Origin of the sequence: Burkholderia stabilis, assembly GCF_001742165.1 — a bacterium.
Classification (GTDB): Bacteria; Pseudomonadota; Gammaproteobacteria; order Burkholderiales; family Burkholderiaceae; genus Burkholderia; species Burkholderia stabilis.
In genome coordinates this window covers 1,358,952-1,413,029 of sequence record NZ_CP016442.1, presented here as the reverse complement: position 1 = coordinate 1,413,029, position 54,078 = coordinate 1,358,952, and the positions used below count along the sequence as shown (strand labels likewise).

Sequence of the window (54,078 nt, the reverse complement as noted above, 5' to 3'; positions counted from 1 at the left end):
GGCGCTGCTCGCGCTGCCTGTCCTGATGCGTTTCAAGAAGCGCGTCGACCACCGCCAGTACAACGGCGCGGCGCTGCTGGGGCTGAAGAGCCTCGTGATCAAGAGCCACGGTTCGGCCGACGCCTACGCGTTTGATTGGGCGATCAAACGCGGGTATGATGCCGTCAAAAACGGCGTGCTTGAGCGCCTCTCGCGCGCGATGGCGGATAACTCGGTGTCGCTCGGCGACGGCGAACACGACGCGGGTGGCGCGGGCCATGCAAGCCCGGTCGCAGGCCATCACGCCGAACCTTCCGCTGCGCAATCCTCTAAAGCATAAATGGCCCAATCGACTCTCTATTCCCGCGTGCTCGGCACGGGCAGCTACCTGCCGCCCGACCGCGTCACGAACCAGCAGCTGACCGATCGTCTCGCGAAGGAAGGCATCGAGACGAGCGATGAATGGATCGTGGCGCGTACGGGTATCCATGCGCGCCATTTCGCCGCACCCGACGTCACGACGAGCGACCTCGCGCTCGAGGCGTCGCGTCGAGCGATCGAAGCAGCCGGCATCGATCCGCAGTCGATCGACCTGATCATCGTTGCGACTTCGACCCCCGATTTCGTGTTCCCGAGCACCGCGTGCCTGTTGCAGAACAAGCTCGGCATCAAGAACGGCGGCGCGGCATTCGACGTGCAGGCTGTGTGTTCGGGTTTCGCATACGCGATGGCGACGGCCGACAGCTTCATCCGCAGCGGTCAGCACCGCACGGCGCTCGTGGTCGGCGCAGAGACGTTCTCGCGCATTCTCGACTTCAAGGACCGCACGACCTGCGTGCTGTTCGGCGACGGCGCGGGCGCGGTGATCTTGTCCGCATCGGAAGAGCCGGGCGTGCTCGGCAGCGCGCTGCATGCCGACGGCAGCTACTCGCATATCCTCTGCACGCCGGGTAACGTCAATCGCGGCGTGATCGAAGGCAGCGCCTTCCTCTACATGGACGGGCAGGCCGTGTTCAAGCTCGCGGTCAACGTGCTCGAGAAGGTGGCGATCGAGGCGCTCGCGAAGGCGAATCTCGCGCCCGAACAGATCGACTGGCTGATTCCGCACCAGGCCAACATCCGCATCATGACCAGCACCTGCCGCAAGCTCGGCCTGCCGCAAGAGCGCATGGTCGTGACGGTCGACCAGCACGGCAACACGTCGGCCGCGTCGATCCCGCTGGCGTTCGACACCGCCGTGCGCGACGGTCGCATCAAGCGCGGCCAGCACGTGCTGATCGAAGGCGTCGGCGGCGGCTTCACCTGGGGCGCGTCGGTCTTCCGCTTCTGATCCGCGGCGCGCGACTGCTGCGCGCGGATCCCATCCGGCGCGCCGTTCGTGCGCGCCGTCCGAATCGATTCAATTGGGGACGATATGAAATTTGCATTCGTATTTCCAGGGCAGGGCTCGCAGGCGGTCGGCATGCTCAACGCATTCGCCGATCTCGCCGTCGTGCGCGAGACGCTCCAGGAAGCATCCGATGCACTCAATCAGGACCTCGGCAAGCTGATCGCCGAAGGCCCGGCCGAAGAGCTGAATCTCACCACCAACACGCAGCCCGTGATGCTGACTGCCGCGTACGCGTGCTACCGCGCGTGGCAGCAGGCAGGCGGCCCGGCGCCGTCGATCGTTGCCGGCCACAGCCTCGGTGAATACACGGCGCTCGTCGCGGCGGGCGCGCTCGCGTTCAAGGACGCGGTGCCGCTCGTGCGCTTCCGCGCGCAGGCAATGCAAACGGCCGTGCCGGTCGGCCAGGGCGGCATGGCCGCGATCCTGGGCCTCGACGACGACACGGTGCGCGCGGTGTGCGCCGAAGCCGCGGAAGCGGGTGTCGTCGAGGCCGTGAACTTCAATGCGCCTGCGCAGGTCGTGATCGCAGGCAACAAGGCCGCGGTCGAAAAGGCATGCGAGATCGCGAAGGCGAAGGGCGCGAAGCGCGCGCTGCCGCTGCCCGTATCGGCGCCGTTCCATTCGTCGCTGCTCAAGCCGGCGTCGGACCAGTTGCGCGACTATCTCGCGAACGTCGACGTGAAGGCGCCGCAGATTCCGGTCGTCAACAACATCGACGTCGCCGTGGTCAGCGATCCGGCCGCGATCAAGGACGCGCTGGTGCGCCAGGCCGCAGGCCCGGTGCGCTGGGTCGAATGCGTGCAGCACATTGCCGACACGGGCGTCACGCACGTGATCGAATGTGGTCCGGGCAAGGTGCTCGCGGGCCTGACGAAGCGCATCGACGGCAACCTGACGGGTGCGTCGGTGTTCGACCCGGCTTCGCTCGACGAAGCGCTCAAGCTGGTGACCGCCTGACGCGGCGCCTTTTCTCAAGAAACGGATATTCGATTCATGGAAAAGACTCTCGATAAACAGGTTGCGATCGTGACCGGCGCGTCGCGCGGCATCGGCCGTTCGATCGCGCTCGAACTCGCGCGCCTGGGCGCGACGGTGATCGGCACGGCGACGAGCGAATCCGGCGCCGCCGCGATCACCGCGGCGTTCGCTGAAGCGGGCGTCACGGGCCGCGGCGCGGTGCTGAACGTCAACGACGCGGCGGCTGCCGAGGCGCTGATCGATGCGACCGTGAAGGAATTCGGCGCGCTGAACGTGCTCGTCAACAACGCGGGCATCACGCAGGACCAGCTCGCGATGCGGATGAAGGACGAGGACTGGGACGCGGTGATCGACACCAACCTGAAGTCGGTATTCCGCCTGTCGCGCGCGGTGCTGCGCCCGATGATGAAGGCGCGCGGCGGCCGCATCATCAACATCACGTCGGTGGTCGGCTCGGCCGGCAATCCGGGCCAGGTCAACTACGCGGCCGCGAAGGCCGGCGTGGCGGGCATGACCCGTGCGCTCGCGCGCGAGATCGGCAGCCGCGGCATCACCGTGAACTGCGTCGCGCCGGGCTTCATCGACACCGACATGACGAAGACGCTGCCGGAAGAACAGCAGGCCGCGCTCAAGACCCAGATTCCGCTCGGCCGCCTCGGCAGCCCGGAAGACATCGCTCATGCCGTCGCGTTCCTCGCATCGCCGCAAGCCGGTTACATCACCGGCACGACGCTGCACGTGAACGGCGGCATGTACATGTCGTAACGATTTTCGTTTACCATCCGCGCCGTATCCCGATTTTCAGGCGGATCGGCGCTTGATCGACCATCAAGCCAACGCGCGTTTTGGCGTCAGCAAACCTGATAAAATGCGCGCACTTGTAAATCTGAACTTTCCCTCGGAGGGGTAATGGACAACATCGAACAACGTGTCAAGAAGATCGTCGCTGAACAACTGGGCGTTGCAGAAGCCGAGATCAAGAACGAAGCTTCGTTCGTGAACGACCTGGGCGCCGACTCGCTCGACACCGTCGAACTGGTGATGGCTCTGGAAGACGAGTTCGGCATGGAAATCCCGGACGAAGAAGCAGAGAAGATCACGACCGTTCAGCAAGCGATCGACTACGCTCGCGCAAACGTCAAGGCGTAAGCGCCTTTCGCGCTTGTTCGCCACGTCGCCGCGATCTTCGCGATTGACGCGTCATCCTGCCGGCCTCGCGCCGGACGGACTAACAGCCACAGGGCTTGCAGGGCTGGTTCCTGTGGCCACTGTGGCTTTTGTTTTTGTCATCCAATAATGGAAAAGAGGTTACCGTGAGCCGCCGTCGTGTTGTCGTTACAGGCCTGGGGCTGATTTCGCCTGTTGGCAATAGTGTTGCCGACGGCTGGGCCAATCTCGTCGCCGGCAAGTCCGGCATCGCCACCGTCACGAAGTTCGATCCGTCGAACCTCGCCGTGCATTTCGCGGGCGAGGTGAAGGGGTTCGTCGCCGAGGAGTACATCCCGGCGAAGGAAGCCCGGAACATGGATACGTTCATCCATTACGGCATCGCCGCCGGCGTCCAGGCCATCAAGGACAGCGGGCTGGAAGTGAACGAAGCCAACGCGGAACGCATCGGCGTGCTGGTCGGTTCCGGCATCGGCGGCCTGCCGATGATCGAAGATACGCACCAGACCTACGTCGATCGCGGCGCACGCCGGATTTCGCCGTTCTTCGTGCCGGGTTCGATCATCAACATGATCTCGGGGCACCTGAGCATCATGTTCGGCCTGAAGGGCCCGAACCTCGCGGCTGTGACGGCCTGCACGACCGGCCTGCACAGCATCGGCCTCGCCGCGCGCCTGATTCAGGCCGGCGACGCCGACGTGATGGTCGCGGGCGGTGCCGAATCGACGGTGTCGCCGCTCGGTATCGGCGGTTTCGCGGCAGCGCGCGCGCTGTCGACCCGCAACGACGATCCGGCTGCTGCGTCCCGTCCGTGGGACAAGGACCGCGACGGCTTCGTGCTGGGCGAGGGCGCAGGCGTGATGGTGCTCGAAGAGTACGAGGCGGCCAAGGCGCGTGGGGCGAAGATCTACGCGGAAGTCTCGGGCTTCGGCATGACGGGTGACGCGTACCACATGACCGCGCCGAACATGGACGGCCCGCGCCGCTGCATGGTCGCGGCGCTGCGCGACGCCGGCGTGAACGCGGACGAGGTCCAGTACCTGAACGCGCACGGCACATCGACGCCGCTGGGCGACAAGAACGAGTCCGACGCGGTGAAGGCGGCCTTCGGCGAGCACGCGTACAAGCTCGTCGTGAACTCGACGAAGTCGATGACGGGCCACCTGCTGGGTGGCGCGGGCGGCCTCGAGTCGGTGTTCACGGTGCTGGCGCTGCACAACAACGTGTCGCCGCCGACCATCAACATCTTCAACCAGGACCCCGAGTGCGATCTCGACTACTGCGCGAACACCGCGCGTGACATGAAGATCGACGTTGCCGTGAAGAACAACTTCGGCTTCGGCGGTACCAACGGCACGCTGGTGTTCAAGCGCGTCTGACGCCGATATCGCTTGACGAGTCCATTCGATGTTCCGGCCGGGCGTCCGCAGCGCTTTGCGTTGCGGGCCTCGGCCGTGTCGTATCTCGTGCTGGCCGCGTTCGTCGCGGCGGCTGCCGCGTCGGTCTACCTGTTCTGGGCGCCGCGCGCGGGCGCTGCCACCGGCGCATGCGTGTCGGCCGCGACCGCCGCGCTGCTTGCCGTGTACGCGGCGCGGGCGTGCGCCCGGCGGCTGCCGGCCGAGCTGCAGATCGACGCATTCGGGGAAATTGCGGCGTTTGGCCGCACCGGGCGGTTGCTGGCCCGGGGCCGCGTGACGGGCCATGCGCACTGGAGCAGCCTGCTGCTGGTGTTGTCGGTCGGGCAGGGCGCCCGGCGGGCCCGGCCGCTGCTGATTCCGGCCGATGCGCTCGACGCCGCGTCGTTCAGCGCGCTTTCCGTGCTGGCGAAGACGGCGGGCGCGGCAGGGCGGGCATGACGGCGGCGCGGTTACGTACCGTAACCAGCGTCCGGCGCGGGAACGTTACAATGACGCTCCGCGTTGCATCCCTAGTTAATGGATTTGTCAGGTGAGTGAAAAAGAAATCGATCAGGCTCTGGTCGAACGCGTACAGAAGGGCGACAAGGCAGCGTTCGAACTCCTGGTCTCCAAATACCACCGCAAGATCATTCGGCTGATCTCGCGCCTCGTGCGGGATCCCGCCGAGGTCGAGGATGTGGCCCAGGACGCGTTCATCAAGGCGTATCGTGCGCTGCCGCAATTCCGCGGCGAATCGGCGTTCTATACGTGGTTGTACCGTATTGCCGTCAACACGGCCAAGAACTACCTTGCGACGCAAGGCCGCCGGGCGCCGACCTCGACCGAGGCCGATGCGGAGGAAGCGGAAACTTTCTCCGACGCAGACCAACTAAGGGATATCAACACGCCTGAGTCGATGTTGATGAGCAAGCAGATTGCCGAGACGGTCAACGCTGCAATGGCTCTTCTGCCCGAAGAACTGCGCCAGGCAATTACGCTGCGCGAGATCGAGGGCTTGAGCTACGAAGAGATCGCGGAAATGATGGGCTGTCCGATCGGGACGGTCCGGTCGCGGATCTTCCGCGCACGTGAGGCAATCGCTGCCAAATTGCGTCCGCTGCTCGATACGCCCGAAGGCAAGCGCTGGTAAGCGCGAAGGGCGGAACGACGCGGGTCGGGGTCTAGTTACGGATAGAGTCGTGAAGTCACGACGGGGTGTGCAAGATGGGGAGCATCATGGGGTCGGTCAATACGCAGTCGCAAGCGTGCTCGCGCGGCGAGCGCCTTTCCGCGCTGGTCGACGGCGAAATGTTCGATGGCCCGGACCACGGGCAGTTTCTGGGTGAGCTCAACCGCGCGGATCGCGATGTGTGGGGCCAATACCACCTGATCGGCGATGCGCTGCGCTCGGACGAGCTCGCGTTGTCGCCCGCGTTGAGTGTCGCGTTCACCGCGCGCCTGTCGGCTGCGCTCGAAAGCGAGCCGCATCTGCTCGCGCCGGCGGCTGCGCCGGTCGCGCGCAAGCTGCTGTCGCTGCGCCGGCGCGTCGTGCCCGCGTTCGCGGTGGCCGCTGCCGCCGCGACGCTGACGTGGATCGTCGTCCCGCAACTGCAGACGGCCGGCACGCCCGGCGCCGTCCAGGTCGCGTCGGTCGGCGCGACGCAAGGCGGCAACCTGCAGCGCGTGACGGTTGCGCAGGCGTCGGCCCAGCCGGCGCTGCAGGACGTCAACATCATTCGCGACGCCAGCCTCGACCAATACCTCGAAGCGCACCAGCAATTCGCGCAGCAGCCCGTCGTCACGGGCTCGATGCCGCTGATCCGCGCTGCGGTGACCACCACGCCAGGCCAATAAACCCGATGCGGACATTGCAGTTGAATCACGCCATCTCCGGATGGAAGCGGCTGCCGGCCCTCCTGCTTTGCGCAGCCGCCCTGTTGTCCGTTCAATCCCTTTCCGCCAGCGCCCAGCAACCGGACGATCCCGTCGCCACCCGCAAGGGTGCCGCGGACTGGCTCGACCGCGTCCAGCAGGCGGCCCAGCAGCAGAGCTACGAAGGCACGTTCGTGTACCAGCGCGGCGGGTATGTCCAGTCGTCGCGCATCGCGCACGTTGCGTCCCGCGACGGCGAGTTCGAGCGGATCGAGACGCTCGACGGCAAGCCGCGCAAGCTGCTGCGGCATAACGACGAGCTGTACACGTTCGTGCCCGAGCGCAAGCTGTGCGTGGTCGAACGCCGCCAGACGCGCGACTCGTTTCCGGCGCTGCTCGGCGCGAGCGGCGATCACGTGATGTCCGTCTACGACGCGAAGTCGCTCGGCAAGGATCGCGTGGCCGGAATCGACGCGCAGGTCGTCGAACTCGTGCCGAAGGATGCGTACCGCTTTACGTACAAGCTGTGGGCCGACGCGCGCACCGGGTTGCTGCTGCGTTCGCAGACGCTCGACGCGAACGACCACGTGCTCGAGCAGATTGCGTTCTCGCAATTGCAGGCGGGCGGCGCAAGCGGTGACAAGGCCGCGATCGTGGCCGGCATGCGCAACCTGAGCGGCTGGACGGTCGTGCGTCCGCCGGTTGCGACGGTCGACATGGAGGCGCAGGGCTGGCAGCTCGCACCGAGCGTCGCCGGCTTCCAGAAGATCCGCGAAGTCCGCCGGCCGATGGCTGCACGCGATGCGGGCGATCCGCCGATCCCGGTCGACCAGGCCGTGTTCACCGACGGTCTCGCGACGATCTCCGTCTTCATCGAACCGGCCGAAAAGAATACGCGCAAGGAAGGCGCGGGCAGCACCGGTGCGACGCACGTTCTCGTGAAGCGTCGCGGCGACTACTGGATCACCGTGCTGGGCGAAGTGCCGCCGGCTACGTTGCAGCAGTTCGCGTCTGCCATAGAATACAAGGCTTCCAAGTAACGCTACGGCTTCCGACATGATGAAACTCACGCTGCGCAAATGGCTCGCGGCGGCGGCGCTGTCTGCCAGCCTGCCGCTCGTGCCGCATACCGCGGTCGCGGTTACGGCTCCTGCAGCCAGCCTGCCCGACTTCGCCGATCTGGTCGAAAAGGTCGGGCCGGCCGTCGTGAACATCCGGACTACCGCCAACGTGCCGACGGGCGGCCCGCGCGGCATGCTCCCGCCGGGCTTCGACAACGGCGACATGTCGGAATTCTTCCGCCGCTTCTTCGGCATTCCGCTGCCGCAGGCGCCTGGCAACGGTGGCGGCAATGGCGGCGGCAACCCGAAGAATGCGCAGCCGGACAGTCCGCCCGACACCGAGCAGAACCGCGGTGTGGGCTCGGGCTTCATCGTGTCGGCCGACGGTTACGTGATGACCAATGCGCACGTCGTCGACGATGCGGACACCATCTACGTGACGCTGACCGACAAGCGTGAATTCAAGGCGAAGCTGATCGGCGTCGACGATCGCACGGACGTCGCGGTCGTCAAGATCCAGGCGTCGAACCTGCCTGTCGTCGCGATCGGCGATTCCAACAAGGTGCGCGTCGGCGAGTGGGTCGTCGCGATCGGTTCACCGTTCGGTCTCGACAACACGGTGACGGCCGGCATCGTCAGCTCGAAGAGCCGCAATACGGGCGACTACCTGCCGTTCATCCAGACCGACGTCGCGGTGAACCCCGGCAACTCGGGCGGCCCGCTGATCAACATGCAGGGCGAGGTGATCGGCATCAACTCGCAGATCTACAGCCGTACCGGCGGCTTCATGGGCATCTCGTTCGCGATTCCGATCGACGAGGCGATGCGCGTGGCCGACCAGCTGAAGGCGACGGGCAAGGTCACGCGCGGCCGGATCGCGGTCGCGATCGGCGAGGTGACGAAGGACGTGGCCGACTCGATCGGGCTGCCGAAGGCCGAGGGCGCGCTCGTGAGCAGCGTCGAGCCGGGCGGCCCGGCCGACAAGGCGGGCATCCAGCCGGGCGACATCATCCTGAAGTTCAACGGCCGTTCGGTCGATACGGCGTCGGACCTGCCGCGCATGGTCGGCGACACGAAACCCGGCACGAAGGCGACCGTCAGCGTGTGGCGCAAGGGTCAGGCGCGCGATCTGCCGATCACGATCGCGGAAACGCCGGCCGAGACGACGGCGAAGACCGAACAGCGCAAGAACGCGCCGCAGAAGCCGCGCCAGGCCAATTCGCTCGGCCTGACGGTCAGCGACCTGACGGCCGATCAGATGAAGACGCTGAAGCTGAAGAACGGCGTGCAGGTCGACGGCGTCGACGGCCCGGCTTCGCGGGCGGGCCTGCAGCGAGGCGACATCGTGCTGCGCGTCGGCGACACCGACATCACTAGCGCGAAGCAGTTTGCCGAGGTGAGTGCGCAGCTCGATCCGCAGAAGGCGGTCGCGGTGCTCGTGCGCCGAGGCGACAACACGCAGTTCGTGCCCGTGCGGCCGCGCCAGAAGTAACGCACCGATGTTCACGCTCTACGGTCGCGGCTGGTGCCACCTGTGCGACGACATGCGCGACGCACTGGCGCCGGTGGCGGCCGAATTCGGCGTCGCGGTCGACTACGTCGACATCGACACCGATGCGGCACTCGTTGCTCGCTACGACGAGGACGTGCCTGTGCTGCTGCTGGACGGGGCGGAAGTATGCCGCCATCGGTTTGACGACGAGAAGATACGCAGCGCGTTAGTGGCCCGGCGCTGAGCCTGGTCTGTCACTAATCGGTGCCGTTTCGCTCGGGACTTTACCGGGCGGGCGCCCCTGGCCGGGCGCCACGCGGCCCGGCGTCCGAAATACCGCCCGGTGAAGGCCTTTTCAGCTAAAATAGGCTGTTTTTTCACCGACTTACACAAGGCGTGCTCCGCAGTCGTCGAGCGCGCCTTTTTCGCTTGATCGGCACTGAATGGATCATATTCGTAATTTCTCGATCATCGCTCACATCGACCATGGCAAGTCGACGCTCGCGGATCGCATCATCCAGGTATGCGGCGGTCTCGCCGACCGTGAAATGGAAGCGCAGGTGCTCGACTCGATGGATATCGAGCGCGAGCGCGGCATCACGATCAAGGCGCAGACGGCCGCGTTGTCCTATCGCGCACGCGACGGCAAGGTCTACAACCTGAACCTGATCGACACGCCGGGGCACGTCGACTTTTCGTACGAGGTCAGCCGTTCGCTGTCCGCGTGCGAAGGCGCGCTGCTGGTCGTCGATGCGAGCCAGGGCGTCGAGGCGCAGACGGTCGCGAACTGCTACACGGCGATCGAGCTCGGCGTCGAGGTCGTGCCGGTGCTGAACAAGATCGACCTGCCGGCCGCGAACCCCGAAAACGCGATCGAGGAAATCGAGGACGTGATCGGCATCGACGCGACCGACGCGACGCGCTGCAGCGCGAAGACGGGCCTCGGCGTCGAGGACGTGCTCGAAGCGCTGATCGCGAAGGTGCCGCCGCCGAAGGGCGATCCCGACGCGCCGCTGCAGGCGCTCATCATCGATTCGTGGTTCGACAACTACGTCGGCGTCGTGATGCTGGTGCGTATCGTCAACGGCACGCTGCGTCCGAAGGACAAGATCAAGATGATGGCGACCGGCGCGCAGTATCCGGTCGAGCACATCGGCGTGTTCACGCCGAAGTCGCGCAATCTCGATTCGCTGTCGGCGGGGCAGGTGGGCTTCATCATCGCCGGCATCAAGGAACTGACGGCCGCGAAGGTCGGCGATACCGTCACGCTCGTGGGCAAGCCGGCTACGGAAGCGCTGCCGGGCTTCAAGGAAGTGAAGCCGCAGGTGTTCGCCGGTCTCTATCCGGTGGAAGCGAACCAGTACGACGCGCTGCGCGAATCGCTCGAGAAGCTGAAGCTCAACGACGCGTCGCTGCAGTACGAACCGGAAGTGTCGCAGGCGCTCGGCTTCGGGTTCCGGTGCGGCTTCCTGGGTCTGCTGCACATGGAGATCGTGCAGGAGCGGCTGGAGCGCGAATTCGACATGGACCTCATCACCACGGCACCGACCGTGGTCTACGAGGTCGTGATGAGCGACGGCTCGATCGTCAAGGTCGAGAATCCGGCGAAGATGCCGGAGCCGCCGAAGATCGAGGAGATCCGCGAACCGATCGTCACGGTGAATCTCTACATGCCGCAGGACTACGTCGGCTCGGTGATCACGTTGTGCGAGCAGAAGCGCGGCTCGCAGATCAACATGCAGTATCACGGCCGCCAGGTTCAGCTGACCTACGAAATTCCGATGGCCGAGATCGTGCTCGATTTCTTCGACCGCCTGAAGTCGGTGTCGCGCGGTTACGCGTCGATGGACTACGAGTTCAAGGAATACCGGTCGGCCGACGTCGTGAAGGTCGACATGCTGATCAACGGCGACAAGGTCGACGCGCTGTCGGTGATCGTCCACCGGTCGCAATCGCAGTATCGCGGCCGCGAAGTGGCGTCGAAGATGCGCGAGATCATTCCGCGCCAGATGTACGACGTCGCGATCCAGGCGACGATCGGCGCGCACATCATCGCCCGCGAGAACATCAAGGCGCTGCGCAAGAACGTGCTGGCGAAGTGTTATGGCGGCGACATCACGCGGAAGAAGAAGCTGCTCGAAAAGCAGAAGGCAGGCAAGAAGCGCATGAAGCAGGTGGGTTCGGTCGAGATCCCGCAGGAAGCGTTCCTTGCGATCTTGCGCGTCGAAGACAAATAACAGGACTGATCCTTTTATGAATTTTGCGCTGATTCTTTTTGTGCTCGTCGTCGTGACGGGCGTAGCGTGGGTGCTGGACAAACTGGTGTTCCTGCCGCGGCGTCGCAAGGCGGCCGACTCGGCGATCGAGGAATTCGATCGTCAGCAGTCGCGCATCGACAAGCGCTTCGCGGACGAAAACGCCGTGCAGACGCGTTCGAAGCTGCGTGACGAGAAGCTGCGCCAGCCGTGGTGGCTCGAGTACACCGCGAGCTTCTTCCCGGTGATCCTGGCCGTGTTCGTCGTGCGCTCGTTCATCATCGAGCCGTTCAAGATTCCGTCGGGCTCGATGGTGCCGACGCTGCTCGTCGGCGACTTCATCCTCGTGAACAAGTTCGAATACGGGCTGCGCCTGCCGATCACGAACACGAAGATCACGCAGGGCAGCCCGCTGTCGCGCGGTGATGTCGTCGTGTTCCGCTATCCGAAGGACGAATCGGTCGACTACATCAAGCGCGTGATCGGCCTGCCGGGCGACACGGTCGCGTACCAGGACAAGCAACTCACGATCAACGGCCAGCCGGTGCCCGAAACGCAGCTGCCCGATTTCTTCGACGACGAGCGCCAGAATTACGCGAAGCAGTTCGAGGAGACGATCGGCAACAGGAAGAACGCGATCCTCAACAATCCGGCCGTGCCGCCGTTCGTGATGGGCGCATACGACTATCCGTATCGCGACAACTGCACGTACAACAGCCGCGGCGTGATCTGCAAGGTGCCGCCCGGTCACTACTTCATGATGGGCGACAACCGCGACAACAGCGCGGACAGCCGCTACTGGGGTTTCGTGCCGGACCAGAACATCGTCGGCCGCGCGTTCTTCATCTGGATGAACTTCAGCGATCTGAAGCGCATCGGTTCCTTCAACTGATCGCATTCGACTCACACGCAATACGCGATGCACGGGCCGCGTCGCGTATTGCCGAACTACTTTAAGAACCGGCGGTAACACCGCCTCGTCACGCCTTTTCGGGTCCGGCCGTGCCGTTTCGGCCCGACCGGCGCCCGCGTTATACTCCTGCACATGCCCCTATCCCAGTTGGAAAGCCGGCTGCGCTACGAATTTCGCAATGCGGAATTGTTGCGCCAGGCTTTGACCCATCGCAGTCACAGTGCCACGCACAACGAACGGCTCGAGTTTCTCGGCGACTCCGTTCTGAATTGCGCGGTGGCTGCCCTTTTGTTCCAGCGTTTCAGCAAGCTGGACGAAGGCGACCTGTCGCGCGTACGCGCCAACCTCGTCAAACAGCAGTCGCTGTATGAAATTGCTCAGGCCCTGAATATCGCGGACGGGCTGCGGCTGGGCGAGGGCGAACTGCGCAGCGGCGGCTTCCGTCGCCCTTCGATCCTCGCGGACGCGTTCGAAGCCATCATCGGGGCCGTGTTCCTCGATGGCGGCTTCGAAGCCGCCCAAGGGGTCATCAAGCGCCTCTACATCCCGATTCTCGACCATATCGATCCGCGCACGCTCGGCAAGGACGCGAAGACGCTGCTGCAGGAATACCTGCAGGGGCACAAGATCGCGCTGCCGACCTACACGGTCGTTGCGACGCATGGTGCGGCGCACAATCAGCAATTCGAAGTCGAATGCACGGTGCCGAAGCTCGACGTGAAGGTTTCGGGTTCCGGTGCGAGCCGGCGCGCGGCCGAGCAGGCAGCGGCGAAGAAGGCGCTCGACGAGGTGATGGCGGCCGCGCCGATGCTGGCCGCGAAGCCGAAGCGCTCGAAAAACGCGCGCGGGTCGAAGCATGTCGAACCTGAAATCGTGCCGGGCGTGAAGGGCGTGCAGGAAGCGCTCGACCTGCGCTCGCCGGAGCGGAAGGAGCGCGCGGCGGCGCGCGAGGCCAAGGCAGTCGGTGCGGTGCCCGCGGTAACGGCCGCAGCCGGTGCGGAGCCGGCCGTGGCGCCGATGGCCGCGATTCGCGCGGCGCATGTCGAGACGGCTGCCGACAAGGGCGAACGGGCGGCAAAGCCGGCGACCGACAAGGTTGCCGAGAAACCGGCCGACCGCGCCGACAAGACTGCGGAAAAGCCCGCGGAAGCCTTGCCGCGCGCAGCCGACAAGCCGGCCGGCAACACAGCCGATCCGGCAGCTCCGTCCGCCGACAAGTCTTCCGCCGGTTCCGACCCCGCAGCGCGCGCGACCGTGCGCGCACGCGATGCCGCGGCGCCGGACTCCGAGACGCCGCCGGGCGGCGCGAGCCTCGCTGCCGCGCAGGCGCGCGTGGCCGATGCCGACCACTGAATTGCCCATCGATCGTGCCGCGCGCCGCGCGGCCGTTTCCGAACCTGTCTCCCAAACGATATGAACACTCCCGCTCCTACCGGTTTCCGTTGCGGCATGATCGCGATCGTGGGCCGCCCGAACGTCGGCAAGTCGACGTTGATGAACGAACTCGTCGGCCAGAAGATCAGCATCACGTCGCGCAAGGCGCAGACGACCCGCCACCGTATCACCGGCATCAATACGTTCGACGACGCCCAGTTCGTGTTCGTCGATACGCCGGGTTTCCAGACGCGCCACAGCACCGCGCTGAACCGTTCGCTGAACCGCGCGGTCACGTCGACGCTGACGTCGGTCGACGTGATCCTGTTCGTGATCGAGGCCGGCCGCTTCGGGCCCGACGACCAGAAGGTGCTCGACCTGATCCCGCCGGGCATGCCGACGCTGCTGATCACGAACAAGATCGACCGCGTCAACGACAAGGCGACGCTGTATCCGTTTATGCAGAAGATGAACGCGCTGCGCGAATTCGTCGAGCTCGTGCCGCTGTCGGCGAAGCAGCCGGAAGACATCAAGCGTCTGCTCGAGACGATCAAGCCGTACCTGCCGGAAGGCGAGCCGATCTACGGCGAGGACGAGCTCACCGATCGCAGCTCGCGTTTCCTCGCGGCCGAGATCCTGCGCGAGAAGGTGTTCCGCTGGACCGGCGACGAGCTGCCGTACACGAGCACCGTCGTGATCGACAAGTTCGAGGAAGAAGGGCGCCTGAAGCGCGTCTTCGCGACGATCCTCGTCGAGCGCGATTCGCACAAGGCGATGGTGATCGGCAAGAAGGGCGAGAAGCTCAAGCAGATCAGCACCGAGGCGCGGATGGACATGGAGAAGCTGTTCGACGGCCCCGTGTACCTCGAGACCTTCGTGAAGGTGAGAAGCGGCTGGGCCGACAACGAGGCGGGGCTGCGCGCCTATGGGTACGAATGACGCGCTGACGTCGACTGAAGACGCGGTGACGGCCGGCGCGAACGACGCGCCGCTGCCGGCACCGCCCGAACCGCCGCGCAAGGCGCGGCGCGCGACGTCTCGCACGTCCGATTTCCGCGTCGCCGAGCAGCCGGCGTTCGTGCTGCACAGCTATCCGTATCGCGAAACGAGCCTGATCGTCGACGTGCTGACGCGCGATCACGGCCGGCTCGCGCTCGTCGCAAAGGGCGCGAAGCGCCCGCACTCCGCACTGCGCGGTGTGCTGCAGACATTCCAGCCGTTGCTGCTGTCCTGGTCGGGCAAATCCGAGGTGCGCACGCTGACGGGCGCCGAGTGGGTCGGCGGGATGCTGCCGCTCGGCGGCGACGGGCTGCTCTGCGGTTTCTACGCGAACGAGCTGCTCGTGAAATTCTGCGCGCGCGAGGATCCCCAGCCGCCGCTCTTCAATCATTACGTGCTGACCCTCACGCGCCTCGCGCACGGCGAGCCCGCGGTGCAGGTGCTGCGCTCGTTCGAGCGCGTGCTGCTGCGCGAGACCGGTTATGCGATGGCGCTGAACCGCACGGTCGCGCGACGCGCGGTCGAGCCCGAGCGCCGCTACGTGTTCGATCCCGAGCGCGGCGTGCGCAACGCGGACGACGACGTGCCGTCGCATTGGCCGGTCATCACCGGACAGACGTTGCTCGACATGGAGCAGGACGATTACCATCGAGCCCAGACGGTTGCGCAAAGCAAGACGCTGATGCGCTTCCTGCTGAATACCTATCTCGGCGGTACGCCGCTCGCCACGCGTCAGATCCTGATCGACCTGCAAAACCTATGAGCTTCTTCCTGACAACGCCCACCGCCATCGACCTCGGCATCAACATCGACCACGTCGCGACGCTGCGCAATGCGCGCGGCACGACCTATCCCGATCCGATCCGCGCGGCGCTCGCCGCCGAAGAGGCCGGTGCCGACGCGATCACGCTGCACCTGCGCGAGGACCGCCGCCACATCGTCGACGCGGACGTGCGCAAGCTGCGTCCGCTGTTGAAGACGCGCATGAACCTCGAATGCGCGGTGACGGCCGAGATGCTCGACATTGCATGCGAAGTGCGTCCGCACGACGCGTGCCTCGTGCCCGAGAAGCGTGAGGAACTGACGACCGAAGGCGGTCTCGATGTCGCGGGCCACTTCGAGGCCGTGCGTGCGGCGTGCAAGCAGCTAGCCGACGCGGGCGTGCGCGTCTCGCTGTTCATCGACCCGGACGAGACGCAGATCCGTGCCGCGCACGAAGCGGGTGCGCCGGTGGTCGAGCTGCATACGGGCCGTTACGCCGAAGCGCACGACGAAGCCGAGCAGCAGCGCGAATACGAGCGCATCGTCACAGGCGTGCAGGCGGGCGCGCAGCTTGGCCTGAAGGTCAACGCGGGGCACGGGCTGCATTACACGAACGTGCAGCAGATCGCCGCGATCGACGGCATCGTCGAACTGAACATCGGCCACGCGATCGTCGCGCACGCGATCTTCGCGGGCTGGGACAACGCGGTGCGCGAGATGAAGGCGATCATGGTCGCCGCACGCGTTGCCGCGCTGCATGGCGGCGCGCGCTGAAGATGCGAAGCCCGCGCGCACGCATCGTTCGCCGCCCGGCATCGCCGGGGCGTTCTGGCGCGTACTGACATGGCGATCTACGGCATCGGCACCGACATCGTCCAGGTGAGCCGCATCGCGGCCGTGCTCGAACGCACGGGCGGGCGGTTTGCCGAGAAGGTGCTCGGTCCCGACGAGTTGCGCGTGTTCCATGCGCGCCGCGCCCGTTCCGAGGCGCGCGGCATCGCGTTTCTCGCGACGCGCTTTTCCGCGAAGGAAGCGTTCTCGAAGGCGATCGGGCTCGGCATGCACTGGCCGATGACGTGGCGTGCACTGCAGACCCTCAACCAGCCGAGCGGCGAGCCGTACGTGGTCGCGTCGGGCGAGCTGGCCGACTGGCTTGCCGCACGCGGCATCACGGCCCGCGTGACGGTCAGCGACGAACGCGACTATGCGGTGTCGTTCGTGATCGCCGAAACGGACGCCACCCCCGCACCTGTTTCCCGAACCCTCTCCTGACGGAATTCCCGATTCGATGAAAACGACTCCCGGCCCGGTCATGCTCGACGTCGTCGGCACGGCCCTGTCGCGCGACGATGCGCGGCGCCTCGCGCATCCGAACACCGGCGGCGTGATCCTGTTCGCGCGGCACTTCCAGAACCGTGCGCAGCTGACCGCGCTGACCGACGCGATCCGCGCGGTGCGCGAGGACATCCTGATCGCCGTCGATCACGAAGGCGGGCGCGTGCAGCGTTTCCGCACCGACGGCTTCACGGTGCTGCCCGCGATGCGCCGCCTCGGCGAGCTGTGGGATCGCGACGTGCTGCTCGCGACGAAGGTCGCGACCGCCGTCGGCTACATCCTGGCCGCCGAGCTGCGTGCGTGCGGGATCGACATGAGCTTCACGCCCGTGCTCGACCTCGACTACGGCCACTCGAAGGTGATCGGCGATCGCGCATTCCATCGCGACCCGCGCGTCGTCACGTTGCTCGCGAAGAGCCTGAACCACGGGCTGTCGCTCGCCGGGATGGCGAACTGCGGCAAGCATTTTCCGGGGCATGGTTTCGCGGAGGCCGATTCGCACGTCGCGCTGCCGACCGACGACCGCACGCTCGACGCGATCCTCAAGCAGGACGTCGCGCCGTACGACTGGCTCGGCCTGTCGTTGTCCGCGGTGATTCCCGCACACGTGATCTATACGCAGGTCGACAAGCGTCCGGCCGGTTTCTCGCGCGTGTGGCTGCAGGACATCCTGCGCGGGCAGCTCGGCTTCACGGGCGCGATCTTCAGCGACGACCTGTCGATGGAGGCCGCGCGCGAAGGCGGCACGCTCACGCAGGCGGCCGAAGCCGCGCTCGCCGCCGGTTGCGACATGGTGCTCGTCTGCAACCAGCCGGAAGCGGCCGAGGTCGTCTTGAACGGGCTGAAAGCGCCAGCATCGGCCGCGTCGGTGCGGCGCATCAAGCGGATGCGCGCGCGCGGCAAGGCGCTCAAGTGGGACAAGCTGATCGCGCTGCCCGAGTATCTGCACGCGCAGGCGTTGCTGGGCAGCGCACTGGCGTAAGCGGGGAACGGATGGCGCGGCGCGCGGCATGCCGGTCGTTGTCACGTCGAAACAAAAAGCCGCACGGTTGTGCGGCTTTTTTCATGGGTTGCGGCAGACGCGGATCAGCCGGTAGTGTGAATCAAACGCACCGGCCCGGCGTGTTTTAGCGCAACTAACGGTCAAATCCGACCAGCGCCCTGAGACATTGCCGGCCGCTCAGTTCACCTTCATCCGCTGCAGCTTGTTGTACAGCGTCTTCGGGCTGATGCCGAGCAGTGTCGCCGCGCGGTGGCGCGTGCCGCCGACCGCATCGAGCGTTGCGCGGATCAGCAGATCCTCGACGTCGGACAGCGGCGTGCCGACCTTGATCTGCACGCTGCTGCCGTTCAGCGCGGCGCCGGAGGAGAAGCTCGGCTCGCCCGCGCGCAGCGTTTCGATGAAATCGCCCGATGCGTCGTATGCGAAGCGCACGCGTTCCTGCAGCTCGCGCACGTTGCCGGGCCATTCGTAGGACAGGCATTCGCGCACGAAGCCCGGTGCCGTGCGCTTGTCGGTCGTGCCGCGGCCGGTCGCGCGCGCGTCGCGGTTCAGTTCGTCGATCAGCGCGTCGGCGATCGCGAGTGCGTCGCCGTCACGCTCGCGCAGCGGCGGCATCGTGATCGACGCCGCATCGAGGCGCAGCCACAGATCCTCGCGCAGCGTGCCGTTCGCGACCGCTTCGCGCGCCGGACGGCGCGTGGTCGCGATCAGCCGGAAATCGCTCGTGATCGAACTCGTGCCGCCGATCCGCATGAAGTTCTGCGAATCGAGCGCATGCAGCAACGCTTCCTGCAGCACGAGCGGCAGCGCGGTGATCTCGTCGAGGAACAGCGTACCGCCGCCGGCCTGCTCGAACAGGCCCGATTCGCGCCGCTCGGCGCCGTCGAACGCGCCGCGTTCGTGGCCGAACAGCACGCTGTCGAGCGATGCGCCATGCCGGCCGGCATGCGCGATCGTGCGGCAGTCGAACGACACGAACGGCCCCTTGCGGCGCCGGCTCAGGTCGTGCAGCGTGCGCGCGGCCAGCTTCTTGCCGGTACCGGCTTCGCCCGAGAACAGCACGGCCGTTTCGGTGCGTGCGTTGTGCTCGATCATGTCGTACACGTGCTGCATTGCTTCGCTGCGGCCGACCAGCGCGCCGAAGCGGCCGAGATGGCGCAGCGACGCGCGCAGCGACTGCACCTCGTCGATCAGTTCGTACGGGCGGGGGATCCGGGCGAGCAGGCTGCGCAGGCGCGGAATGTTGATCGGCTTCAGCAGGTAGTCCCAGATACCGTGACGCAGGCCCTCGATCGCGCTTTCGACCGTCGCGTTGCCCGTCAGCACGATGACGGGCAACGAGCCATTCGGCTGTTGCTGCGGCAGGTGCTGAAGCAGGTCGAACCCGCTGCCGTCCGGCAGGTTCAGGTCGACGAGGACGACATCGGGAATCGAGCGGCCGAGCGCCGTGCGCGCTTCCGCGAGCGAAGTGGCCGTGTCGACCGAGAAGCCGTCTGCGGCGAGCAGCGCGGTGAGGCCGGAGAGACTGTTGGGATCGTCTTCGACAATCAGGGCGTGTGGCATGGTGGACGCGAGTCGAGTCAAGAGAGGCGGGCTGTCGGCCATCAGGGCCGCAGCCGCATGTCAGATTAAAAACTGATTTTATGCCCCACCGAACGCGTAACGAGCATTATTTCTCCCGCGCTATAAAACAGTTACCGATGATACAAATTGAATATCTTTACCGGTGGATTTTGTGCTTCTTCTAGCGCTGGCTGACTGCCGCTGTTGGCGCCAGACAAACAAAAAGCGCCCCGAAGGGCGCTTTGTTCGATGCGGGAATCGCTGACGATTACGCGCGGCTGCGGTATTCGTTCGTGCGCGTATCGATTTCGATCTTGTCGCCGGTGTTGCAGAACAGCGGAACTTGCAGTTCGAAGCCCGTTGCGAGCTTGGCGTTCTTCAGCACCTTGCCCGACGACGTGTCGCCCTTGACGGCCGGTTCCGTGTAGGTGATCTCGCGAACGAGGACCGTCGGCAGGTCGACCGAGATTGCCTTCTCGTTGTAGAACACGACTTCGCACGCCATGCCGTCTTCGAGGTAGTTCAGCGCTTCGCCCATCATTTCGGCTTCGACTTCGTACTGGTTGTAGTCGGCGTCCATGAACACGTACATCGGATCGGCGAAGTACGAATACGTCACTTCCTTGCGGTCGAGCACGACGACGTCGAATTTGTCGTCTGCCTTGTAGACCGATTCCTGGCCTGCGTTGGTCAGCAGGTTCTTCATCTTCATCTTGACGACGGCGGAATTGCGGCCCGACTTGTTGTATTCCGCCTTGGCGATGACCCAAGCATCGCTGCCGATCTGCACGACGTTGCCTACGCGGAGTTCCTGTGCGGTCTTCATAAAAACTGTCCTGATCAAATCAAATAAATAGGTGCCTGAGCGTTGCGCAACGGCTGACGGCGCAAGCGGCGCGTTCCGGTGGACGCCAAAAGCGAGCGCTTGCCTGGTCAGCCGTCGGATAACCGCTTATTTTAACTGAGATTTTGCGTATTCGGCCAGCTTTCCGGCGAGATCGCCGACGGACGCGAGCGCGTCGGCCCAGCGTGCCGCATTGGCGTCCAGTGCGGCGCGGTGCTGCCAGAAATCGGCCCAGTCGGGCGTGCCGACGCCGTTCCACGCATGCCAGAAACGCTCGAGCGCGGCCCGCGGGGCTTCGGCGAGGCCGGCCGACAGATGGGCGAGCGCGGCGTCGAGCTTCGGCAAATGCACGTCGTCGGACTGCGGGTAGATGTGCCACACGAACGGCTTGCGCGCCCACTGCGCGCGGACGAACGAATCCTCGCCGCGCACGAAGTTGACGTCGGCAACCCATAGCAGCGGATCGTAGTCGGCTTGCGGAACGAACGCGAGACCGTGCGCGACCAGGTTGCCGCTGCGTGCCTGCGCGCCCGCGGCGAACGACTCGACCCCGAAAAAGCGCGCAACGGCGGGCGACACACGGCCGGCCGGCACGAGCGCGACGACCGGCGACGGGCCGTCGCGCCACTGCGCGAGCAGCGCGTCGACAGCCGGATTCTCGTACGCGAACAGGCTGACGACCGTCGTGCCGGGCGCCGGCGGTGCGCCGCCGGTCGCGCGCTGCCACCATGCGGCGCGCGCCGCTGGGTCGGTTTCGAAGGCCGTGCGGCGCGCGTCGAGGTCGTGCTCCTTCAGCACGCCGCCCGTGCCGGCAGACAGGCCGGGGAAGAAGAACGTCTTCAGCAGCGGGTAGCGCGGATGCGGCGACGGCCGCAAATGGAAATCGGCGACCCAGTCCTCGGCGCTCAGGTATTCGAGGTTGATCCACACCGGGCGGCGCGCGCGGCGCGCCATCGCCGCGAGATACGCGCCGGGCAGCTCGCAGGCGAACGCCTCGATCACGACATCGGCGATGTCCAGCGCGTCGCCGGCTTGCGCATGCCAGTGCTCGATCACGATCGCGTCGACCGTCTGCCGCTCCGCGTCGGGATCGACCCCGGGCAGCAGGCGCGCGAACGTGCTCAGGTCGTCGACGAACAGGCGAACCTGCCAGCCGTGCTCGTGTGCGAGCTGGCGCGCGACGCGCCAGCACACGCCGATGTCGCCGAAATTGTCGATGACCGTGCAGAACAGGTCGCAGGCGATCGGCTCGCCCGGCGCGAGCGGTGTGGCGGGAAGGGGGGCGGCGGTGGTGCGTGGCATCGAAGCGGGACGGTGAATGCTCTAAACTGGCGATTCTAATAGACCCGTTCCGCGTTACAAGGCGCCCGGATCACGCATGACATCCCCAGAAGCCTCCGATACCCCGTTTGAACCGAAGAAGATCCTTGCGCAGTTGTCGCACATGCCGGGCGTCTATCGCTATTACGACACGGTGGGTGCAGTTCTCTACGTGGGCAAGGCGCGCGACCTGAAGAAGCGCGTGTCGAGCTATTTCACGAAGACGCAGCTGTCGCCGCGCATCGCGATGATGGTCACGCGCATCGCGCGCATCGAGACGACCGTCACGCGCTCGGAGGCCGAGGCGCTGCTGCTCGAGAACAACCTGATCAAGGCGCTCACGCCGCGCTACAACATCCTGTTTCGCGACGACAAGTCGTATCCGTACCTGAAGCTCACCGCGCACCGCTTTCCGCGGATGGCCTACTACCGCGGCTCGGTCGACAAGCAGAACCAGTATTTCGGGCCGTTCCCGAGCGCGTGGGCCGTGCGCGAGAGCATCCAGATCCTGCAGCGCGTATTCCAGTTGCGCACCTGCGAGGATTCGGTCTTCAACAACCGCACGCGGCCGTGCCTGCTGCATCAGATCGGGCGCTGCACGGCGCCGTGCGTCGGCGCGATTTCCACGGACGACTACGCGATCGACGTGTCGAACGCCGCGCGCTTCCTGCTCGGCCGGCAGTCCGAAGTGATGAATGAGCTCGAGCAGAAGATGCACGCGTTCGCGGCGGAACTGAAATTCGAGCAGGCGGCGGCCGTGCGCAACCAGATGAGCTCGCTCGCGACGGTGCTGCACCAGCAGGCGATCGAGGTCGGTGGCGACAGCGACGTCGATATCCTGGCCGTCGTCGCGCAGGGCGGGCGCGTGTGCGTGAACCTCGCGATGGTGCGCGGCGGCCGGCATCTTGGCGACAAGGCGTATTTCCCGACGCACGTCGAAAGCGCGCTGACGCTCGCCGAAGGCGGCATCGGCGACGAGGCCGAGGCGGCAGAAGCCGGCGATGCAACCGCCGTCGTGTTGCCCGACCAGCCTGCGGAGGAAGTCGTCGGCACGCGCGGCGGCGCGGCGGCGTCGATCGAGGCCGAGGTGCTCGACGCGTTCATCGCGCAGCACTATCTCGGCAACCGTGTGCCGCCCGTGCTCGTCGTGAGCCATGCGCCCGCGAGCCGCGACCTGCTCGAGCTGCTGTCCGAGCAGGCCGGCCACAAGGTGTCGCTGGTGCGGCAGCCGCAGGGGCAGCGGCGCGCCTGGCTGTCGATGGCCGAACAGAACGCGCAGATCGCGCTTGCGCGGCTGCTGTCCGAGCAGGGCTCGCAGCAGGCGCGCACGCGCGCGCTCGCGGAGACGCTCAGCTACGAATGCGACGATCTCGCGACGCTGCGGATCGAATGCTTCGACATCAGCCATACGATGGGCGAGGCGACGCAGGCGTCGTGCGTCGTCTATCACCATCACAAGATGCAGTCGGGCGAGTACCGCCGCTACAACATCACCGGCATCACGCCCGGCGACGATTACGCGGCGATGCGGCAGGTGCTCACGCGCCGCTACGAGAAGATGGTCGAGCAGGCTGCGCAGGCGGCCGCCGCCGACGACGCGGCCGGCATCGACGGCGAGTCGACGCGCCAGGCCGAGGCGTCGAGCCTGCTGCCGAACATCGTGCTGATCGACGGCGGCAAGGGTCAGGTCGAAATCGCGCGCCAGGTGTTCACGGAGCTCGGCCTCGACACGTCGATGCTGGTGGGCGTCGCGAAAGGCGAGGGGCGCAAGGTCGGCCTCGAGACGCTCGTGTTCGCGGACGGCCGCACGCCGCTCGAACTCGGCAAGGAAAGCGCCGCGCTGATGCTCGTCGCGCAGATCCGCGACGAGGCGCACCGCTTCGCGATCACCGGAATGCGCGCGAAGCGGGCGAAGGCGCGCCAGACGTCGCGGCTCGAGGAGCTCGAGGGTGTCGGCGCGAAGCGCCGGCAGCGGCTGCTCGCGCGCTTCGGCGGGTTGCGCGGCGTCGTTGCCGCGAGCGTCGAGGAACTTGCGAGCGTCGAGGGCATCTCGCACGCGCTCGCCGAACAGATCTACAAGCAGCTTCACTGACGCGCCCGTGCGGCCGGCTGCCTTGCCCGCGTTTTTCGCGTTCTTGTGGCAGGCCGGTCGACACGGCACAATTGCGAATCCTTTACTGCCCCGGATGCCATGCCGTTCAATTTCCCGATTTTCCTGACGTGGGTGCGGATCGTGCTGATTCCGCTCGTCGTCGGCGTGTTCTATCTGCCGGACACGGTGATGGGCGGCGCGCACCGCAATCTCGCGGCGGCGGCGATCTTCATCCTCGCCGCGCTGACCGACTGGTTCGACGGGTTTCTCGCGCGCAAGTGGAACCAGACGTCGTCGTTCGGCGCCTTTCTCGATCCGGTGGCGGACAAGCTGATGGTGACGGCCGCGCTGTTGATCCTCGTGCAGATTTCGCGGGTCGACGCGGCGATCGCGCTCGTGATCGTCGGCCGCGAGATCGCGATCTCGGCGCTGCGCGAGTGGATGGCGCAGATCGGCGCGTCGAAGAGCGTCGCGGTGAACCAGCTCGGCAAGTTCAAGACCGCGTGCCAGATGGTCGCGATCCCGATGCTGCTGTTCTACGGGCCGCTGCCGCTCGGCATCGTGACGATCGACACACGCGTGTGGGGCGAGTGGCTGATGTACCTCGCGGCGGTGCTGACGATCTGGTCGATGCTGTACTACATGAAGCTCGCGTGGCCGCAGATCCGCGAGCGCGGCGGCGCGTGACCTGCGTTCCGCGTTCGACGGCGCAGGTTTTTGGAAAAAGGGCTGGAAAAGCCCTTGACACACGAATGTGCCTTCGACATAATCTCGCTTCTCCGCTGCACGGCGAAGTAAGTGCGACGGGGAAGCAGTAGCGCAACATGCGGGAGTAGCTCAGTTGGTAGAGCGCAACCTTGCCAAGGTTGAGGTCGCGAGTTCGAGACTCGTCTCCCGCTCCAGATTTTTCTGGCAGCGTGTTGTACGGCAAAGCGCTGCACAGGCAGGACAAATGCGGGAGTAGCTCAGTTGGTAGAGCGCAACCTTGCCAAGGTTGAGGTCGCGAGTTCGAGACTCGTCTCCCGCTCCAGATTTTCTGGCAGCGTGTTGTACGGCAAGACGCTGCACATGCAGGACAATGCGGGAGTAGCTCAGTTGGTAGAGCGCAACCTTGCCAAGGTTGAGGTCGCGAGTTCGAGACTCGTCTCCCGCTCCATGTAATTGGGGAAGCCACGCTTCCCTTTTTATTTGATGGACTTACGGTCCTCGAATAAAGATCTGTCGCTTGCCTTCACGGCATCCCGACAGTCCGCTTTTGGCGCGATAGCAAAGCGGTTATGCAGCGGCCTGCAAAGCCGTTTAGGCCGGTTCGACTCCGGCTCGCGCCTCCAAGTAAGAAGAGAAAAAGCCCTGATTCGTCAGGGCTTTTCTTTTTTCTGCGGCGCTTTCATCCATGCAAGAAAGCGGTCACTTGCCACACCCGAATGACGCTTGCTCGAATCGGGGCGCGTCGATGAACGAGGGTGAGGCCCGCCCTGAATTCCAGCTTCAGAGGATCGTCAGCAACCGCAGCTGATGCTCGGTCTCGGTCCCTTCCACCAGTGCATAGAACCGTGCTTCCCGGCGCTCGATCACTGATAGTCCTTCGGCGTCGGAAAAGAGGTTCCATTCGGTGCCATCGATATTCGACAGCTTCCCGCGAGCCCGTGCAAAAGCACGCAACAAAAGGCTTGCTTCGCGCCGGATAACCGTACGCTCTGCATTCAGCACATAGGGCGGCCAGTTGCCGCGCAGGACAAGATAGTGGGGTATGGCGTCTTGTTCGATTTTCATGGGCGGCGCTGCATTTTCTGGGCTGGCGTTGGCAGATCTTGCCCGTGTCGACGCAGCCCGCTGAGCAGCGTTTCCAATGTGGGCGAAAAGGACGGCTGGTCGAGTGCTTTCCGTGCGTGCGTTGATCGTGTTCGTCTTCAACCAAACTGGGCGGTCAGCCATCCTTCTGCCCACTTTGTTGCGTACGCAACTGCATCGTCACGCGCGTCGAAACCGGCCAGATCGCCGCTGGAGTGTATTTCCCGTTCGCCTCCGTCCAGAAGGGTCGTGGTGATTCTCACATGCGCGATGTACTCTCCATCGGCCCTGCGTGGTGTTGGATCGATTCGGAACCGCGTTGAATTGAAGCGCATTTTGTTCTCCCTACCTTCGGTTGCCGCGATCGGGGCTGTCACGGTAGCAGCGCGAGAAAGCGCCAGGTGTTGACGCATACCCTGATCCGGGCGGCTTTCTATCTGCGGCCGTTCTGATCCTGGATTCGATCAAGGCGGGCGAACAGCTCGCTCATCTTGCGCTCGAGCACCTTGTCTCGCGTGAATCGGGTGCGGAGTTTGTCGAGCTTGGCTCGCCAATATGCCGGATCGTTCACCGGCGATTGATTGATGAAAGCGTTTTGTGTTTGCTCGAGCAGCCCAATTGCGCCACTGATATGGGTCAATTCGCGCTCTACATCGCAGTACCAGCTCATGCGCGCCGCCTTCCGGTTACGGTTCGAATTTTTTGGTTCGCTATGCTGATAGAACAATTGATCCAGGTCAAAAATTCAGCGGATTGGTCAATCTCGAGCAGCGGTTTTGTCAGTCCCCTGCAGGCAAACCCTGGCAACGATGTCGGGGCAGGTGTCGTCGTCGTGCGGGCGTGCTTCGTCGCTGGCATGCGAGGCAGGCTGGCGGATACATGACGAATCCGCGGCGGAGACGAATGCTCATGATGAACTCCTCGCACTCGCGGCGACGAATCGCAAGGGTGAGTGCATCCTTCCCGTATCGCCGATGCATGGCGTGGTGGGGCAGGTGAAAAGGGGCGGCGGCGCGTGCGAGAGAGGGGACGGAGGGCGGGGCGAACAGTCGAACCGCTAACATGCGCTCGGACGAATTCATCATACGCGCATCCACCCTTGCGTGCCGATGTTATTTCTTGCCGTCGCGACGCGTCGTTTCGCGATCCGGATGGCTACGTCAGAAGGCCCGCATGAGACGTCTGGTAGGTCGCTTTGCGGCTACCCGTGCAAACAGTGCGAATGGGATCTGCTCAACGGGTGCGGGTTCGATTCCGGCGCTTGGCGTGTTTGCGCGGAATCGAAGGGGATCGCGACTGTCGTCAGATTCGATCCCGTCAGGCGGCCTGGTCCGATTGCCTTCCGGATTGCCTTCCGACGCCAGCGAGAGGAGGGCTGTCGTCATTGCGGCGTGCCGCTCGCTCGAGCGTCGCGGATTGAAGCCGGCCCGCAAACGTGCACAACGTTCCGATGCGCGATTCAATCCGGGATTTTGGCGTAGCTCACTGACCGAAGCCTCTCAGACAAGGCATCGACCTTCAGGTGATGACATGGATTACGCCTGTTGCCCGGATGCATGCCGCTCGTGCCAGTGCGGCCACGGTCAGACATGTTCCCGAAGGTAGCGGATGCACTTCATCCGCAGACTCAATCGATTCGCGAGCGTGTCGCGTGGAGGCGGCGTCGCTTCTTTCGCCGCACTCCGGAGCGGTTCCGGAAACGAAGCGTTATCGACCGGACGGACTGATTTTGCTATCTGAAGCGACGCGTGGCCTATCCAGACACGATCGCGCCACTCGCATTTCGCGCGATGGACGATGAGCCACCCTTGCAGCGATTCGACGAGCTGAAGGGGCGACAGCCACTCATGAGTCTGCCTTTGGGTGACGAGTTGCAGGACAACGAGAAAATAGAGCAAATCTACGTACTTGGTCGGGACGCGCATAGTCCATCTTCTGGTTGTCGAGGCTCACGAGTGTGTTGGCGTCGGCTCAACCCTGGATGCTGAGCGCTTTCTCTATCGCGGCAATCAGTTTGAACGCATCGTCTCGTTCGATGAGGAAACCGCGGCTGGTGTACTCGCATCCGAACGCATAGAAGCTCGGCAGCAACGTCACCATGTTTTTCTGCTGATCGAAATCGACTTCACATTTCGTCAGCGGGAAAAACGGAGGTGCTTCGTCCGGCATGTTGTACACGATGTGCTCCCTAGTACATTTTGCGGGGCGGCAACATGCGTTTTGCGCGGAGACGTTGCCGGGCGACGGCGCTGGCCTTTTTCCGTTTGCGTTCCGTCGTAGGTTTTTCGTAGCCGGTGCGGGCGCGCAACTCTCGAATCAGCCCGGTTTTCTCGATGCTGCGCCGGAATCGTCGCAGCGCGACATCGATCGGTTCGTTGACCTTGAGTGTGACGGTTGTCATGTAGATCCTGTTTGGGAGCGTTTGAACGGAAAATTAGCCGAGTCGTGTCATGACGGCGCTCGCTATCTCGTCGGACTCGAATTCCGAATATCCGGCCCCGATCGATAGCGCGCGTACCGCCACGAACATCTGCAGCTCTTGCTGATGGCACAGTGCCGAGTCGGTCATTCCGGCGGGCAGGACGGCGTCGGTCCGGGTGACCTCACGGCGTCTGATCAAGCCGAGTAGTTCGTCGATGATCATTTTGTCCTCCAAAATACCGACAGATTGCGTTGCCTTGACGAGTCGCGTCAGAGCGCGTTGGAAAAGAAGCCCTGTTTGCCGCGATTGTCGTCGATGATGTCCTCGGCATAACGCAGCGAAGCGCGACGTGCGTCACCGGCGCTGCCAAATGGGGAGTTGCCGCGCAATCTGAAAGTCTGGCTTTGCGTCAGCGTGTCGGTCGTGCCGCGAAGGCAGATCTTGACCGCTGCGTCGAAACCGGCGTCGTAGTTGTGCGGGCAGCCGTTCGGTGCCGGCGTGTGTGGATAAATCAGTGGATAAATCTCGAATCCACGATAGACGTGCATGCTCATGGCAAACTCCTGGCGTTCGGCCACGGCGAATTGCATGGGCGAACACATCCGGCCGGTATCGCCGTTGCTGGGCGTGCCGGTGGGTGAAGGGGACAACGTTGCAGCGCAGGGGAGGGGCGATGCAGCAAGAGGGCAGATGGAGGGGAGCGGGCAGATGACAGGTGACCGCTCGGATAACCCATCATACGCGCATCGTTTGTCGGCCGCCCAACTTATTCCGGATTGCGCGCGGCAACGCATCAAGGCGCGACAGGCACGCTGGGACTGTCGCCCTGGCCGTCGAGGCGACCGCGATCCACCTAGCGTCGCACGAATTGCTTTCTTGGTGAGGGGGCCGGTGCCCGTTCGTCCTTGTGGCGGAAATTGATGCGGCCCTTGGTCAGATCGTAGACCGACAACTCCAGCCGTACCCGATCACCTGCGAGGATCCTGATCCGGTGGCGGCGCATGCGCCCCGATGCGTATGCGGAGACCATCGCGCCGTTTTCCAGTGTCACGCGATACCTGCTGTCCGGAAGGACTTCTTCGACGACACCGTCCAGTTCCAGTAGTTCTTCTTTTGCCAAGCCGATTTCTCCAGTCAGGGCGATTGCCTGCATTCGAAGGCAAGGCCGTTGTTGCGGCCGACCGCGACTCGCTTCGATGCGACATGTCGAAGTCACGTTGCACGACAGCAGTGGCCGCTGCCATGTAACGCAGCGGATGGCTCGATTCGTTTTACGGAGCAAGCAGGCGCTTCTTCGGACGCGCTTTCGCGGCAGCGGGAGCCTTGGGCGGCACCCAGTTCAATGCGGTGCCGAGCTTGGGCAGCGCCATCGCAGACTTGGCGCGCGGCGGCACTTTGTTACCGCGAGGTTGGCTTCGGGTCATGCGGGTTCTCCTGCTGCGCCGCTTGCGCGACCCGGCGAGCAGGGCTCGCCCGATCACGCACGCGCGGCTGGATACGCGCGCTGCGAAGGGTATCGGGGCATCTGCACACGCGTATGTTCGACGTCCGGATGCGAAACGGATCACTCGGTCGAGCATGCATCGAGACGTGCAGCCTCCGCGAAGGAGGCGCGTGTGCGCAGGAAGCGGCAGTGACATGCCGCTTCTTGAGTGGTGCTGACGGCCTTTGGGGACTACAGGGCCGTGATGTTCGACGCTTGCAGGCCTTTGGGCCCGCTCTTCGTCTCGTAGCTGACTTTCTGGCCTTCGGCGAGGGTCTTGAAGCCATCGCCGCGGATTTCCGAGAAATGCGCGAACAGATCGTCGCCGCCGGCGTCGGGCGTAATGAAGCCGAAGCCCTTGCTATCGTTGAACCACTTGACGGTACCGGTATCCATGTTAGATCTCCTGAGAATGGACGAGCGTATGCGCCCTGAATGGGTGCGGGAAAAGAATCAAGGAGGGAGAGGACAACGAATACCGCAGGCCGCGGTCGATGATGAGCAGCAATCGCGCTTCTTGAATACTTCAGCGACCGACAGTACGCTTCGCCAGGGAGGGTGTCAAGCGCTTTCGGCCGAGGGGCAGAGCAGGTGGCCGTCGTTCGATCTTCAACGATCCTCGATCAGATTGAACCTCGCCAGGGTGCGTGGAAGCGCTTTCAGCGCGCGCGGGAGGCCCTGCATCCGTCGATGGCGCTGGCTGATGCAATCGTGAGGTGGCGCAGGCTCGCGCCCCTATGAAAAATCCCCGCCATGGCGGGGATTTTTCATTTTCCGCATCGCACGCGCGACGCACGCACACAATGTTGCATGCGCAACGAGTGTTTGCGATCAACCATCCACGGGATGTGCCGGTGTCTCGAGTGTCAGCTGATAAAACGCCGCATCGAGCCAGCGGCCGAACTTGAATCCTGCCTCCGTGATCGTGCCCGAATGCACGAACCCGAGCCGCGTATGCAGCGCGACGCTTCCGCCGTTGGTCGCATCGATGCAGCCGACCAGCACGTGTACGCCGGCTTCCCGCGCACGCCGGACCAGTTCGCGCAGCAGCAATTCGCCGAGCCCGCGGCCGCGATGGTCGGGATGCACGTAGACACTGTGTTCCACCGTGTACTTGAATGCCGGGAACGCGCGGAACGTGCCCCAGCTCGCGAAGCCGAGCAGCGTGCCCGATGCGTCCACCGCGCCGACGACCGGAAAGCCGCCCGCGCGCTTCGTCGCGAACCACGTGACCATTGCTTCAGGCGGCCGCGGCCGGTAGTCGTACAGCGCGGTCGAGTTCACGATCGCGTCGTTCAGAATCTCGAGGATGGCCGCTGCATGATCGGCCTCGCTGCAATCGATCAGGCGCACGTCGTCGCGCTGTTTCGGGAAATTCATACGGACTCCTGTTGTCTTTGAACGATTCGCGCACACCGGGTGCGCATCACGTGCTCCGCACGCCGGCTGCGGCGGACGCATCGCAGATCACGACGACATAGCGTGCGGGCTGCGACGACGGATTGCTGAAGATCAGCGGTTGATCGAGCCGCATGGCCAGACAGTCGCCTTCACGAAGTTCGTGAAGCTCGCCGCCGAGTGTGACGTCGACACGGCCGCTGACGATCCACACCTGCTGATGCAGTGCGCTTTCGCGTCCGCCGCTGTCGTATGCAACGCGCGCGCCGGACGGGAAATCGACTTCGACGAGCCGGAGCGGCGACGGCCAGCCGGGCGGAGAGAGATTGCGCCGCACATAGCCGGACGCCGGGTCGCGCCATTCGGCCTGCTGCGCGCGCCGTACCAGCGGCTGCGCGGGCTCGTCGTCGCGATCGCCGTCGAACAACCCGGCCAGCGATACGCCAAGACCTGCCGCGAGCTTGTCGAGCACGACGGCCGTCGGGCTGGCCGATGCGCGCTCGATGAGCGAGATCATCGAACGGCTGACGCCGGAGCGAGCGGCCAGCGCATCGAGCGTGTAGCCTCGCAGGGTGCGCAAGTCGCGCACGCGTCGGGCGATGCGCTCGTTGATGCCGGTGTCGTCGGTGAGGGGCGTCACTGATTCTTTCATGATGGATTTATTTTCCAACAAACCGGAATTCGATGTCAACGGCATTTGCGGCGATCGGTCGACAGTTCGACCGATCGGAACGGCTTGCCCGGCAGTCGTGTGCGGCGTAATATACGAATCGACTACGTTTCGTTTAATTGGGGATATATGGGCATCATCAAGATTTCCGAGCACATGCACGAGCGGCTGCGCTCGACCAGCACGGCGTTGAGCCGTTCGATCAATGCGCAGGCCGAACACTGGCTGCGCGTCGGCATGCTGGCGGAACTCAACCCCGCGCTGTCCTACGGCGACATCTGCCGGATGCTGATCGAGGCGGAAGCGCGGGGCGGCGATGTGGGGCCGGCCGAACCGGTCGCGCACGGCATCGTCGAGCAGGTGGCGTAATGGCGAAGCGCGAAATCCCGATCCGCGGCGTTGCGGAAATCGCCAAGTCGCGCGAGGCCGCGAAGCTCGCGTCGCAGGTGCTGACGATGATCGCCGAGCATGTGAAGCCGGGCGTCTCGACCGACGAGCTGGACGCGCGCTGCCGCGAATACATCGTCGACGAACTCGGCGCGATACCGGCGAACATCGGCTACCACGGCTATCCGAAGACCTTGTGCGCGTCGGTCAATCATGTGGTCTGTCACGGCATCCCGTCGTCGCGGCCGATGCGCGACGGCGACATCGTGAACCTCGACATCGCGGTGATCAAGGACGGCTGGTACGGCGATACGAGCCGCATGTATTTCGTCGGCGAACCGGGCGAGCTCGCGCGGCGCCTCGTCGCGGCGACCTATGAGGCGATGCACGCCGGCATTCGCGCGGTGCGTCCGGGCGCGACGCTGGGCGACGTCGGTTATGCGATCCAGCAGGTCGCGCATCGCGAAGGGTTCAGCGTGGTGCGCGAATACTGCGGGCACGGCATCGGCGACGTCTATCACGACGAGCCGCAGGTGCTTCACTACGGCCGCCCGGGCACCGGCGTGCCGCTGCGGCCGGGGATGATCTTCACGATCGAGCCGATGCTCAACGCGGGCAAGCGCGACACACATGTGCTGCCGGACGGCTGGACGGTCGTCACGAAGGACCATTCGCTGTCTGCCCAATGGGAACACATGGTCGTGGTGACGGAAACGGGTTTCGAGGTTCTGACCGACGATGCGAACCCGCCGGCTCTCTCGGCGCAGCCGGGCACGTACGCTGCCTGACTCTTGCGTTGCGTTGCGCGTGGCAGCGCGGTGGTGTAGTCGATCGGGCCCCGTCGCGGGGCCCGTTTTGTTCGAGGTCGCGCGGCCGCGACTCATGCGCGATCGCGGCGACCGGCTGCGGGGCGCCTGATCGCAGCGTTACCGCAGCTTAACCGCGTGCCTTCTGCCACGCGTGTTCGACGAACACGCGGCACAGTGCTTCCATGCCTTTGCGGTCTTCGTCGTCGAAGCGCGCGGCAACCGGGCTGTCGACGTCCCACACGCCGATCAGCGTGCCGTCGCTGGCCACCAGCGGTACGACGATTTCTGATTCCGATGCCGCGTCGCACGCGATATGGCCGGGGAAGTCGTGCACGTCACGCACGACCTGCGTCTCGCGCGTCTGCGCGGCCGTGCCGCACACGCCCTTGCCGAGTGCGATCCGCACACACGCGGGCTTGCCCTGGAACGGACCGACCACGAGCTCCGACCCGTCGAAGAAGTAGAAGCCGGCCCAGTTGAGGCGGTCGAGCGAGTGGTAGACGAGCGCGGAGAAATTCGCCGCGTTCGCGATCAGGTCGCGTTCGGATTCGACGAGCGCGCGGGCCTGCTCGACGAGCGTCGCGTATTGATCGGCCTTGGAGGCATTGGGGTCGTTGGACAGCGTGAACATGGCGGAAAGCGATAGGGGTTGTGGAAATGCGCGACGCGCGTCCCGCAGTCTACGGCACGCGCGCGCTGTTTGCAGAGCCCGGTGCGTGCGGTGCGGTGCGCTCAATCGGGTTCGAGCGCGGCAAACCGAGCCGCCAGAAAATCGAGCAGCGCCCGCACCGCGGGCAGCAGCCCCCGGCGCGATGCGAACACCGCGTGCACGATCTCGCGGCGCGGCGCCCAGTCGGGCAGCACGGTCACCAGTTCGCCGCGCGTGACTTCATCGCGCACCATCATCGTCGGCAACTGCACGACGCCGACGCCTGCGATCGCCGCCGCGCGCAGCGCGAGCATGCCGCCCGTCACGAGGCGCGGCTGGTGATGGATTTCCGCGTGGGCACCGTCGGGCCCGCGCAGCCGCCACACGTGCGTGGACTGCGGCACGCCGTGATCGAGGCTCGGCAGCCGGGCGAGATCGGCGGGCACGGCCGGCACGCCATGCTCGCGCAGCAGCGCGGGGCTCGCGACGAGGCACTGGCCGCGCTCGGCCAGCACGCGCAGCGCGAGATCGCTGTCCTCGAGCGGCGGCGGGCGCACGCGGATTGCGACGTCGATCCCTTCACCGACCACGTCGACGCGCCGGTTGGTCGCTTCCAGGTGGATTTCGACGCGTGGGCACTCGGCCATGAACGCGGCGATCATCGTGCCGACCAGCGAATCGAGCAGGACGACCGGGCAACTGACGCGTACGATGCCGCGCGGCTCCTCGTGCAGCAGTGCGATCGCCTCGTCGGCGGCGTCCGCTTCGACGAGCATCGCGCGACAATGCGCGTAATAGGTCTGGCCGACGTCGGTGACCGTGAAGCGGCGCGTCGAGCGCTGGATCAGCCGCATCCCGAGCCGTGCCTCGAGCAGCGCGATGCGGCGGCTCAGCTTCGATTTCGGCATGTCCAGCGCCCGTCCGGCCGGCGCGAAGCCGCCGTGTTCGACGACCTGCACGAAGTAATAGAGATCGTTCAGATCCCGCTCTTTATCGTTCATGAAATGGAACGCTGAGTGCGATTTTGGCAGTCTACCGGATCGATCGTTCCACCTCTATATTCATATCCAGGATGCGAAACACGTGTTTCGCCGCAATTTGGAGAGGGCAATGAAGAAGATCCAGGGTGTGTACAGTGCGCCGCGCGGCCATTGGGTCGGCGACGGTTTTCCGGTGCGTTCGATGTTCAGCTACCAGTCTCACGGCACGCACCTGAGCCCGTTCCTGCTGCTCGATTACGCAGGCCCCGCGACGTTCGAACCGGGCACGGCCTCGGCGCCGCGCGGTGTCGGCCAGCATCCGCACCGCGGGTTCGAAACGGTGACGATCGTCTATGACGGTGAAGTGGCTCACCGCGACTCGACCGGCGCGGGCGGCACGATCGGCCCGGGCGACGTGCAGTGGATGACGGCGGCGAGCGGGATTCTGCATGAGGAATTCCACTCGGAGGCGTTCACGCAGCGGGGCGGCCCGCTCGAGATGGTGCAGTTGTGGGTGAACCTGCCCGCCGCGGACAAGATGGGCGCGCCCGGCTACCAGACGCTGCTGAACGCGGATATCCCCGTGGTCGAATTGCCGGACGGCGCGGGGCGTGCGCGGATCATCGCGGGCGAACTCGACGGGCGGCGCGGCCCGGCCCGCACACATACGCCGATCGACGTGTGGGACGTGCGGCTCGTGGCAGGCGGCCATGCGCGGTTCCCGATCGCCGAAGGGCGCACGCTCGCGGTGGTCGTGCTCGCCGGCACCGTGCAGGTGAACGGCGAGACGGTTGCTCGCGAGGCGCAGTTCGTGCAACTGGCCCGTGACGGTCGCGACGTCGAGATCGAAGCCAACGGCGACGCGAAGCTGCTGATCCTGAGCGGCGAGCCGATCGACGAGCCCGTCGTCGGTTACGGGCCGTTCGTGATGAACTCGCAAGCGGAGATCCGCACCGCGATCGAGGATTTCAACAGCGGCCGCTTCGGCCAGATGCCGGCATGACGGACAGGCCCCGCGCAATGCGGGGCCTTTTTTTGCGGTCGGGGAGGTGGTCGCGCGCAGCGGGTGCTTCAGGGCATAATCGACGACTGCCGCGCGCCGGCCGGCGCGCCCGAATCAGGACCGCACATGAACGCTTCCGCTCCCGCCGCATCCCCGAGCGCCGCCGATCTCGACTGGCGCTGGAAATCCTTCGACGCGCTGACCGCGCGCGAAATCTATTCGATCCTCGAAGCGCGCAGCGCCGTGTTCGTCGTCGAGCAGAACTGCGTGTATCGCGACATCGACGATGCCGACCAGGACGCATGGCATCTGGCCGCGTTCGATCCGGCCGGCCGGCTGGCCGGCTATCTGCGCGTGCTGCTGCCCGATGCGCAGAACACCGATGTGCGCATCGGCCGCGTGCTGACGACCGCCGCGTTTCGCGGTGCGGGCCTCGGCAACGGGCTGTTGTCGCGCGCGCTCGAGCACATCCGCGCGCAGTGGCCGGATACGCCCGTGAGCCTGCATGCGCAGGCCCACTTGCAGCGTTTTTACGGGGCATTCGGCTTTACGCCGAGTTCGGACGTGCACGACGAGGACGGCATCCCGCACGTGTGGATGAGCAGCGCGCGCGCGTGATGCGTCACGCGCCGCGCGGCAGTCAGTGCGCGGCGTGCGCCACCGCCGGCTTGTCCGCATGCTTCGCGGCGCGTTCGTCGATCAGGCGCCCGCGTGCTGACAGCCGCAGCCAGTGCCGCAGCGCGATCAGCGCGCCGATCACGCTCATCATCGAGCCGGGAATCCACAGCAGCAGGCCGCCGATCTGCTGGTCGCGCAGCGGGCTCAGCCACGTGAACGCGCGGCCGCAGATCGAGTAGATCGGGTACAGCTCGTGCGGCGTGAAGAAGATCAGCGCGCCGAGCGCGATCTGCGGCGGGATCGCCGCAACGACGATCAGGATCCGCCGGCCCGGCGACAGCCGCGCGGGCGGCGCGGGACGCGGATCGACGACGAGCCACCAGAACAGCAGTCCGTCGATCACCATGCTCCAGTTCATCACGCGATAGAGGCGCCAGTCGAGCATCGCGATGAAGTGGATCGGCGACAGCAGCCAGAAATAGATCAGCCCGACGAACAGCACGACCGCGACGACCGGATGGAACACCACGTCGAGCGTCGCGCGCACGGGCGCCCACGCGAGCGCGGGGCGCACGAAGCGTTGCCGCCAGCTGAACGGGATGCCGGCGCGAATCGCCGCGCCCGGATAGGACAGCGCGATGAAGAACGGCCCGAGGTGGTGCAGCACGAGGTGCTGCGCGCGGTGCATGAAGAACTCGTGCTCGAAGAAATAGTCGAGCCGCGTATGCAGCGCGATGTACAGCGTCGTCAGCCCGAACCAGAACGAGAACTGCCGCAGCGGCGACACCTTCGCCTTCTTCACGCCGCGCGCGAACAGCACGGCGGCCGTCAGCACCGCGACGACGACGGTCGGCGACGGTTCCCACGGATCGAGCCAGTACAGGAGGTTCATCGCGCGCGCATCACTTTGCCTGGGCCGGCGACTTCACGGCGAACGGCGCATCGACCGTTTCGCCGTCGGAGAATTTCAGGCGCAGGTGCACGGTGTCGCCGGGCTTGATCGCGTGCTTCGGCTCCTCGAGCATGAAGTGGTAACCGCCCGGCGCGATGTCGACCTTGCCGCGCGCGGGGATCGTCAGCTTGTCGACCATTTCCATCTTCTGCGTCGAGCCGTTCGAGACGGTCTGGTGCAGCATCGCCATCCCGTAGTCGGGGCTGTCGACGTCGACGAGGTCGACCGGCTTGTCGCCCGTGTTCACGAGCGTCACGTAGCCGCCCGCGGGCAGCTTGTTCGGCAGCCAGCGCACCCACGCGTTCTGCGCGGTGATCGCGCCGGCGGCGTAGGCGTAGGCGTGGGCGCCTGCGCACAGCGCGGCGAGGAGGGCGATCGTCTTGAGGGTCGTCTTCATGTCGGGATTCAGGTGTTGGAGGCGGTGTCGATGATCCGGCGCACATCGGCGGCGATGGCGTCGGGCGAGTCGCGGTCGGTCGCGAGCAGGCGCGCGCGGCCGGTCGCGTCGAAGATGTAGACGGCCGAGCTGTGCGTGACTTCGTAGCCGCCGGACGGATCGCGTTTTTCCATCTGGTACGCGACGCGATAGCGTTTCGCGAGCGATTCGATCTGGCCGTCGGTGCCGGTCAGCCCGCGCGCGTGCGCGGCGTCGAACGCGGCGACATACGACTGCATCGCCTGCGGCGTGTCGCGTGCCGGATCGACCGAAACGAACAGGATGCGCACGCCGTTCGCCTGCGGGCCGAGTTTCGTGAGTACTTCCATCAGCCGCGCCATTGTTTCGGGGCAGACATCTGGGCAGTGCGTGTAGCCGAAGTACACGAGTGCGACCTGGCCGCGGAATGCATCGGCGTGGACGGGATGGCCGTCGCCGCCCGTCAGCGTGAACGACAGGTCGGGCAGGTGGCCGGTGACGTTGGTCAGGTTCCAGCGCGGCTCGTCGTGCGTGCACGCGGCGAGCGTCACGGCGGCGGCGAGGGCCGCAGTCGTGCGGATGATGCGGGAGAAGCGCCGGTGCGGCGCGCGACGGGCAGACGACATCCTGGGGCTCGATCGGACGGAAGGGGACCGGCCGGCGCGGCGCCATGCGTCGCGCGGCAGGCGGTTGCGACTGTAGCGCAATTCGCGCGCCCGCGTCCTTTCGAAACCCGTACGGCGCGGACGAGCGGGGCAATATGTCGCAGTTGACGCAGCCGTCGGCGCGAGGCTGGCGATGCGCCGTTTTCGCCCATCCCGACGCGCAGGCGCGGTAAGATGCGCACAATTCCATTCGCGCAGCGGCGGCCCTGCGTTTGCCGGCCGACCCTCAGACTATCGAATCGATGCAATCCGTTCCGGCTTCCCTGTCCCTGACCGATACCGCGTTCTTCTTCGACTTCGACGGCACGCTCGTCGAACTGGCGCCGACTCCCGACAGCATTCACGTTCCGCCGTCGCTGCTCACGATGCTCGACGCGCTGCGGCACCGCTCGCACGGCGCCGTCGCGATCGTCTCCGGGCGCGGTATCGACAACCTCGACACGTTCCTGAAGATGCCCGACCTGCCGATCGCCGGCCTGCACGGCGCGGAGCGCCGCGATGCGAACGGCGACACGCAGCGCATCGGGTTCAACGACGAACGCCTGCTGCGTATCGAGCGCGAGCTTGCGGCCGTCGTCGACCGTCACTCGGGCATGCTGCTCGAAATCAAGGGCGCGGCCGTCGCGCTGCATTATCGCAACGCGCCCGAGCGCGAGGCGGTCGCACGCGAAGCGGCCGAGCGCCTCGTCGCCGACTATGCGGATGCGTATGTGCTGCAGCCCGGCAAGATGGTGTTCGAGATCAAGCCGAAGGGCGTCGACAAGGGGCGCGCGCTGGCCGCGTTCCTCGACGAGCCGCCGTTCGCCGGCCGTGTGCCGCTGTTCGCGGGCGACGACCTGACCGACGAGAAGGGCTTCGCGGTGGTCAACGCGCGCGGCGGCCTGTCGATCAAGGTCGGTGCGGGCGAGACGTCCGCGCGCACGCGGCTCGATTCGGTCGACGCGCTGCATGAGCAGATCGCGCGCTGGCTCGGCGCGGGGCAGCCGGACGCATGAGCCGCCTCATCATCGTTTCAAACCGCGTCGCCCCGATTTCGGAAGGCGAACCGGCGGCGGGCGGCCTCGCGATCGGCGTCTACGATGCGCTGAAGGAGACGGGCGGCATGTGGTTCGGCTGGAGCGGCGAAGTCGTCGCGTCCGGCGCGCCGCAGATCCGCATCGAGGAGCGCGGGCCCGTGACGTTCGCGACCGTCGGCCTGTCGCGCCGTGATTATGACCAGTACTACCGCGGTTTCTCGAACGCGACGCTGTGGCCCGCGTTCCATTACCGTGCGGACCTGATCCAGTACGACCGCCACGAATTCGACGGCTACAGCCGCGTCAACGTCTGGCTCGCGCAGCAGCTCGTGCCGCTGCTGCAGGACGACGACGTGATCTGGGTGCACGACTATCACCTGATCCCGTTCGCGCGCGCGCTGCGCGCGGCCGGCGTGAAGAACCGCATCGGCTTCTTCCTGCATATCCCGTTTCCGGCCGCGCAGGTGCTCGTCAACGTGCCGCCGCACCGCGAGCTCGTCGAGTCGCTATGCGCGTTCGACCTGCTCGGCTTCCAGACCGAGCCCGACCTGCGCGCGTTCTGCGACTACGTCGAGTTCGAGGCGGGAGGCGAGGTCGCGCGCGACGGGCACACGGTGCGCGTGCGCGCGTTCGGCCAGACGCTGCGGGCAGCTGCCTATCCGATCGGCGTGTATCCGGACGAGATCGCGTCGCTCGCGCAGGCGGGCGAGCACGGCAAGGCCGTGCGCACGCTCGCGACGTCGCTGCGCGGCCGGCAACTGATCATGAGCGTCGACCGGCTCGATTATTCGAAGGGGCTCGTCGAGCGTTTCCGCGCGTTCGAGAAGCTGCTCGAGCACCAGGCGTCGATCCGCAACCGCGTGTCGTTCCTGCAGATCGCGCCGTCGACGCGCGCGGACCTGCGCGCCTACCAGGACATCCGCCTGCAGCTCGAAGCGGAATCGGGGCGCATCAACGGGCGCTATGCCGAACTCGACTGGGCGCCGATCCTCTACATTCACCGCCAGTACGATCGCCAGGTGCTGGCCGCGCTGTACCGGCTCGCCCGCGTGGGCTTCGTGACGCCGCTGCGCGACGGGATGAACCTGGTCGCGAAGGAGTACGTGTCCGCGCAGAATCCGGACGATCCGGGCGTGCTCGTGCTGTCGCGTTTCGCGGGCGCCGCGCGCGAGCTGACGGGCGCGCTGATCGTCAATCCGATCGATATCGACGGGATGGCCGATGCGTTGTCGCAGGCGCTGACGATGCCGCTCGCCGAGCGGCGTGCGCGTTACGCGGACATGATCGCGCAACTGCGCGAGAACAACGTGTCGGTGTGGCGCGACAACTTCCTGCGCGATCTGCAGCAGGGCTAGCCGGCGCGGCAGGCGTATCGTGCGGTGCGTGCCGCGCGTTGCCGGCGCAATCAATCCCGGCACCATGAAAAAAGCCGCAGTGCGACGCGCACTGCGGCTTTTTTGTCGGCTGCGCGCCGACGCGTCAGGCTACACGTTCGCCGGTCGGCGTGTTGCCGTCGGGCGCCGCGTGATGGCGGCCGTGCTGCTTCGCGAGCAGGTCGCGATACAGGCCGGGGCGGTTGCGCAGCACGTCGGGGCTGCCGTCGTCGATCACCTTGCCGTTGTTCATCACGATGATCCGGTCGAAGTTGCGCAGCGTCGACAGGCGGTGCGCGATCGCGATCACCGTGCGGCCGACCATCAGGCGGTCGAGCGCGCTCTGGATCGCTTCCTCGGATGCGCTGTCGAGTGCCGAGGTCGCTTCGTCGAGCAGCAGGATCGGCGCATTCTTCAGGATCGCGCGCGCGATCGCGATGCGCTGGCGCTGGCCGCCCGACAGCTTCACGCCGCGGTCGCCGACGATCGTGTCATAGCCTTCCGGCATCGCCTCGATGAACTCCGCGCAGCGCGCGTCGCGCGCGGCGGCGAGCACTTCGTCGCGGGTCGCCTCGGGGCGGCCGTACGCGATGTTGTCGTAGATCGTCCGGTGCAGCAGCGAGATGTCCTGCGGCACGAGCGCGATCGCGTGGCGCAGGCTGTCCTGCGTGATCGTCTTCACGTCCTGGCCGTCGACCTTCACGACGCCGTCCTGCGTATCGTAGAAGCGCTGCAGCAGCGCGAGCACGGTCGACTTGCCGGCGCCCGACTTGCCGATCAGGCCGACGCGCTGGCCCGGTTCGATATGGAGGTCGAAGTGGTCGAGGATCGCGCGGCGGTGCGGATACGCGAACGTCACGCGTTCGAAGTCGACACGGCCGCCCGTGGCCGACAGCGGCTGCGCGTCGGAGCGGTCCGGCATCCCGTGCGGTTCGAGCAGCGTCTTCACGGCTTCGGACAGGCGCGCGATGTGCTGCGTGACGTCGACGAGCGCGACCGCGAGATCGCGCGTGCCGTGCAGGATCGTGAAGCCGAGCGAGCTGACGAGCACGATGTCGCCCGACGTCGCGCGGCCCTGGTCCCACAGCCACAGTGCCCAGCCGAGCAGGCCGGCGGACAGCATCGCGGTGATGACCGCGTGCAGCAGGCGCAGCTTCTCGAGATAGAGCAGGCTTTGCTGGCGCGCGTCCATTTCGGCCTTGATCGTCGCGCCGAACCGCTTCTGTTCGCGCAGCGTCATGCCGAATGCGCGCACGAGGCCCATGTTGCCGATCACGTCGACGAGCTCGCCGTCTACCGCCGCGGCCTTGGCCGCGAACGCATGGTGGCGCGCCGAGCCGCGCCCGGCGAGCTTGAACAGGATCACGGAGAGCACGGCCGAGCAGCCGAGCAGGCCGGCGGCCATCAGCGGATTGACGACGATGATCATCAGGATCGCGCCCATCACCGCGATACACGGCGGCAGCACGTTCCACGCCATCGTGTTCTCCGACGTGTAGACCGCGTTCGACGTGGCGGTGATGCGGCTCGCGAGCGTGCCCGGCTGTTTTTCCGAGTAGTAGGTCGGCGAATGGCCGATCAGGTACTGGAACAGGTCGCGCCGCAGGTCGCCGGTGACCGCGACGAACGTATGGGCGGCGACCCAGCCGCCGACGCGCCACAGCAGGTTGTCGGCCGCGATCAGCCCGACGAGCAGCGCGAACGCGCTCCACAGCGGGCCGGGGTGATGGCGGCCGGTCGCGAGGACGTCGATCAGGTGCTTGATCGCGTATTGCGAGCCGAGTGCGCAGCCGACGGCGGCCAGCACGCTGCAGAGCACGATGAGGTGCGCGACGGGATGCAGGCGGATGTAGCGGAACAGGAACGCGATCGGCCGGTGCGCGTAGCTCGACAGCTTCGCGTTGTGGGCGTTGCGCTGGGCAGGGGTGAGAGATTCCAAAATATGCGTGCGGTGATTCGGTGATTGAGCGTTGCGGCGGGATCGCATGCCGGCGTTCGCCCGGACTGAATAATCCGGCATTGTAAACAAGGCCGTGCGTCGCGCTGAGCGAATCTTGCCTTGGCCAGGGGCTCGCGATCGATTTTGAGATAAAATCCGGCATCCCGTCCTGCCCCATGTGCCGGAATCACGCTGCCGGCAGTCACGGTGACAAGGAATGCCAAAAAGGGCCTTCCACTCTAGAACGGACACCCAAGTCCGCGGGTTGCAAAGTGTTGCACCTTTGTAACAAAGTAAAGTGTTTGAAATGTTGTGCGCCGTATCAGGATTAACCCTAGATAATCGGCTCCGGGTTCGATTCCAGGTTTTTTACGAACCCCTGTCAACGGGTCTTCGTTTCAAACGTTCTATGCCTGTCGCGTCGCCGACGCTCCTTGAGCAGCGCGGGTTCGACGCCCCCGGCAGGCTGATTCGTCTTATTTTCGGATGAATTGCATCCAGCCCGGACCGCCGGCAGGTTGCCGACCCATACCTGGTTTTTAGCCGATTTTTTAGGAGTTACGCATGCGAATCGCCCAAATCGCTCCGTTGCACGAAGCGGTCCCCCCGAAGCTGTACGGTGGTACCGAGCGAGTGGTGTCCTACCTCACCGAAGCACTTGTCGAGATGGGGCATGACGTCACGCTCTTCGCGAGCGGCGATTCGCAAACCTCCGCGAAGCTCGAAGCCTGCTGGCCGCAGGCGCTGCGCCTCGACCCGACGATCCGCGACGTGATGGCCCCGCACATGCTGCTCCTCGAGCAGGTGCGCCGTCGCGCGGAAGAGTTCGATGTCCTGCACTGCCACATCGACTACTACCCGTTCTCGCTGTTCTCGCGCCAGCCGGTCCCGCATCTGACGACGATGCACGGCCGTCTCGACCTGCCGGAACTGCAGCCGATCTTCAACGCGTTCAGCGACGTGCCGGTCGTGTCGATTTCCGACAACCAGCGCATCCCGCTGCCGCAGGCGAACTGGCTGTCGACGGTGTACCACGGCCTGCCGGAAAACCTGCTGACGCCGATCCCGAACGTGAAGCCGAGCTATCTCGCGTTCCTCGGCCGTATCTCGCCGGAAAAGCGCGTCGATACGGCGATCCGCATTGCCGAGCAGGCCGGCCTGCCGATCAAGATCGCCGCGAAGCTCGACAAGGCTGACCGCGCGTACTACGAAGAAAAGATCAAGCCGCTGTTCGCGCTGCCGCACGTCGAGTACATCGGCGAAATCAGCGAGTCCGAAAAGACCGAATTCCTCGGCAACGCGCACGCGCTGCTGTTCCCGATCGACTGGCCGGAGCCCTTCGGCCTGGTGATGATCGAGGCGATGGCATGCGGCACGCCGGTGATCGCGTTCAAGCGCGGCTCGGTGCCGGAAGTGATCGACAACGGCGTGTCGGGTTTCGTCGTCGAAGACGAGCTGTCGGCTGTCGCGGCGCTCAAGCGCCTCGATACGCTGCCGCGCGAGAAGGTCCGCGCCGCGTTCGAAGCCCGCTTCTCGTCGAAGGTGATGGCGCAGAACTACGTGAAGGGCTACGAGGAACTGCTGCGCCAGAAGCGCCGCACGGTGCTCCGCGAAGTCAACGCAGGCTGATTGCGGGCCGCCGCCGCGCTGCGGCGCGCGGCTGCCATCGACGCCCCGCCCGGGTTTCCCGGCGGGGCGTTGTCACATGGGTGGCGCGGATCTGTTGTATTCTCGCCGCGCCCGACGCCGCGAACGGCCCCCGAAGCGGCCCGGCACGCCATCCGGCCGTCTGTCCAGACGGTAATGTCCCTATAATGGCCGTGCCGTGAAATCCGGCCCCGCACGATCACCCAGAGGAGAGCAGTCTTGGCGAGAACGAAAACCACGCGCGCAGCGCCGGCCCCCGGCGCCGGCGTGATCTTCGCGTTGCGCGCGATCGGTCTCGTGCTGCTCGCGCGCTGGCTGTTCTCGATGTCCCAGATGGGCTATCGCGCGTCGCTGTCGGCGATGGTGTCGTCGCCGTGGGCGTTCGTCTACCTCGTGCTGATCTTCCTGCTGCTCGCGCTGCCGGGCGCCGTCGCGCGCGCCGAGCGGCCGTTCCATCCGTTGCCGCAATGGCTGCGCCAGGCGCTGCGGGTCTTCGCGCTGATCGGTTTCCTGTTCGCCGTCTGGTCGATCGGCATGTTCGCGTGGGCGGCCGGCTGGCGTGGCGCGCTGCATGCGGTGACGGCGACCAACGGCTGGCTCGTCGCCGCGCCCGCGCTCTATGCGGCGATCGTCTGGATCTGCCGTCCGCGGCCGCTGTGGCGGACCAACGTGGCGGCGCGCCGCTTCGCGGTCGGCCGTTATGCGATTTCGCTCGACGTGCTGACGCGTACCGCGATCGTCTGGATGGAAAGCCGCAAGGTCGGCCAGTACGACGCGCGCGAACTGTCGGTGCGCTGGCCCGGCCGGAAGGCGCCCGCCGCCGGCCAGCAGGGCGCGCCGGACGCGCAGCCGGCTGCCGTGCCGCCTCGCGGCGGCAGCCTGTTCCGGCGGCCGAAGGTGGAGCTGCTGTGGGATTCGCCGGCGGCCGTCGGCCATAACCGGCAGATCGTGATGCGCGCACCGCTCGCGACCGAGGGCGACCGCGTCGCGGTGCTCGCGCTCGACGCGGCGCTCAAGCAGATCGTCTGACACGGTTCGCGCACCGGGCGCGGGCGACTAGGAGGCGCGATGATCGTCCGTTGGTTGCTGGCTGCCATTCACCTGAGTGCGTTCGGCGTCGCGTTTGCCGCGATCGTGGGTCGCAACCGCGCGTTGCGCCGGCTCATCGCGTCCGCGCAGGCGGCCGACCTGCCCGGCGTATTCAAGGCCGACGCCGCGTGGGGGCTGTCGGCGCTCGTGCTGATCGTGACGGGGCTCACGCGCGCGTTCGGCGGTTTCGAGAAAGGCGCCGCGTACTACCTGCACGAACCGCTCTTTCACCTGAAGATGACCGCGCTCGTGCTGATCCTGCTGCTCGAGATCGTGCCGATGCTGGGGCTGATCCGCTGGCGTGTCGCCGCGCGGCAACAGCAGATGCCCGATATCGGCCGTGCGCGCACGTATGTGCGGATCGGCCATTGGCAGGCCGTGCTCGTGATCGTCATCGTGTTCGCCGCGTCGGGGATGGCGCGGGGGATTGGGGTGGCCGGGTAGGTCTGGCCGGGGAAGTGACGCCGTAAGCGTCCGGAATAGCCGCACCCTTTGCGTCTCGTTTGACCCGCGCAGTGTTACCGGCCCGGCGCCAGCCGAGCCGGAAGCGCGCTGCATCATGCGTTCCGATTCCGTCCCGGCCGTGCGGTTTCGCCGCCCGGCCGGTCCCGCGTTCAACGCACGAGGCAGGGGCGCTTGTTGTTGAACGTCCAGCCCGGAATCAGGTACTGCATCGCGGCCGCGTCGTCGCGGGCGCCGAGTCCGTGCTGCTTGTACAGCTCGTGGGCGACCGCCACGGCGTCCATGTCGATGTCGATGCCGAGACCCGGCCGCTTCGGCACTTCCACCAGCCCGTTCTCGATCTTCAGCGGCTCGCGCGTCAGCCGTTCGCCGTCCTGCCAGATCCAGTGCGTGTCGATCGCGGTGACCTGGCCCGGCGCGGCCGCCGCGACATGCGTGAACATCGCGAGCGACACGTCGAAGTGGTTGTTCGAATGCGAGCCCCACGTGAGGCCCCAGTCGCGGCACATCTGCGCGACACGCACCGAACCCTGCATCGTCCAGAAGTGCGGATCGGCGAGCGGGATGTCGACGGCCTGCAACTGCACCGCGTGGCCCATCTGCCGCCAGTCGGTCGCGATCATGTTGGTTGCCGTCGGCAGCCCCGTCGCGCGGCGGAATTCGGCCATCACCTCGCGGCCCGAGTAACCGTTCTCCGCGCCGCAAGGATCTTCCGCGTAAGCCAGCACGTGATGCTGGTCGCGGCACAGCCGCACGGCCTCGTCGAGCGACCACGCGCCGTTCGGGTCGAGCGTCACGCGCGCGTCGGGGAAGCGCTCGGCGAGCGCCGTCACGGCCTCGATCTCGCTCGCGCCTTCGAACACGCCGCCCTTCAGCTTGAAGTCGTTGAAGCCGTAGCGCGCATGCGCGGCCTCGGCGAGCCGCACGACCGCCTCGGGCGTCAGCGCGGGTTCGTCGCGTACGCGGGTCCAGTCGTCGGTCGCGCTGCTGCCGTCGCGATAGGGCAGCGCGGTTTTCGCGCGGTCGCCGATGTAGAACAGGTAGCCGAGCATTTCGACGCGCTCGCGCTGCTGGCCCTCGCCGAGCAGCGCGGCGACCGGCACGCCGAGATGCTGGCCGAGCAGGTCGAGCAGCGCGGCTTCGAGCGCGGTGACCGCGTGGATCGTCGTGCGCAGGTCGAAGGTCTGCAGCCCGCGGCCGCTCGCGTCGCGGTCGGCGAAGGTGCGCCGCACGTCGTTGAGCATCGCGTGGTAATTGCCGACCGGCTGGCCGACGACGAGCGCGCGCGCATCGTCGAGCGTGCGGCGGATGCTTTCGCCGCCCGGCACTTCGCCGACGCCGGTCCGGCCCGCGCTGTCCTTCAGGATCAGGAGGTTGCGGGTGAAGAACGGGCCGTGCGCGCCGCTCAGGTTGAGCAGCATGCTGTCGTGGCCGGCGACCGGAATCGCTTGCAGGTCGACGATGCGCGGCGTGTCGTGGGAAGGCGAGGCTGTGGCGGCGTTCATGGGCGGCGATGGCAAAAGAGTGGGCAATGCCGTGCGGCAAAAGCTTTGCCGCGCGCGGCGGGAGGTGCGATCATTCGACAACCGACGTGCGCGGCGCGCAAGGCCTGCATGTCGACAGCAACCCGGAACGGGGTGGGAGCGACAACCGGACCAGCAGAGCGCAGAACGCGAACGCTGGCTGATCGTAAGGCATGGGACCGGGCCGGCACTGAATGCCGGCCTGAGTCGACAGGAGATCCGTGCATCGATCATCAGTCGTCGGATGACTTGTGACGCAGTATAATGAATCATCGGCTTTCGCTCAAACCCCGCGTAAACCCTCGGCTCACATTACGATCATTCAAAAAGGAACCGGCCTCATGTCCGTGCCTACGTTTCCCGCAGCGCCGCGCCGTCGCGCACGCAGCCTCGCACAAGATGTCGTCGACGCGCTGACCGCGCAGATCGAAAACGGCACGCTGCGTCCCGGCGACAAGCTGCCGACCGAAACCGAAGTCATGGCGGCGCAGGGCGTGAGCCGCACGGTCGTGCGCGAGGCGATCTCGCGGATGCAGGCGAGCGCCCTCGTCGAGACGCGCCACGGCATCGGCAGCTTCGTGCTCGAACCGTCGCGCCGCCAGGCGCTCGGCATCGATCCCGCGACGATCACGACGCTGCGCGACGTGCTCGCGGTGCTGGAACTGCGCATCAGCCTCGAAAGCGAATGCGCGAGCCTCGCCGCGCAGCGTGCGAACGAAACCGACCTCGCCGCGCTGCGTCGCGCGCTCGACGCGATCGCGACCGGAGCGGGCGGCGGCCGCGACACGGCGCAGCTCGACTTCCAGTTCCACCTGCAGATCGCGCAGTCCACCGGCAACCGTTATTTCGTCGACATCATGACGCAGCTCGGCACGTCGATCATTCCGCGCACGCGCGTGAATTCGGCGCGCTTTGCCGGCGACGATCTCGAGCGTTATGTCGGCCGGTTGAACCACGAGCACGAGGATATCTACGAGGCGATCGCGCGCCACGACCCTGAGGCGGCGCGCGCCGCGATGCGCACGCACCTCACCAACAGCCGCGAGCGGCTGCGCCGCGCGCACGAGGCGGCCGAGGCCGAGCGCGATACGCAGGCCGGCTGACGCGCCGGGCCGCGAGGCCCGCGTGGCCGCGGGCCCGTAGAATCACGTCAACATCAGTCGTCATATGAGATCGGCATGACTTCGCCGGTCGCCGGGGCAGGGTGGCGTTCCCGCCGCCCGCCGCCGGCATTCCCGATCGCCGCGTCCGATCAGCCCCCCTTCGTCACGATCGTCTTCCACGCACCGCTCTTCACCTGATACAGCGTCGACATCCCGCTCTTCAGCGAACCGTCGTTCGCGAACGAGATGCGGCCGGTGACCCCTTCGAAGTCGATCTTCTTGAGCGCCGGGCGATACACCTTCGGGTCGGTCGAGCCGGCCGCCTGCATCGCCTTGATCGCGGCCCAGGCCGCGTCGTAGCCGAACTGCGCGTACGACAGCACGTCGACGCCGAAGCGCTTCTTGAAGCGCTGCTCGAAGTCCTTCCCTTGCGGCAGCTCGTCGAGCGGCCGGCCGTATTCCCATGCCATCGCGCCTTCGGCCGCCGGGCCCGCGATCTTGATGAACTCGTTGTCCTTCACGCCGCCGCCGCCGACGAATTGCGCATTCAACCCGAGCTGGCGCATCTGCTTGATGAAGTTCGCGGCGAGCGAATCGAGGCCGCCGAAGAAGATCAGGTCGGGGTTCTTGCCCTTCAGGCTCGTGATCTGCGCGCGGAAGTCGACCGCCTGGTTGCTCGTGAACTCGCGGCCGATGATCGTGCCGCCGGCCGCCTTCACGGCTTTCTCGAACTCGTCGGCCTCGCCCTGGCCGAACGCGGTGCGGTCGTCGATGATCGCGATGCGCTTCGCCTTCGTCACGTCGACCGCATACTTGCCCGCGTTGCCGGCGTTCTGGCCGTCGGTCGCGATCACCATGAACATGTTCGCGAGCCCGCGCGACGTGAGCGTCGGGTTGGTCGCGGCCGGGTCGATCACCGGGATGCCCGACTTGTCGTAGACGACCGAGGCCGGAATCGTCGTCCCCGAGTTGAAGTGGCCGACCACGACCGACACGTTCTGGTCGACGAGCGCCTGCGCGGCCTGCACGCCGATGCGCGGGTCGGCCTGGTCGTCCTGCACGACGAGATCGAAGTGAGCGGGCTTGCCGGCGATCTGCACCTTCTGCGCGACGGCGTCGTCGAGCGCGAGCTGCACGCCGTTCTGCAGGTCCTTGCCGTAGCCGGCGTTCACGCCCGTGAGCGGCGCGGCGAAGCCGACCTTCACGTCGGTTGCGTCGGCGGCCCGTGCGGCCTGTTGCGAGAGGAGGGCAAGCGCGGATGCAATCGACACCGACAACAGGGAATGACGGAATTTCATGTTGTTCCTCTTGTTCGATACCTGCGAGTGAGTACCGCACGCATCCGGGCGGGCCGGGCGCGTGCGACGGGCGGGCGGTTCGACCGCTTCTCGGAATCGGGCGGGGAGGTCGGCATCGTGATCCTCGGAAGAATCTCCCGTCAGGCTCCGTGAAGAGCCCCGATCGCCTCGATATATAGGTCGCCGATATGCACCGGTCTTGGCGATTTGCTGCGCATTCGGTGCGGATTTGCGCATAGCTTCCGCGCGTGCGGTAGCGGCCGGTATCGGGAGTTTCCCGTCGCGAACGGAACGGGCTGGGAGGAGGGGCGTGATGCGGGGTAGAGACGCGGCGCGGCCCGCCGGGGCCGCGCCGCGCTGGGGGCGTCGTCAGTCGGACAGGGTGTCCGATGCAGCTTCCGCGTCGTCGTGGAACGCGGTCGTGCGGATCAGCGGATCGCTGGTGCTCGGGCGGCCCGTCTCGACGTGGCCCGCGAAGCGGCGCAGGAAGCCGAGCAGCCGGCCGTCGCTGACGGTCAGGTCGTACCAGCCGTGGCTGCCGCGCAGGTCCCAGTAGTCGTCGACGTGCGCGCCCGGCGCGAGATCGAACGTACGCGCGCGGCCGTGGCCGTATGCGTTCGTGACCTTGAGCCGCACGGCCTTGTGGCCGCGGTTCATCAGGCGCAGCGTGATGTTGCCGTTCGCGACGTCATAACCGTAGATCACCTCGGGGTTCACGTTGGCGCTGCCGATGCCGGTCGCGAACGGGCCGCGGAAATGGCAGTAGAAGCCGTTCGGGCCGTACACGTCGAGATCGTACAGGCCGAGCGACGCCGCGGCGCTCCACGTATCGGCGATCCGCTTGCCGGCTTCGACCGTGTACGCCCACGGGCCGTCGAGGCGGTTGCGCGACTGGACCTGGAATGCCGCGCCCGCCCGGCCGGTGTTCGCGAAGGTCAGCCGGAACTGGCCGTTCGCGGCTTCGACGCGGCCGTGCACGAACAGCTCGTACGGCAGCGCGCGCGCCGGACGCAGCCCGGCCTCCTGCTTCGGCAGCTTCTGCAGCACCGGCGGCACCGGGATGTAGTCGGGGTGGCGCAGGCGGTCGGGCGGCGCGTAGCTGCTCGTGTCAGGCAGCGTCGGCCAGGCGGCATCGGACGTCGCGAAGTCGAACGCGGCGGTCAGGTCGCCGCACACCGTGCGGCGCCACGGCGACACGTTGGCGGCCTTGACCGGGTATTGCGCGCCGAACCGCGCCTCGATGAATTGCAGCAGCGACGTGTGATCGAAGGTCTGCGAGCAGACCCAGCCGCCCTTGGTCCACGGCGACACGACCAGCATCGGCACGCGCGGCCCGAGCCCGTACGGGCCGGCCATGTGCGACGCGTCGCCGGGGAAGACTTCGTTGGTCGTCGCGACCGACGACAGCCCGTTGTCGCGCGATTGCGGCGCGAACGGCGGCGGCACGTGGTCGAAGAAGCCGTCGTTCTCGTCGTACGTAATGAAGAGCGCGGTCTTGCTCCACACGTCCGGATTCGACACGAGTGCCTTCAGCACCTGCTCGATGTACCACGCGCCGTAGTTCGCCGGCCAGTTCGGGTGCTCGGAGTACGCTTCCGGCGCGCAGATCCACGACACCTGCGGCAGCGTGCCGTTCTTCACGTCCTGCTGCAGCACGTCGAACAGCGTGCCGCCCGCGCTGATGTTGGTGCCGGTGCGCGCCTTCTCGTACAGCGGCGTGCCGGGCAGCGCGGTGCGGTACTGGTTGAAGTAGAGCAGCGAGTTGTCGCCGTAGTTGCCGATGTACGGATTCTGCGTCCAGCCCCACGAGCCGTTCGCGTCGAGTCCCGTGCCGACGTCCTGGTAGATCTTCCACGACACGCCGGCCTGTTCGAGCACTTCCGGATAGGTCGTCCAGCCGTAGCCCTTTTCCTCGTTGCCGAGCACCGGGCCGCCGCCCGTGCCGTCGTTGCCGACGTAGCCCGTCCACATGTAATAGCGGTTCGGGTCGGTCGAGCTCGGGATCGCGCAGTGGTACGCGTCGCAGATCGTGAACGCGTCGGCGAGCTGGTAGTGGAACGGGATGTCGTCGCGCTTCAGGTACGCCATTGTCGTGGTGCCCTTGTTCGGCACCCACTGGTCGTAGCGGCCTTTGTTCCACGCGGCGTGCATGTCCTGCCAGCCGTGCGGCAGGTCCTGCAGGAACTGCAGGCCGAGCTTGTCCGCGCCAGGGTGGAACGGCAGCAGCTCGGCCGGGCCGACCGGCTGATGGAACACCGACTTGCCGTTCGCGAGGCGCAGCGGGCGCGGATCGCCGAAGCCGCGGACACCACGCATCGTGCCGAAGTAATGGTCGAACGAACGGTTCTCCTGCATCAGGATCACGATGTGTTCGATGTCGCGGATCGTGCCGGTGCGGCGGTTCGCGGGAATCGCGAGCGCATCTCGGATCACGGGCGGAAACAGGTTCAATGCGGCGGCGCCGGCAGTGCCGGCGGCGACGCGCAGGAAGTCACGACGGTTCGATCGGGTCATGGTCGTTATCGTGGGGTAAAGAGGGAGCCGATTGGCGGGACCTGCGGGAAGGGCGCGCCCGGGGCGCAGGATGCGGCTGCGCCTGGTCGTGCCGCCGCGAGCATAGCGAGGAATCGGTGTCATTCATGTGAAGTCCGGAAACGTTTGCAGGTGCATCGAACCGGTATCGGAGCGCGTATCGCAGGCGAGCGCGGCGCGCAAAGGGAGCGGCGGGAAAGCGGCGCAGGAGGCGCGCCGGCGAAGCGAAGAGCGGTGCGGGCGCGTCAGGCGTCCGTCACCCACGCGCCGAACCATTCGCTCGGGCGCGCGATCTCGTCCTGCGCGGCGATGAGTTCGAGCTCGTAGCGGCGCGCATCGTAGGTGGCCTTCACGACCGCGTGCACGGCCGCGAGCGTGTGCTCGAACGCGGCACGCACCGAATCGCCGCGCAGCCGGCACGCGACGAAGACCGCGCTGGTCAGGTCGCCGACGCCGACCGGATGGCGCGGAAACGCGTACAGCGGGCGCTGGCCGATCCACGCTTCGGTTTCGGTGACGGCGAGCATGTTGAAACGGTCGGCCGGGCTGTTGCGGTCATGCAGGTGCTTCACGAGGATGATCTGCGGGCCGCGGCGGATCAGCGTGCGACACGCGTCGACGGCTTCGGCGACGGTTTCGATGCGCCGCCCGGCGAGCTTCTGGAGTTCGGTGTGGTTCGGCGACATGCCGTCAGCGAGCGCCGGCATCTCCTGGACCATGAATTCCTCGACGCCGGGCTCGGGCCGGATGCCGCCCGTCTGGCCCATCGCCGGATCGCAGAAGTACCACGCGTCCGGATTCATCGCCTTGACCGTGCGGACGATCTCGACGGCGGCCCGCGCCTGCGGTGGCGAACCGAGGAAGCCGGACAGCACCGCGTCGCAGCGCTTGAGCGCGCCGATCGCGGCGATGCCGTCGACGAGCTGCTCCATCTTCGCGGCGTCGATCGCGCTGCCGGCCCAGTGGCCGTACTGCATGTGATTCGACAACTGGACGGTATTGAGCGGCCAGACGTTGACGCCCAGGCGCTGCATCGGGAACACGGCCGCACTGTTGCCGGCATGGCCGTAGATGACGTGCGACTGAATGCTGAGGACGTTTTTCATGGGAATCCGCCTGCACGCGTTTCAGGGTCACGTCACACGATACCCGAGTTCGTCGCGGGCGCGGAAGTCGCGTGGGCACCGAGTGTTGCGCGCCGTCGTCAGCCGACCGCGTAGAATCGCGGGGCGCGGCGCCGCCCGGCTGTTCGCGTGCGTTTCCAATCACCGTGACTGCCATGCCTTCGATTTGCAAGATGTTGTCCGTCGCGCGCGCCGCCCTGTTCGGCGCGGGCGTTGCCTTCGCGTGTGCGACTTCCGCCGCCGAGGCCGCCCCGGTGCCCGCCGGCAACGACGGGCCGGTGTACGGCCCGCGTCTGGAAGGCTTTACCTATCCCGAGCCCGTGCACCGCTACGCGTTCGTGTCGCAGCGCGAAACCGTCGAGATGACGTACATGGACGTGCAGCCGGCGCACCCGAACGGCCGCACCGTCGTGCTGCTGCACGGCAAGAACTTCTGCGCGGCGACCTGGGAGGACACGATCGGCGTGCTGAGCCGCGCCGGCTATCGCGTGATCGCGCCGGACCAGATCGGCTTCTGCAAGTCGTCGAAACCCGATCGCTACCAGTACAGCTTCCAGCAGCTCGCGCGCAACACGCACGCGCTGCTGGAATCGATCGGCGTGAAATCGGCGACGATCGTCGGGCATTCGACGGGCGGGATGCTCGGGATGCGCTATGCGCTGATGTATCCGAAGGCGACCGACCAGCTCGTGCTCGTGAATCCGATCGGGCTCGAGGACTGGAAGGCGCTTGGCGTGCCGCCGCTGTCGGTCGACTACTGGTACGCGCGCGAGCTGAAGACGACGGCCGACGGCATCCGCCGCTACGAACAGTCGACGTATTACGCGGGCAAGTGGTCGCCGCCGTACGAGCGCTGGGTACAGATGCTCGCCGGAATGTATCGCGGCGCAGGCCGCGATTCGGTCGCGTGGAATTCCGCGCTGATCTACGACAT

59 protein-coding genes and 4 tRNA genes (2 of these 63 running past the window's edge) are annotated in these 54,078 nt (G+C 66.1%); 37 read left to right on the top strand and 26 right to left on the bottom strand.

The genetic code is table 11. The annotated features are described in order from the left end of the window. The 20 genes from plsX to nagZ form a co-directional block, all read left to right on the top strand. Window positions 1-319 carry the 3' end of a phosphate acyltransferase PlsX gene (plsX, locus tag BBJ41_RS06540; protein ID WP_069745831.1) on the top strand. The gene continues 788 nt to the left of window position 1, outside the view, so only the last 319 of its 1,107 coding nucleotides appear in the window; its start codon lies off the left edge, out of view; its stop codon occupies window positions 317-319. Beyond that, window positions 320-1,309 (top strand): beta-ketoacyl-ACP synthase III, encoded by a 990-nt coding sequence (locus BBJ41_RS06535; protein WP_069745830.1) that lies wholly within the window; start codon window positions 320-322, stop codon window positions 1,307-1,309. 84 nt (window positions 1,310-1,393) lie between these two features. Then, entirely contained in the window at window positions 1,394-2,326 is a 933-nt protein-coding gene (fabD, locus tag BBJ41_RS06530; RefSeq protein WP_069745829.1) for an ACP S-malonyltransferase, read from the top strand. Window positions 2,327-2,362: 36 nt separating this feature from the next. Continuing rightward, entirely contained in the window at window positions 2,363-3,112 is a 750-nt protein-coding gene (fabG, locus tag BBJ41_RS06525; RefSeq protein WP_034183095.1) for a 3-oxoacyl-ACP reductase FabG, read from the top strand. A gap of 144 nt (window positions 3,113-3,256) precedes the next feature. Beyond that, window positions 3,257-3,496: an acyl carrier protein gene (gene acpP / locus BBJ41_RS06520; RefSeq protein WP_004197638.1), complete on the top strand. Its 240-nt coding sequence runs from the start codon at window positions 3,257-3,259 to the stop codon at window positions 3,494-3,496. A 164-nt stretch (window positions 3,497-3,660) separates the two neighbouring features. Then, entirely contained in the window at window positions 3,661-4,893 is a 1,233-nt protein-coding gene (gene fabF, locus BBJ41_RS06515; protein WP_069745828.1) for a beta-ketoacyl-ACP synthase II, read from the top strand. Between the two features lie 12 nt (window positions 4,894-4,905). Continuing rightward, on the top strand, window positions 4,906-5,370 hold the full coding sequence (locus BBJ41_RS06510) for a protein YgfX (RefSeq protein ID WP_069745827.1): 465 nt from the start codon (window positions 4,906-4,908) through the stop codon (window positions 5,368-5,370). Between the two features lie 91 nt (window positions 5,371-5,461). Next, entirely contained in the window at window positions 5,462-6,061 is a 600-nt protein-coding gene (gene rpoE / locus BBJ41_RS06505) for an RNA polymerase sigma factor RpoE (protein WP_006490873.1), read from the top strand. A gap of 86 nt (window positions 6,062-6,147) precedes the next feature. Further along, window positions 6,148-6,765 carry a sigma-E factor negative regulatory protein gene (locus BBJ41_RS06500; RefSeq protein ID WP_069745826.1) on the top strand — a complete coding sequence of 206 codons (618 nt, stop codon included), beginning with the start codon at window positions 6,148-6,150 and terminating at the stop codon, window positions 6,763-6,765. A gap of 5 nt (window positions 6,766-6,770) precedes the next feature. Beyond that, window positions 6,771-7,823, top strand: coding sequence for a MucB/RseB C-terminal domain-containing protein (locus BBJ41_RS06495; RefSeq protein WP_069745825.1), 1,053 nt, complete (start codon window positions 6,771-6,773; stop codon window positions 7,821-7,823). A 16-nt stretch (window positions 7,824-7,839) separates the two neighbouring features. Next, window positions 7,840-9,336: a DegQ family serine endoprotease gene (locus BBJ41_RS06490; protein WP_069745824.1), complete on the top strand. Its 1,497-nt coding sequence runs from the start codon at window positions 7,840-7,842 to the stop codon at window positions 9,334-9,336. Window positions 9,337-9,343: 7 nt separating this feature from the next. Continuing rightward, a complete protein-coding gene (locus BBJ41_RS06485; RefSeq protein WP_069745823.1) occupies window positions 9,344-9,580 on the top strand; it encodes a glutaredoxin family protein in 237 nt (78 codons plus the stop codon). A gap of 199 nt (window positions 9,581-9,779) precedes the next feature. After that, entirely contained in the window at window positions 9,780-11,573 is a 1,794-nt protein-coding gene (gene lepA, locus BBJ41_RS06480) for a translation elongation factor 4 (protein WP_069745822.1), read from the top strand. A gap of 16 nt (window positions 11,574-11,589) precedes the next feature. Next, entirely contained in the window at window positions 11,590-12,483 is an 894-nt protein-coding gene (lepB, locus tag BBJ41_RS06475; RefSeq protein ID WP_069745821.1) for a signal peptidase I, read from the top strand. A 153-nt stretch (window positions 12,484-12,636) separates the two neighbouring features. Continuing rightward, window positions 12,637-13,857 carry a ribonuclease III gene (gene rnc / locus BBJ41_RS40250; RefSeq protein ID WP_069745820.1) on the top strand — a complete coding sequence of 407 codons (1,221 nt, stop codon included), beginning with the start codon at window positions 12,637-12,639 and terminating at the stop codon, window positions 13,855-13,857. 60 nt (window positions 13,858-13,917) lie between these two features. After that, a complete protein-coding gene (gene era, locus BBJ41_RS40245; protein WP_069745819.1) occupies window positions 13,918-14,817 on the top strand; it encodes a GTPase Era in 900 nt (299 codons plus the stop codon). Continuing rightward, complete coding sequence (gene recO / locus BBJ41_RS06460) at window positions 14,804-15,640, top strand: DNA repair protein RecO (protein ID WP_006476492.1); 837 nt, start codon at window positions 14,804-14,806, stop codon at window positions 15,638-15,640. Before era ends, recO begins: the two co-directional genes overlap by 14 nt. Next, window positions 15,637-16,413, top strand: a complete 777-nt coding sequence (gene pdxJ, locus BBJ41_RS06455; protein ID WP_069745818.1) for a pyridoxine 5'-phosphate synthase — start codon at window positions 15,637-15,639, stop codon at window positions 16,411-16,413. The genes recO and pdxJ overlap by 4 nt, the downstream gene beginning before the upstream one ends. Window positions 16,414-16,482: 69 nt before the next feature. Further along, window positions 16,483-16,911, top strand: coding sequence for a holo-ACP synthase (gene acpS / locus BBJ41_RS06450; RefSeq protein WP_069745817.1), 429 nt, complete (start codon window positions 16,483-16,485; stop codon window positions 16,909-16,911). Between the two features lie 16 nt (window positions 16,912-16,927). Then, on the top strand, window positions 16,928-17,956 hold the full coding sequence (nagZ, locus tag BBJ41_RS06445; RefSeq protein WP_069745816.1) for a beta-N-acetylhexosaminidase: 1,029 nt from the start codon (window positions 16,928-16,930) through the stop codon (window positions 17,954-17,956). 198 nt (window positions 17,957-18,154) lie between these two features. Here nagZ and BBJ41_RS06440 read toward each other — a convergent pair whose 3' ends face one another. From BBJ41_RS06440 to earP, 3 genes are all read right to left on the bottom strand, one after another. Further along, on the bottom strand, window positions 18,155-19,540 hold the full coding sequence (locus tag BBJ41_RS06440; RefSeq protein ID WP_069745815.1) for a sigma-54-dependent transcriptional regulator: 1,386 nt from the start codon (window positions 19,538-19,540) through the stop codon (window positions 18,155-18,157). Between the two features lie 268 nt (window positions 19,541-19,808). Next, complete coding sequence (efp, locus tag BBJ41_RS06435; RefSeq protein WP_047900193.1) at window positions 19,809-20,366, bottom strand: elongation factor P; 558 nt, start codon at window positions 20,364-20,366, stop codon at window positions 19,809-19,811. A 126-nt stretch (window positions 20,367-20,492) separates the two neighbouring features. After that, entirely contained in the window at window positions 20,493-21,686 is a 1,194-nt protein-coding gene (earP, locus tag BBJ41_RS06430; RefSeq protein ID WP_069745814.1) for an elongation factor P maturation arginine rhamnosyltransferase EarP, read from the bottom strand. Window positions 21,687-21,762: 76 nt separating this feature from the next. Between earP and uvrC the strand changes: the two genes are divergently transcribed. From uvrC to BBJ41_RS06400, 6 genes are all read left to right on the top strand, one after another. Then, window positions 21,763-23,796: an excinuclease ABC subunit UvrC gene (gene uvrC / locus BBJ41_RS06425; RefSeq protein ID WP_069745813.1), complete on the top strand. Its 2,034-nt coding sequence runs from the start codon at window positions 21,763-21,765 to the stop codon at window positions 23,794-23,796. Between the two features lie 99 nt (window positions 23,797-23,895). After that, a complete protein-coding gene (gene pgsA, locus BBJ41_RS06420; protein WP_006482193.1) occupies window positions 23,896-24,483 on the top strand; it encodes a CDP-diacylglycerol--glycerol-3-phosphate 3-phosphatidyltransferase in 588 nt (195 codons plus the stop codon). Window positions 24,484-24,622: 139 nt separating this feature from the next. Next, window positions 24,623-24,698: transfer RNA gene (locus BBJ41_RS06415), tRNA-Gly, on the top strand. A gap of 52 nt (window positions 24,699-24,750) precedes the next feature. Beyond that, window positions 24,751-24,826: transfer RNA gene (locus tag BBJ41_RS06410), tRNA-Gly, on the top strand. Window positions 24,827-24,876: 50 nt separating this feature from the next. Beyond that, window positions 24,877-24,952: transfer RNA gene (locus BBJ41_RS06405), tRNA-Gly, on the top strand. A gap of 101 nt (window positions 24,953-25,053) precedes the next feature. Beyond that, a tRNA-Cys gene (locus tag BBJ41_RS06400) sits at window positions 25,054-25,127 on the top strand. Window positions 25,128-25,284: 157 nt separating this feature from the next. Here the strand turns inward: BBJ41_RS06400 and BBJ41_RS06395 are convergent. The 13 genes from BBJ41_RS06395 to BBJ41_RS06355 form a co-directional block, all read right to left on the bottom strand. Further along, window positions 25,285-25,569 carry a hypothetical protein gene (locus BBJ41_RS06395; protein WP_069745812.1) on the bottom strand — a complete coding sequence of 95 codons (285 nt, stop codon included), beginning with the start codon at window positions 25,567-25,569 and terminating at the stop codon, window positions 25,285-25,287. 137 nt (window positions 25,570-25,706) lie between these two features. Continuing rightward, window positions 25,707-25,922: a hypothetical protein gene (locus BBJ41_RS38630; RefSeq protein ID WP_083281814.1), complete on the bottom strand. Its 216-nt coding sequence runs from the start codon at window positions 25,920-25,922 to the stop codon at window positions 25,707-25,709. 98 nt (window positions 25,923-26,020) lie between these two features. Beyond that, the gene (locus BBJ41_RS06390; protein WP_069745811.1) at window positions 26,021-26,257 is read right to left on the bottom strand and encodes a hypothetical protein; all 237 of its coding nucleotides are present in this window, start codon (window positions 26,255-26,257) and stop codon (window positions 26,021-26,023) included. Between the two features lie 913 nt (window positions 26,258-27,170). Next, entirely contained in the window at window positions 27,171-27,512 is a 342-nt protein-coding gene (locus tag BBJ41_RS40240) for a hypothetical protein (RefSeq protein ID WP_156814749.1), read from the bottom strand. Between the two features lie 46 nt (window positions 27,513-27,558). Continuing rightward, window positions 27,559-27,765: a hypothetical protein gene (locus BBJ41_RS06385; protein WP_069745810.1), complete on the bottom strand. Its 207-nt coding sequence runs from the start codon at window positions 27,763-27,765 to the stop codon at window positions 27,559-27,561. Between the two features lie 10 nt (window positions 27,766-27,775). Further along, a complete protein-coding gene (gene rpsU / locus BBJ41_RS38625; RefSeq protein WP_083281813.1) occupies window positions 27,776-27,988 on the bottom strand; it encodes a 30S ribosomal protein S21 in 213 nt (70 codons plus the stop codon). 33 nt (window positions 27,989-28,021) lie between these two features. Then, window positions 28,022-28,231: a hypothetical protein gene (locus tag BBJ41_RS06380; protein ID WP_069747611.1), complete on the bottom strand. Its 210-nt coding sequence runs from the start codon at window positions 28,229-28,231 to the stop codon at window positions 28,022-28,024. Window positions 28,232-28,278: 47 nt separating this feature from the next. Continuing rightward, window positions 28,279-28,563: a hypothetical protein gene (locus BBJ41_RS06375; protein ID WP_069747610.1), complete on the bottom strand. Its 285-nt coding sequence runs from the start codon at window positions 28,561-28,563 to the stop codon at window positions 28,279-28,281. Between the two features lie 299 nt (window positions 28,564-28,862). Further along, window positions 28,863-29,129, bottom strand: a complete 267-nt coding sequence (gene infA, locus BBJ41_RS06370) for a translation initiation factor IF-1 (RefSeq protein ID WP_069747609.1) — start codon at window positions 29,127-29,129, stop codon at window positions 28,863-28,865. 151 nt (window positions 29,130-29,280) lie between these two features. Further along, window positions 29,281-29,433 carry a hypothetical protein gene (locus BBJ41_RS41100; RefSeq protein ID WP_163012823.1) on the bottom strand — a complete coding sequence of 51 codons (153 nt, stop codon included), beginning with the start codon at window positions 29,431-29,433 and terminating at the stop codon, window positions 29,281-29,283. Between the two features lie 251 nt (window positions 29,434-29,684). Further along, complete coding sequence (locus BBJ41_RS06365) at window positions 29,685-29,888, bottom strand: cold-shock protein (protein ID WP_047902004.1); 204 nt, start codon at window positions 29,886-29,888, stop codon at window positions 29,685-29,687. Between the two features lie 435 nt (window positions 29,889-30,323). After that, window positions 30,324-30,872, bottom strand: coding sequence for a GNAT family N-acetyltransferase (locus BBJ41_RS06360; protein ID WP_069745809.1), 549 nt, complete (start codon window positions 30,870-30,872; stop codon window positions 30,324-30,326). 46 nt (window positions 30,873-30,918) lie between these two features. Further along, entirely contained in the window at window positions 30,919-31,542 is a 624-nt protein-coding gene (locus BBJ41_RS06355) for a helix-turn-helix domain-containing protein (protein WP_069745808.1), read from the bottom strand. A gap of 147 nt (window positions 31,543-31,689) precedes the next feature. Between BBJ41_RS06355 and BBJ41_RS06350 the strand changes: the two genes are divergently transcribed. After that, window positions 31,690-31,929 (top strand): ParD-like family protein, encoded by a 240-nt coding sequence (locus BBJ41_RS06350; RefSeq protein WP_069745807.1) that lies wholly within the window; start codon window positions 31,690-31,692, stop codon window positions 31,927-31,929. Next, complete coding sequence (gene map, locus BBJ41_RS06345) at window positions 31,929-32,735, top strand: type I methionyl aminopeptidase (RefSeq protein WP_069745806.1); 807 nt, start codon at window positions 31,929-31,931, stop codon at window positions 32,733-32,735. The genes BBJ41_RS06350 and map overlap by 1 nt, the downstream gene beginning before the upstream one ends. A gap of 148 nt (window positions 32,736-32,883) precedes the next feature. Here the strand turns inward: map and BBJ41_RS06340 are convergent, their stop codons facing one another. Further along, on the bottom strand, window positions 32,884-33,387 hold the full coding sequence (locus BBJ41_RS06340; protein ID WP_069745805.1) for a GAF domain-containing protein: 504 nt from the start codon (window positions 33,385-33,387) through the stop codon (window positions 32,884-32,886). 101 nt (window positions 33,388-33,488) lie between these two features. Next, complete coding sequence (locus BBJ41_RS06335) at window positions 33,489-34,406, bottom strand: LysR family transcriptional regulator (RefSeq protein ID WP_069745804.1); 918 nt, start codon at window positions 34,404-34,406, stop codon at window positions 33,489-33,491. A gap of 109 nt (window positions 34,407-34,515) precedes the next feature. On the opposite strand from BBJ41_RS06335, the gene BBJ41_RS06330 reads away from it, so the two are divergent. Continuing rightward, on the top strand, window positions 34,516-35,388 hold the full coding sequence (locus BBJ41_RS06330; protein ID WP_069745803.1) for a pirin family protein: 873 nt from the start codon (window positions 34,516-34,518) through the stop codon (window positions 35,386-35,388). A 126-nt stretch (window positions 35,389-35,514) separates the two neighbouring features. Continuing rightward, window positions 35,515-36,006, top strand: a complete 492-nt coding sequence (locus tag BBJ41_RS06325) for a GNAT family N-acetyltransferase (RefSeq protein ID WP_069747608.1) — start codon at window positions 35,515-35,517, stop codon at window positions 36,004-36,006. A gap of 22 nt (window positions 36,007-36,028) precedes the next feature. Here the strand turns inward: BBJ41_RS06325 and BBJ41_RS06320 are convergent, their stop codons facing one another. The 3 genes from BBJ41_RS06320 to BBJ41_RS06310 are packed head-to-tail and all read right to left on the bottom strand — an operon-like array spanning window position 36,029 to window position 37,999. Next, window positions 36,029-36,898 (bottom strand): cytochrome c oxidase assembly protein, encoded by an 870-nt coding sequence (locus BBJ41_RS06320; protein WP_069745802.1) that lies wholly within the window; start codon window positions 36,896-36,898, stop codon window positions 36,029-36,031. 10 nt (window positions 36,899-36,908) lie between these two features. Continuing rightward, window positions 36,909-37,355 (bottom strand): copper chaperone PCu(A)C, encoded by a 447-nt coding sequence (locus BBJ41_RS06315; RefSeq protein WP_069745801.1) that lies wholly within the window; start codon window positions 37,353-37,355, stop codon window positions 36,909-36,911. 8 nt (window positions 37,356-37,363) lie between these two features. Then, window positions 37,364-37,999, bottom strand: coding sequence for an SCO family protein (locus BBJ41_RS06310; RefSeq protein ID WP_069745800.1), 636 nt, complete (start codon window positions 37,997-37,999; stop codon window positions 37,364-37,366). A gap of 281 nt (window positions 38,000-38,280) precedes the next feature. Here BBJ41_RS06310 and otsB point away from each other — a divergent pair, with 281 nt between their 5' ends. Continuing rightward, window positions 38,281-39,033 carry a trehalose-phosphatase gene (gene otsB / locus BBJ41_RS06305; RefSeq protein WP_069745799.1) on the top strand — a complete coding sequence of 251 codons (753 nt, stop codon included), beginning with the start codon at window positions 38,281-38,283 and terminating at the stop codon, window positions 39,031-39,033. Next, entirely contained in the window at window positions 39,030-40,409 is a 1,380-nt protein-coding gene (gene otsA / locus BBJ41_RS06300) for an alpha,alpha-trehalose-phosphate synthase (UDP-forming) (RefSeq protein WP_069745798.1), read from the top strand. The genes otsB and otsA overlap by 4 nt, the downstream gene beginning before the upstream one ends. 124 nt (window positions 40,410-40,533) lie before the next feature. Here the strand turns inward: otsA and BBJ41_RS06295 are convergent, their stop codons facing one another. Beyond that, on the bottom strand, window positions 40,534-42,366 hold the full coding sequence (locus BBJ41_RS06295) for an ABC transporter ATP-binding protein (protein WP_069745797.1): 1,833 nt from the start codon (window positions 42,364-42,366) through the stop codon (window positions 40,534-40,536). A 564-nt stretch (window positions 42,367-42,930) separates the two neighbouring features. On the opposite strand from BBJ41_RS06295, the gene BBJ41_RS06290 reads away from it, so the two are divergent. From BBJ41_RS06290 to BBJ41_RS06280, 3 genes are all read left to right on the top strand, one after another. Then, window positions 42,931-43,995, top strand: a complete 1,065-nt coding sequence (locus BBJ41_RS06290) for a glycosyltransferase family 4 protein (RefSeq protein ID WP_026044940.1) — start codon at window positions 42,931-42,933, stop codon at window positions 43,993-43,995. Window positions 43,996-44,232: 237 nt separating this feature from the next. Beyond that, complete coding sequence (locus tag BBJ41_RS06285) at window positions 44,233-45,042, top strand: hypothetical protein (RefSeq protein WP_069745796.1); 810 nt, start codon at window positions 44,233-44,235, stop codon at window positions 45,040-45,042. 39 nt (window positions 45,043-45,081) lie between these two features. Next, window positions 45,082-45,546 carry a DUF2214 family protein gene (locus BBJ41_RS06280; RefSeq protein ID WP_069745795.1) on the top strand — a complete coding sequence of 155 codons (465 nt, stop codon included), beginning with the start codon at window positions 45,082-45,084 and terminating at the stop codon, window positions 45,544-45,546. Between the two features lie 170 nt (window positions 45,547-45,716). On the opposite strand, the gene gudD is transcribed toward BBJ41_RS06280, so the two are convergent. Then, complete coding sequence (gudD, locus tag BBJ41_RS06275) at window positions 45,717-47,069, bottom strand: glucarate dehydratase (RefSeq protein WP_069745794.1); 1,353 nt, start codon at window positions 47,067-47,069, stop codon at window positions 45,717-45,719. Between the two features lie 359 nt (window positions 47,070-47,428). On the opposite strand from gudD, the gene BBJ41_RS06270 reads away from it, so the two are divergent. After that, entirely contained in the window at window positions 47,429-48,190 is a 762-nt protein-coding gene (locus BBJ41_RS06270; protein ID WP_069745793.1) for a FadR/GntR family transcriptional regulator, read from the top strand. 149 nt (window positions 48,191-48,339) lie between these two features. Here the strand turns inward: BBJ41_RS06270 and BBJ41_RS06265 are convergent, their stop codons facing one another. From BBJ41_RS06265 to pdxY, 3 genes are all read right to left on the bottom strand, one after another. After that, window positions 48,340-49,488: a branched-chain amino acid ABC transporter substrate-binding protein gene (locus tag BBJ41_RS06265; protein ID WP_069745792.1), complete on the bottom strand. Its 1,149-nt coding sequence runs from the start codon at window positions 49,486-49,488 to the stop codon at window positions 48,340-48,342. A gap of 369 nt (window positions 49,489-49,857) precedes the next feature. Beyond that, on the bottom strand, window positions 49,858-52,002 hold the full coding sequence (locus BBJ41_RS06260) for a phosphocholine-specific phospholipase C (RefSeq protein WP_069745791.1): 2,145 nt from the start codon (window positions 52,000-52,002) through the stop codon (window positions 49,858-49,860). A gap of 263 nt (window positions 52,003-52,265) precedes the next feature. After that, the gene (pdxY, locus tag BBJ41_RS06255) at window positions 52,266-53,126 is read right to left on the bottom strand and encodes a pyridoxal kinase PdxY (RefSeq protein ID WP_069745790.1); all 861 of its coding nucleotides are present in this window, start codon (window positions 53,124-53,126) and stop codon (window positions 52,266-52,268) included. Window positions 53,127-53,299: 173 nt separating this feature from the next. Between pdxY and BBJ41_RS06250 the strand changes: the two genes are divergently transcribed. Beyond that, window positions 53,300-54,078, top strand: partial view of an alpha/beta fold hydrolase gene (locus BBJ41_RS06250; protein WP_069745789.1) — the 5' portion only. 283 nt of this gene lie beyond the right edge of the window; the window shows 779 of its 1,062 coding nt (coding positions 1-779); its start codon is at window positions 53,300-53,302; its stop codon lies beyond the right edge, outside the window.

Excerpts from the sequence above, each read along its gene's own strand:
- pdxJ (WP_069745818.1), top strand. The coding sequence starts at position 15,637 with ATGAGCTTCTTCCTGACAACGCCCACCGCCATCGACCTCGGCATCAAC.
- earP (WP_069745814.1), bottom strand. The coding sequence starts at position 21,686 with ATGCCACGCACCACCGCCGCCCCCCTTCCCGCCACACCGCTCGCGCCG.
- BBJ41_RS06365 (WP_047902004.1), bottom strand. The coding sequence starts at position 29,888 with ATGGATACCGGTACCGTCAAGTGGTTCAACGATAGCAAGGGCTTCGGC.
- BBJ41_RS06380 (WP_069747611.1), bottom strand. The coding sequence starts at position 28,231 with ATGATCATCGACGAACTACTCGGCTTGATCAGACGCCGTGAGGTCACC.
- BBJ41_RS06270 (WP_069745793.1), top strand. The coding sequence starts at position 47,429 with ATGTCCGTGCCTACGTTTCCCGCAGCGCCGCGCCGTCGCGCACGCAGC.
- gudD (WP_069745794.1), bottom strand. The coding sequence starts at position 47,069 with ATGAACGCCGCCACAGCCTCGCCTTCCCACGACACGCCGCGCATCGTC.
- acpP (WP_004197638.1), top strand. The coding sequence starts at position 3,257 with ATGGACAACATCGAACAACGTGTCAAGAAGATCGTCGCTGAACAACTG.
- BBJ41_RS06310 (WP_069745800.1), bottom strand. The coding sequence starts at position 37,999 with ATGTCGTCTGCCCGTCGCGCGCCGCACCGGCGCTTCTCCCGCATCATC.
- efp (WP_047900193.1), bottom strand. The coding sequence starts at position 20,366 with ATGAAGACCGCACAGGAACTCCGCGTAGGCAACGTCGTGCAGATCGGC.
- map (WP_069745806.1), top strand. The coding sequence starts at position 31,929 with ATGGCGAAGCGCGAAATCCCGATCCGCGGCGTTGCGGAAATCGCCAAG.
- BBJ41_RS38630 (WP_083281814.1), bottom strand. The coding sequence starts at position 25,922 with ATGCGCTTCAATTCAACGCGGTTCCGAATCGATCCAACACCACGCAGG.
- lepA (WP_069745822.1), top strand. The coding sequence starts at position 9,780 with ATGGATCATATTCGTAATTTCTCGATCATCGCTCACATCGACCATGGC.
- BBJ41_RS06350 (WP_069745807.1), top strand. The coding sequence starts at position 31,690 with ATGGGCATCATCAAGATTTCCGAGCACATGCACGAGCGGCTGCGCTCG.
- BBJ41_RS06535 (WP_069745830.1), top strand. The coding sequence starts at position 320 with ATGGCCCAATCGACTCTCTATTCCCGCGTGCTCGGCACGGGCAGCTAC.
- BBJ41_RS06340 (WP_069745805.1), bottom strand. The coding sequence starts at position 33,387 with ATGTTCACGCTGTCCAACGACCCCAATGCCTCCAAGGCCGATCAATAC.
- rpsU (WP_083281813.1), bottom strand. The coding sequence starts at position 27,988 with ATGACAACCGTCACACTCAAGGTCAACGAACCGATCGATGTCGCGCTG.
- BBJ41_RS06485 (WP_069745823.1), top strand. The coding sequence starts at position 9,344 with ATGTTCACGCTCTACGGTCGCGGCTGGTGCCACCTGTGCGACGACATG.
- otsB (WP_069745799.1), top strand. The coding sequence starts at position 38,281 with ATGCAATCCGTTCCGGCTTCCCTGTCCCTGACCGATACCGCGTTCTTC.
- era (WP_069745819.1), top strand. The coding sequence starts at position 13,918 with ATGAACACTCCCGCTCCTACCGGTTTCCGTTGCGGCATGATCGCGATC.
- BBJ41_RS40240 (WP_156814749.1), bottom strand. The coding sequence starts at position 27,512 with ATGCGCGTCCCGACCAAGTACGTAGATTTGCTCTATTTTCTCGTTGTC.
- pdxY (WP_069745790.1), bottom strand. The coding sequence starts at position 53,126 with ATGAAAAACGTCCTCAGCATTCAGTCGCACGTCATCTACGGCCATGCC.
- BBJ41_RS06375 (WP_069747610.1), bottom strand. The coding sequence starts at position 28,563 with ATGAGCATGCACGTCTATCGTGGATTCGAGATTTATCCACTGATTTAT.
- BBJ41_RS41100 (WP_163012823.1), bottom strand. The coding sequence starts at position 29,433 with ATGACCCGAAGCCAACCTCGCGGTAACAAAGTGCCGCCGCGCGCCAAG.
- uvrC (WP_069745813.1), top strand. The coding sequence starts at position 21,763 with ATGACATCCCCAGAAGCCTCCGATACCCCGTTTGAACCGAAGAAGATC.
- acpS (WP_069745817.1), top strand. The coding sequence starts at position 16,483 with ATGGCGATCTACGGCATCGGCACCGACATCGTCCAGGTGAGCCGCATC.
- fabG (WP_034183095.1), top strand. The coding sequence starts at position 2,363 with ATGGAAAAGACTCTCGATAAACAGGTTGCGATCGTGACCGGCGCGTCG.
- BBJ41_RS06290 (WP_026044940.1), top strand. The coding sequence starts at position 42,931 with ATGCGAATCGCCCAAATCGCTCCGTTGCACGAAGCGGTCCCCCCGAAG.
- BBJ41_RS06335 (WP_069745804.1), bottom strand. The coding sequence starts at position 34,406 with ATGAACGATAAAGAGCGGGATCTGAACGATCTCTATTACTTCGTGCAG.
- lepB (WP_069745821.1), top strand. The coding sequence starts at position 11,590 with ATGAATTTTGCGCTGATTCTTTTTGTGCTCGTCGTCGTGACGGGCGTA.
- BBJ41_RS06360 (WP_069745809.1), bottom strand. The coding sequence starts at position 30,872 with ATGAATTTCCCGAAACAGCGCGACGACGTGCGCCTGATCGATTGCAGC.
- BBJ41_RS06260 (WP_069745791.1), bottom strand. The coding sequence starts at position 52,002 with ATGACCCGATCGAACCGTCGTGACTTCCTGCGCGTCGCCGCCGGCACT.
- BBJ41_RS06495 (WP_069745825.1), top strand. The coding sequence starts at position 6,771 with ATGCGGACATTGCAGTTGAATCACGCCATCTCCGGATGGAAGCGGCTG.
- recO (WP_006476492.1), top strand. The coding sequence starts at position 14,804 with ATGGGTACGAATGACGCGCTGACGTCGACTGAAGACGCGGTGACGGCC.
- rnc (WP_069745820.1), top strand. The coding sequence starts at position 12,637 with ATGCCCCTATCCCAGTTGGAAAGCCGGCTGCGCTACGAATTTCGCAAT.
- nagZ (WP_069745816.1), top strand. The coding sequence starts at position 16,928 with ATGAAAACGACTCCCGGCCCGGTCATGCTCGACGTCGTCGGCACGGCC.
- BBJ41_RS06280 (WP_069745795.1), top strand. The coding sequence starts at position 45,082 with ATGATCGTCCGTTGGTTGCTGGCTGCCATTCACCTGAGTGCGTTCGGC.
- BBJ41_RS06440 (WP_069745815.1), bottom strand. The coding sequence starts at position 19,540 with ATGCCACACGCCCTGATTGTCGAAGACGATCCCAACAGTCTCTCCGGC.
- otsA (WP_069745798.1), top strand. The coding sequence starts at position 39,030 with ATGAGCCGCCTCATCATCGTTTCAAACCGCGTCGCCCCGATTTCGGAA.
- BBJ41_RS06490 (WP_069745824.1), top strand. The coding sequence starts at position 7,840 with ATGATGAAACTCACGCTGCGCAAATGGCTCGCGGCGGCGGCGCTGTCT.
- BBJ41_RS06320 (WP_069745802.1), bottom strand. The coding sequence starts at position 36,898 with ATGAACCTCCTGTACTGGCTCGATCCGTGGGAACCGTCGCCGACCGTC.
- BBJ41_RS06325 (WP_069747608.1), top strand. The coding sequence starts at position 35,515 with ATGAACGCTTCCGCTCCCGCCGCATCCCCGAGCGCCGCCGATCTCGAC.
- pgsA (WP_006482193.1), top strand. The coding sequence starts at position 23,896 with ATGCCGTTCAATTTCCCGATTTTCCTGACGTGGGTGCGGATCGTGCTG.
- BBJ41_RS06390 (WP_069745811.1), bottom strand. The coding sequence starts at position 26,257 with ATGAGCTGGTACTGCGATGTAGAGCGCGAATTGACCCATATCAGTGGC.
- BBJ41_RS06500 (WP_069745826.1), top strand. The coding sequence starts at position 6,148 with ATGGGGTCGGTCAATACGCAGTCGCAAGCGTGCTCGCGCGGCGAGCGC.
- BBJ41_RS06395 (WP_069745812.1), bottom strand. The coding sequence starts at position 25,569 with ATGAAAATCGAACAAGACGCCATACCCCACTATCTTGTCCTGCGCGGC.
- BBJ41_RS06330 (WP_069745803.1), top strand. The coding sequence starts at position 34,516 with ATGAAGAAGATCCAGGGTGTGTACAGTGCGCCGCGCGGCCATTGGGTC.
- BBJ41_RS06315 (WP_069745801.1), bottom strand. The coding sequence starts at position 37,355 with ATGAAGACGACCCTCAAGACGATCGCCCTCCTCGCCGCGCTGTGCGCA.
- BBJ41_RS06355 (WP_069745808.1), bottom strand. The coding sequence starts at position 31,542 with ATGAAAGAATCAGTGACGCCCCTCACCGACGACACCGGCATCAACGAG.
- fabD (WP_069745829.1), top strand. The coding sequence starts at position 1,394 with ATGAAATTTGCATTCGTATTTCCAGGGCAGGGCTCGCAGGCGGTCGGC.
- BBJ41_RS06265 (WP_069745792.1), bottom strand. The coding sequence starts at position 49,488 with ATGAAATTCCGTCATTCCCTGTTGTCGGTGTCGATTGCATCCGCGCTT.